This is a genomic window from Bradyrhizobium yuanmingense, from assembly GCF_029167105.1.
In the GTDB taxonomy this organism is placed as follows: Bacteria; Pseudomonadota; Alphaproteobacteria; order Rhizobiales; family Xanthobacteraceae; genus Bradyrhizobium; species Bradyrhizobium yuanmingense_A.
Map to the genome: position 1 here is coordinate 1 of NZ_JARFML010000023.1, position 54411 is coordinate 54411.

57 protein-coding genes and 1 tRNA gene (1 of these 58 only partly in view) are annotated in these 54411 nt (G+C 65.3%); 29 read left to right on the plus strand and 29 right to left on the minus strand.

From position 1 onward, the window contains the following. Positions 1-295: 295 nt before the first annotated feature. Positions 296-2266, plus strand: coding sequence for a carbohydrate porin (locus tag P0R31_RS26475; RefSeq protein ID WP_275517279.1), 1971 nt, complete (start codon positions 296-298; stop codon positions 2264-2266). A gap of 9 nt (positions 2267-2275) precedes the next feature. Here P0R31_RS26475 and P0R31_RS26480 read toward each other — a convergent pair whose 3' ends face one another. Continuing rightward, entirely contained in the window at positions 2276-3007 is a 732-nt protein-coding gene (locus P0R31_RS26480) for a sulfite exporter TauE/SafE family protein (protein WP_275517280.1), read from the minus strand. Between the two features lie 116 nt (positions 3008-3123). After that, on the minus strand, positions 3124-5199 hold the full coding sequence (locus P0R31_RS26485; protein ID WP_275517281.1) for a methyl-accepting chemotaxis protein: 2076 nt from the start codon (positions 5197-5199) through the stop codon (positions 3124-3126). Between the two features lie 243 nt (positions 5200-5442). Between P0R31_RS26485 and P0R31_RS26490 the strand changes: the two genes are divergently transcribed. Beyond that, positions 5443-6738, plus strand: a complete 1296-nt coding sequence (locus P0R31_RS26490; protein ID WP_275517282.1) for a hemolysin family protein — start codon at positions 5443-5445, stop codon at positions 6736-6738. A 235-nt stretch (positions 6739-6973) separates the two neighbouring features. On the opposite strand, the gene P0R31_RS26495 is transcribed toward P0R31_RS26490, so the two are convergent. The 3 genes from P0R31_RS26495 to P0R31_RS26505 all read right to left on the minus strand — a co-directional run bounded on the left by P0R31_RS26495 (position 6974) and on the right by P0R31_RS26505 (position 10135). Beyond that, on the minus strand, positions 6974-7213 hold the full coding sequence (locus tag P0R31_RS26495) for a PilZ domain-containing protein (RefSeq protein WP_275517284.1): 240 nt from the start codon (positions 7211-7213) through the stop codon (positions 6974-6976). 92 nt (positions 7214-7305) lie between these two features. Next, positions 7306-9009 carry an FMN-binding glutamate synthase family protein gene (locus P0R31_RS26500; RefSeq protein ID WP_275517286.1) on the minus strand — a complete coding sequence of 568 codons (1704 nt, stop codon included), beginning with the start codon at positions 9007-9009 and terminating at the stop codon, positions 7306-7308. A 352-nt stretch (positions 9010-9361) separates the two neighbouring features. Further along, complete coding sequence (locus P0R31_RS26505) at positions 9362-10135, minus strand: ferredoxin--NADP reductase (RefSeq protein ID WP_275517287.1); 774 nt, start codon at positions 10133-10135, stop codon at positions 9362-9364. 374 nt (positions 10136-10509) lie between these two features. Between P0R31_RS26505 and P0R31_RS26510 the strand changes: the two genes are divergently transcribed. From P0R31_RS26510 to P0R31_RS26535, 6 genes are all read left to right on the plus strand, one after another. Then, positions 10510-11304 (plus strand): ATP-grasp domain-containing protein, encoded by a 795-nt coding sequence (locus P0R31_RS26510; RefSeq protein ID WP_275517288.1) that lies wholly within the window; start codon positions 10510-10512, stop codon positions 11302-11304. 182 nt (positions 11305-11486) lie between these two features. Continuing rightward, entirely contained in the window at positions 11487-12488 is a 1002-nt protein-coding gene (locus P0R31_RS26515) for an NADP-dependent oxidoreductase (protein WP_275517289.1), read from the plus strand. A 145-nt stretch (positions 12489-12633) separates the two neighbouring features. After that, a complete protein-coding gene (locus tag P0R31_RS26520) occupies positions 12634-13458 on the plus strand; it encodes a cysteine rich repeat-containing protein (protein ID WP_275517291.1) in 825 nt (274 codons plus the stop codon). 128 nt (positions 13459-13586) lie between these two features. Then, entirely contained in the window at positions 13587-13802 is a 216-nt protein-coding gene (locus P0R31_RS26525) for a hypothetical protein (RefSeq protein ID WP_057027802.1), read from the plus strand. Between the two features lie 188 nt (positions 13803-13990). Further along, complete coding sequence (locus P0R31_RS26530) at positions 13991-15163, plus strand: FAD-dependent monooxygenase (protein ID WP_275517292.1); 1173 nt, start codon at positions 13991-13993, stop codon at positions 15161-15163. Beyond that, positions 15153-16766: a benzoate-CoA ligase family protein gene (locus P0R31_RS26535; RefSeq protein WP_275517293.1), complete on the plus strand. Its 1614-nt coding sequence runs from the start codon at positions 15153-15155 to the stop codon at positions 16764-16766. The genes P0R31_RS26530 and P0R31_RS26535 overlap by 11 nt, the downstream gene beginning before the upstream one ends. 204 nt (positions 16767-16970) lie before the next feature. Here the strand turns inward: P0R31_RS26535 and P0R31_RS26540 are convergent, their stop codons facing one another. Further along, positions 16971-17483, minus strand: coding sequence for a MarR family winged helix-turn-helix transcriptional regulator (locus P0R31_RS26540; RefSeq protein WP_275517295.1), 513 nt, complete (start codon positions 17481-17483; stop codon positions 16971-16973). After that, positions 17473-18105: a maleylacetoacetate isomerase gene (gene maiA / locus P0R31_RS26545; RefSeq protein ID WP_275517298.1), complete on the minus strand. Its 633-nt coding sequence runs from the start codon at positions 18103-18105 to the stop codon at positions 17473-17475. The genes P0R31_RS26540 and maiA overlap by 11 nt, the downstream gene beginning before the upstream one ends. Before the next feature lie 204 nt (positions 18106-18309). Here maiA and gtdA point away from each other — a divergent pair, with 204 nt between their 5' ends. Further along, complete coding sequence (gene gtdA / locus P0R31_RS26550; protein ID WP_275517300.1) at positions 18310-19350, plus strand: gentisate 1,2-dioxygenase; 1041 nt, start codon at positions 18310-18312, stop codon at positions 19348-19350. 141 nt (positions 19351-19491) lie between these two features. Here the strand turns inward: gtdA and P0R31_RS26555 are convergent, their stop codons facing one another. The 4 genes from P0R31_RS26555 to P0R31_RS26570 all read right to left on the minus strand — a co-directional run bounded on the left by P0R31_RS26555 (position 19492) and on the right by P0R31_RS26570 (position 23615). Then, on the minus strand, positions 19492-20316 hold the full coding sequence (locus P0R31_RS26555; protein ID WP_275517301.1) for an ABC transporter permease: 825 nt from the start codon (positions 20314-20316) through the stop codon (positions 19492-19494). After that, on the minus strand, positions 20309-21082 hold the full coding sequence (locus P0R31_RS26560) for an ABC transporter ATP-binding protein (RefSeq protein ID WP_275517302.1): 774 nt from the start codon (positions 21080-21082) through the stop codon (positions 20309-20311). Before P0R31_RS26560 ends, P0R31_RS26555 begins: the two co-directional genes overlap by 8 nt. Before the next feature lie 130 nt (positions 21083-21212). Beyond that, the gene (locus P0R31_RS26565; protein ID WP_275517303.1) at positions 21213-22217 is read right to left on the minus strand and encodes an ABC transporter substrate-binding protein; all 1005 of its coding nucleotides are present in this window, start codon (positions 22215-22217) and stop codon (positions 21213-21215) included. A 30-nt stretch (positions 22218-22247) separates the two neighbouring features. Then, positions 22248-23615, minus strand: coding sequence for an FAD-dependent oxidoreductase (locus P0R31_RS26570; RefSeq protein ID WP_275517304.1), 1368 nt, complete (start codon positions 23613-23615; stop codon positions 22248-22250). 111 nt (positions 23616-23726) lie between these two features. On the opposite strand from P0R31_RS26570, the gene P0R31_RS26575 reads away from it, so the two are divergent. Continuing rightward, positions 23727-24611: a LysR family transcriptional regulator gene (locus P0R31_RS26575; RefSeq protein WP_275517305.1), complete on the plus strand. Its 885-nt coding sequence runs from the start codon at positions 23727-23729 to the stop codon at positions 24609-24611. A gap of 133 nt (positions 24612-24744) precedes the next feature. Next, complete coding sequence (locus tag P0R31_RS26580) at positions 24745-25017, plus strand: hypothetical protein (RefSeq protein WP_275517306.1); 273 nt, start codon at positions 24745-24747, stop codon at positions 25015-25017. A gap of 283 nt (positions 25018-25300) precedes the next feature. Here P0R31_RS26580 and P0R31_RS26585 read toward each other — a convergent pair whose 3' ends face one another. After that, the gene (locus P0R31_RS26585; RefSeq protein WP_275517307.1) at positions 25301-26098 is read right to left on the minus strand and encodes an enoyl-CoA hydratase-related protein; all 798 of its coding nucleotides are present in this window, start codon (positions 26096-26098) and stop codon (positions 25301-25303) included. A gap of 151 nt (positions 26099-26249) precedes the next feature. On the opposite strand from P0R31_RS26585, the gene P0R31_RS26590 reads away from it, so the two are divergent. Next, on the plus strand, positions 26250-27224 hold the full coding sequence (locus P0R31_RS26590; protein ID WP_275517308.1) for a ketopantoate reductase family protein: 975 nt from the start codon (positions 26250-26252) through the stop codon (positions 27222-27224). Between the two features lie 3 nt (positions 27225-27227). Here the strand turns inward: P0R31_RS26590 and P0R31_RS26595 are convergent, their stop codons facing one another. Together P0R31_RS26595 and P0R31_RS26600 are read right to left on the minus strand one after the other, a co-directional pair. Beyond that, positions 27228-27905 (minus strand): alpha/beta hydrolase family protein, encoded by a 678-nt coding sequence (locus tag P0R31_RS26595; protein WP_275517309.1) that lies wholly within the window; start codon positions 27903-27905, stop codon positions 27228-27230. A gap of 126 nt (positions 27906-28031) precedes the next feature. Continuing rightward, the gene (locus P0R31_RS26600) at positions 28032-28688 is read right to left on the minus strand and encodes a TetR/AcrR family transcriptional regulator (RefSeq protein ID WP_275517311.1); all 657 of its coding nucleotides are present in this window, start codon (positions 28686-28688) and stop codon (positions 28032-28034) included. Between the two features lie 72 nt (positions 28689-28760). Here P0R31_RS26600 and P0R31_RS26605 point away from each other — a divergent pair, with 72 nt between their 5' ends. Continuing rightward, a complete protein-coding gene (locus P0R31_RS26605; RefSeq protein WP_275517313.1) occupies positions 28761-29702 on the plus strand; it encodes an SDR family NAD(P)-dependent oxidoreductase in 942 nt (313 codons plus the stop codon). 217 nt (positions 29703-29919) lie between these two features. On the opposite strand, the gene P0R31_RS26610 is transcribed toward P0R31_RS26605, so the two are convergent. Further along, a complete protein-coding gene (locus tag P0R31_RS26610) occupies positions 29920-31476 on the minus strand; it encodes an acyl-CoA synthetase (RefSeq protein WP_275517315.1) in 1557 nt (518 codons plus the stop codon). Then, the gene (locus tag P0R31_RS26615; RefSeq protein WP_275517317.1) at positions 31473-32210 is read right to left on the minus strand and encodes a TetR/AcrR family transcriptional regulator; all 738 of its coding nucleotides are present in this window, start codon (positions 32208-32210) and stop codon (positions 31473-31475) included. Before P0R31_RS26615 ends, P0R31_RS26610 begins: the two co-directional genes overlap by 4 nt. 88 nt (positions 32211-32298) lie before the next feature. Here P0R31_RS26615 and P0R31_RS26620 point away from each other — a divergent pair, with 88 nt between their 5' ends. Genes P0R31_RS26620 through P0R31_RS26640 form a run of 5 tightly spaced genes read left to right on the plus strand, consistent with a single transcriptional unit; the run spans position 32299 to position 36358 of the window. Then, the gene (locus tag P0R31_RS26620; RefSeq protein ID WP_275517318.1) at positions 32299-33480 is read left to right on the plus strand and encodes a lipid-transfer protein; all 1182 of its coding nucleotides are present in this window, start codon (positions 32299-32301) and stop codon (positions 33478-33480) included. An 8-nt stretch (positions 33481-33488) separates the two neighbouring features. After that, the gene (locus tag P0R31_RS26625) at positions 33489-33944 is read left to right on the plus strand and encodes a MaoC family dehydratase N-terminal domain-containing protein (protein ID WP_275517320.1); all 456 of its coding nucleotides are present in this window, start codon (positions 33489-33491) and stop codon (positions 33942-33944) included. Continuing rightward, positions 33941-34375 carry a MaoC family dehydratase gene (locus P0R31_RS26630; RefSeq protein ID WP_275517321.1) on the plus strand — a complete coding sequence of 145 codons (435 nt, stop codon included), beginning with the start codon at positions 33941-33943 and terminating at the stop codon, positions 34373-34375. The genes P0R31_RS26625 and P0R31_RS26630 overlap by 4 nt, the downstream gene beginning before the upstream one ends. Continuing rightward, a complete protein-coding gene (locus tag P0R31_RS26635) occupies positions 34372-35199 on the plus strand; it encodes an SDR family NAD(P)-dependent oxidoreductase (protein ID WP_157285803.1) in 828 nt (275 codons plus the stop codon). Before P0R31_RS26630 ends, P0R31_RS26635 begins: the two co-directional genes overlap by 4 nt. Positions 35200-35212: 13 nt before the next feature. Then, complete coding sequence (locus P0R31_RS26640; protein ID WP_275517322.1) at positions 35213-36358, plus strand: acyl-CoA dehydrogenase family protein; 1146 nt, start codon at positions 35213-35215, stop codon at positions 36356-36358. A gap of 16 nt (positions 36359-36374) precedes the next feature. Here the strand turns inward: P0R31_RS26640 and P0R31_RS26645 are convergent, their stop codons facing one another. After that, complete coding sequence (locus P0R31_RS26645; protein ID WP_275517323.1) at positions 36375-37355, minus strand: helix-turn-helix domain-containing protein; 981 nt, start codon at positions 37353-37355, stop codon at positions 36375-36377. 161 nt (positions 37356-37516) lie between these two features. Between P0R31_RS26645 and P0R31_RS26650 the strand changes: the two genes are divergently transcribed. Beyond that, the gene (locus P0R31_RS26650; RefSeq protein WP_275517325.1) at positions 37517-38242 is read left to right on the plus strand and encodes an alpha/beta fold hydrolase; all 726 of its coding nucleotides are present in this window, start codon (positions 37517-37519) and stop codon (positions 38240-38242) included. 44 nt (positions 38243-38286) lie between these two features. Here P0R31_RS26650 and P0R31_RS26655 read toward each other — a convergent pair whose 3' ends face one another. Further along, positions 38287-39171, minus strand: coding sequence for a LysR family transcriptional regulator (locus P0R31_RS26655; protein WP_275517326.1), 885 nt, complete (start codon positions 39169-39171; stop codon positions 38287-38289). Positions 39172-39273: 102 nt separating this feature from the next. Here P0R31_RS26655 and P0R31_RS26660 point away from each other — a divergent pair, with 102 nt between their 5' ends. The 3 genes from P0R31_RS26660 to P0R31_RS26670 are packed head-to-tail and all read left to right on the plus strand — an operon-like array spanning position 39274 to position 40762. Next, positions 39274-39702: a DoxX family protein gene (locus P0R31_RS26660; protein WP_275517327.1), complete on the plus strand. Its 429-nt coding sequence runs from the start codon at positions 39274-39276 to the stop codon at positions 39700-39702. A 12-nt stretch (positions 39703-39714) separates the two neighbouring features. Further along, complete coding sequence (locus tag P0R31_RS26665; protein WP_275517329.1) at positions 39715-40173, plus strand: DsrE family protein; 459 nt, start codon at positions 39715-39717, stop codon at positions 40171-40173. Beyond that, on the plus strand, positions 40166-40762 hold the full coding sequence (locus P0R31_RS26670) for a TlpA family protein disulfide reductase (RefSeq protein ID WP_275517331.1): 597 nt from the start codon (positions 40166-40168) through the stop codon (positions 40760-40762). The genes P0R31_RS26665 and P0R31_RS26670 overlap by 8 nt, the downstream gene beginning before the upstream one ends. A gap of 1 nt (position 40763) precedes the next feature. Here the strand turns inward: P0R31_RS26670 and P0R31_RS26675 are convergent, their stop codons facing one another. Then, complete coding sequence (locus tag P0R31_RS26675) at positions 40764-41903, minus strand: amidohydrolase/deacetylase family metallohydrolase (RefSeq protein WP_275517430.1); 1140 nt, start codon at positions 41901-41903, stop codon at positions 40764-40766. Between the two features lie 128 nt (positions 41904-42031). Further along, positions 42032-42108, minus strand: a tRNA-Arg gene (locus P0R31_RS26680). 135 nt (positions 42109-42243) lie between these two features. Between P0R31_RS26680 and P0R31_RS26685 the strand changes: the two genes are divergently transcribed. Next, positions 42244-42603 (plus strand): VOC family protein, encoded by a 360-nt coding sequence (locus tag P0R31_RS26685; RefSeq protein WP_275517333.1) that lies wholly within the window; start codon positions 42244-42246, stop codon positions 42601-42603. 12 nt (positions 42604-42615) lie between these two features. On the opposite strand, the gene P0R31_RS26690 is transcribed toward P0R31_RS26685, so the two are convergent. From P0R31_RS26690 to P0R31_RS26700, 3 genes are read right to left on the minus strand one after another with little or no spacing between them, the layout of a single operon-like run. Continuing rightward, positions 42616-43572 (minus strand): tripartite tricarboxylate transporter substrate-binding protein, encoded by a 957-nt coding sequence (locus tag P0R31_RS26690; RefSeq protein ID WP_275517334.1) that lies wholly within the window; start codon positions 43570-43572, stop codon positions 42616-42618. 47 nt (positions 43573-43619) lie between these two features. Next, positions 43620-43991, minus strand: a complete 372-nt coding sequence (locus tag P0R31_RS26695; protein ID WP_275517335.1) for a cupin domain-containing protein — start codon at positions 43989-43991, stop codon at positions 43620-43622. A 26-nt stretch (positions 43992-44017) separates the two neighbouring features. Beyond that, entirely contained in the window at positions 44018-44656 is a 639-nt protein-coding gene (locus P0R31_RS26700; RefSeq protein ID WP_275517336.1) for an RraA family protein, read from the minus strand. Between the two features lie 283 nt (positions 44657-44939). On the opposite strand from P0R31_RS26700, the gene P0R31_RS26705 reads away from it, so the two are divergent. Further along, positions 44940-45563 carry a hypothetical protein gene (locus P0R31_RS26705; protein ID WP_275517338.1) on the plus strand — a complete coding sequence of 208 codons (624 nt, stop codon included), beginning with the start codon at positions 44940-44942 and terminating at the stop codon, positions 45561-45563. Between the two features lie 163 nt (positions 45564-45726). Here P0R31_RS26705 and P0R31_RS26710 read toward each other — a convergent pair whose 3' ends face one another. Continuing rightward, positions 45727-45942, minus strand: a complete 216-nt coding sequence (locus tag P0R31_RS26710) for a hypothetical protein (RefSeq protein ID WP_275517340.1) — start codon at positions 45940-45942, stop codon at positions 45727-45729. 16 nt (positions 45943-45958) lie between these two features. Beyond that, positions 45959-46966, minus strand: a complete 1008-nt coding sequence (locus P0R31_RS26715; RefSeq protein ID WP_275517342.1) for a 2-dehydropantoate 2-reductase — start codon at positions 46964-46966, stop codon at positions 45959-45961. A 160-nt stretch (positions 46967-47126) separates the two neighbouring features. Between P0R31_RS26715 and P0R31_RS26720 the strand changes: the two genes are divergently transcribed. After that, complete coding sequence (locus P0R31_RS26720; RefSeq protein WP_275517343.1) at positions 47127-47696, plus strand: YidB family protein; 570 nt, start codon at positions 47127-47129, stop codon at positions 47694-47696. Positions 47697-47725: 29 nt separating this feature from the next. Then, the gene (locus P0R31_RS26725; RefSeq protein WP_197950799.1) at positions 47726-47998 is read left to right on the plus strand and encodes a GlsB/YeaQ/YmgE family stress response membrane protein; all 273 of its coding nucleotides are present in this window, start codon (positions 47726-47728) and stop codon (positions 47996-47998) included. 144 nt (positions 47999-48142) lie between these two features. Here the strand turns inward: P0R31_RS26725 and P0R31_RS26730 are convergent, their stop codons facing one another. Then, complete coding sequence (locus tag P0R31_RS26730; RefSeq protein WP_275517347.1) at positions 48143-48928, minus strand: SDR family NAD(P)-dependent oxidoreductase; 786 nt, start codon at positions 48926-48928, stop codon at positions 48143-48145. A 245-nt stretch (positions 48929-49173) separates the two neighbouring features. On the opposite strand from P0R31_RS26730, the gene P0R31_RS26735 reads away from it, so the two are divergent. The 3 genes from P0R31_RS26735 to P0R31_RS26745 are packed head-to-tail and all read left to right on the plus strand — an operon-like array spanning position 49174 to position 52246. Next, complete coding sequence (locus P0R31_RS26735; RefSeq protein ID WP_275517348.1) at positions 49174-50238, plus strand: acyl-CoA dehydrogenase family protein; 1065 nt, start codon at positions 49174-49176, stop codon at positions 50236-50238. A 17-nt stretch (positions 50239-50255) separates the two neighbouring features. Continuing rightward, on the plus strand, positions 50256-51416 hold the full coding sequence (locus tag P0R31_RS26740; RefSeq protein WP_260381752.1) for an acyl-CoA dehydrogenase family protein: 1161 nt from the start codon (positions 50256-50258) through the stop codon (positions 51414-51416). Between the two features lie 17 nt (positions 51417-51433). Continuing rightward, positions 51434-52246 carry an enoyl-CoA hydratase/isomerase family protein gene (locus P0R31_RS26745; RefSeq protein WP_275517351.1) on the plus strand — a complete coding sequence of 271 codons (813 nt, stop codon included), beginning with the start codon at positions 51434-51436 and terminating at the stop codon, positions 52244-52246. 184 nt (positions 52247-52430) lie between these two features. Here P0R31_RS26745 and P0R31_RS26750 read toward each other — a convergent pair whose 3' ends face one another. The 3 genes from P0R31_RS26750 to P0R31_RS26760 all read right to left on the minus strand — a co-directional run. After that, positions 52431-53180: a hypothetical protein gene (locus P0R31_RS26750; protein WP_275517352.1), complete on the minus strand. Its 750-nt coding sequence runs from the start codon at positions 53178-53180 to the stop codon at positions 52431-52433. A 2-nt stretch (positions 53181-53182) separates the two neighbouring features. Then, positions 53183-53974, minus strand: a complete 792-nt coding sequence (locus tag P0R31_RS26755; RefSeq protein WP_275517354.1) for an enoyl-CoA hydratase — start codon at positions 53972-53974, stop codon at positions 53183-53185. Between the two features lie 168 nt (positions 53975-54142). Beyond that, positions 54143-54411, minus strand: the 3' portion of a protein-coding gene (locus tag P0R31_RS26760) for an ABC transporter substrate-binding protein (protein ID WP_275517355.1). The gene runs 937 nt beyond the window's last position; the window shows 269 of its 1206 coding nt (coding positions 938-1206); the start codon falls outside the window, past its right edge; it ends in the stop codon at positions 54143-54145.

Below are 54411 nucleotides of genomic sequence, written 5' to 3' on the forward strand. Positions count from 1 at the left end.
GTCATTCCGTTTTGGATTCCCGGATTTTGTTGCACCCGCGTCACACAGTGGTGCGAACTCTCCTCTGCGACAACGCAAGGTGAGTTGCTCTTGCGAATTATTCGCAATAAGACTTGTCGTAGATTCAGGAACATGGGACGAAGTCGAGGTCAATCGAGATTATCTCGGCCAGTCGCCTCGAGCGCCGAGGCCTGGTGACAGAATCGCCGCGACGCGGCAGGGATATCGTGGCGGGTGGGACACATTCGCGTTTGGGGGCGTGCGTTTGGCGTTGAGAGGTCACAGACACCGGTGCTTGCGAACGGCCGCGGCGATCGCCACGGGCGTGCTGGCCTTTCCCACCGCGGGCCGCGCGGCCGATCTGCCGCTGAAGGCGCCGGCCTTGAGAGCGGTCTATGACTGGACCGGCCTTTATATCGGCGCGCATGCCGGCTACAGCCACGGCTCGTCGCGCTTCGCGCTGAACGACGGCAACGCACTCGGCGACAGCGGCGTCTTCAGCGGCATGATCGGCGGCGTGCAGGCAGGCTACAATTACCGTCTCAACTCCGGCTGGCTGGTCGGCGTCGAAGGCGATTTTACGTTTCCCAACTACATCACCTCGAACTCGATCGTCTCGTTCCTGGCGACGCCCGCCAACACCGTCACCCAGCAATGGGACTACACCGCCAGCCTGCGCGGCCGCGTCGGCTACACCAGCGGGCCTTGGCTCGTCTACGCCACCGGCGGTTTCGCCTGGATGGGCGAGCGCTATTTCGACGCGCCGGCCTCCGGCGCCGAAATCCCGAAGATCCTGAACACGCGGCCCGGCTGGGTCGCAGGCGCCGGTGTCGAATACGGCTTCGCGCCGCATTGGAGCGCGCGGCTCGAATATCTCTACAGCCGCTTCGACGGTGCCAACGTCGCCTTCTCCACGGGCGCGCAATACACGTCCTCGTCGCTCGACTTCCAGCAGGTGAGGCTCGGCCTCAACCGCAAGGTCGATTGGCCGGGCCTGCCGAGCTATGATCCGAAGAGCTCGCTGATCGACCCGGAATCGGACCGCTGGGAGATCCACGGCCAGACCACCTATCTGCCGCAAGGCTATCCATCCTTTCCCGCGCTCTATACCGGGCCGAACTCGCTGTCGCCGTCGCGGCAGGCCAAGGCGACCTGGAGCAACAGCCTGTTCCTGAACGCGCGGCTGTGGGATGGCGGCGAAGTTTATTACAATCCCGAATTGCTGCAGGGATTTGGGCTGAACGACACGGTCGGTGCGGCCGGCTTCCCGAACGGCGAAGCGCAGAAGTCGAACTTCCCCTATCCGCACTACAACACCTCGCGCCTGTTCGTGCGCCAGACCTTCGGCTTCGGTGGCGAGCAGGAGGAGCTTGCGAGCGGTCAGCTCCAACTCGGCCAGAAGGTCGACGTGTCGCGCCTGACGATTCAGGCCGGCAAGTTCCCGGTGGTCGACGTGTTCGATGGCAATGCCTACGCCAAGGACACGCGCCGAGATTTCATGAACTGGTCGATCTGGGCGCCCGGCGCGTTCGACTATTCCGCCGACAAGGTCGGCCTCACCTACGGCATCACCGCCGAACTCAACCAGAAGCAATGGGCGCTGCGCGGCGGCTATTTCCTGATGGTTGCCGAGTCCAACGCCAATCACTTCGACACCAGGGTGGGCGAGCGTGGTCAATATCTGCTCGAGCTCGAGACGCGCTTCTCGCTGCTCGGCCGGCCCGGCAAGCTCAGGACCATCGGCTGGCTCGACAGCGCCCATATGGGCAGCTTCCGCGAGACGCTGGACAATCCCGCGCTCAATCTCGACATCGCGCAGACCCGGCGCGGCCGCCTGAAGTACGGCTACGTGCTCAACCTCGAACAGGCGATCACCGACGATGTCGGCCTGTTCGGGCGCTGGAGCTGGAACGACGGCAAGACCGAAACGCTGGCCTTCACCGACATTCATCGCAGCCTGTCCGGCGGCGTTTCGATCAAGGGCACGACTTGGGGCCGACCCGACGACGTGATCGGCGTCGGCGGCGCCATCAATGCGATCTCGCAGGATTATCGCGACTTCCTCGCCGCCGGCGGCCTCGGTGTGCTGGTCGGCGACGGCGCGCTCAACTACCGCAAGGAGCGCATCCTCGAAACCTATTACGCCTACGCGGTGAACAAGAGCATCACCCTCACCGCCGACTACCAGCTCATCGTCAACCCCGCCTACAACGCCGACCGCGGACCGGTGTCGGTGTTTTCGGGCCGGCTGCACGGGGAGTTCTGAGCCCGCGGCTCAGAACAGGAGCGCAACGCCCGAGACGAACAGCAGCGCCAGCACGAACTTGCGGAATGTGGCCTCGTCGATCCGGCCGAACAGCTTCAGCCCGAGCCACGTTCCGGCGAACAGAAAGGGCAGGCCGAGCGCGAACAGCTTCGCCGTGTCTGATGTGAGCGATCCCTTGGCACCGAGCCAGAACGCCGCCATGGCGAATACCACGATGGCGACCGGCTGAAACGTGGCGCGCTGCGCGTCCTTGGGCAGGCCGCGCAAATTGCACCAGATGGTAACGACGATGCCCGCAAGACCGGTGAGGCCGCCGAGCAGTCCGTTGACGAAACCGACCGTCATGTCGGCGGTCGGCGGCATGGCGGCCGCGAGCTTGAGCTGCGGCCGGAAGAATGAATAGAGGCTGTAGGCGATCAGGATAGCACCGACCGCGATGCGAACGCTCTTCGGATCGGCCCAGGTCAGGAGCGACACCCCCGCCGGCACACCGATGATTGCACCGACGATGAACGGCCACAGCCGGTGCCAGTCGAGCGCGCTGCGCAGCTTCCAGACCGAATAGCCCTGCACCAGAAGGCCGAAGCCGACGATCAGGCTGGCACTCTGAAGCGGCGTCAGCACGTAAAGCCACAACGATGCCGCGACCAGGCCGAAGGCGAAGCCGGAGAGGCCCGCGACGAACGCGCCGGCGAAGGTGGCCAACAAAAACAGCGGAAGCTCGATTGCGATCCCGTCCATTGCTCGCTCCATGGATAAGCGAGCAGCGCTTGCGTGGGATCACCACTTCACGGGGAGGCTGCGACATCCCCGGGATGCAAGTCTAGGTGAAGCGGCCTTCTTGCACAATGACCTTGTTATGCCACGCGGATCGCGTCGAGGAATCTCCCAACCTCGGTCTTGAGCCGGCTGCTCTCGCCGGACAGCGACCTTGCCGATGCGAGCACGTTGGAGGAGGCCGATCCGGTCTGGCTGGCACCGCGCTGCACGTCGACGATGCTGGCGGAGACCTGCTGGGTGCCGCGCGCGGCCTGCTGCACGTTGCGGGAAATCTCCCGCGTCGCTGCGCCCTGCTCCTCGACCGCCGCGGCGATGGCGGACGCGATCTCGGACATGCGGGAGATGGTGTCGCCGATCGACTTGATGGCGCCGACGGAGTCCTCCGTCGCCGTCTGGATGCCCGAGATCTGCTGGCTGATCTCGCCGGTGGCCTTTGCGGTCTGCTCGGCCAGCGCCTTGACCTCGGACGCGACGACGGCAAAGCCACGACCGGCCTCGCCGGCGCGCGCAGCCTCGATGGTGGCATTGAGCGCCAGAAGGTTGGTCTGGCCCGCGATCTGGCTGATGAGCTCGACGACGTCGCCGATCCGCCCCGCAGCCCTGGCGAGTTCGCCGACATGCTCGTTGGTTCGCCCGGCCTGCTGCACGGCCTCGCCGGCGATGCGCGCGGAATCCTGGACCTGACGGCTGATCTCGTCGACCGACGAGGCCATCTCCTCGGCCGCCGCTGCAACGGTCTGCACGTTGGTGGAAGCCTGCTCGGAGGCGGCGGCGACCGTCGCCGTGACCTTTTCCGATTGCTCGGCCGTGCTCGTCAGCGTTCCTGCGGAGGCTTCCAGCTCCGAGGATGCCGACGAGACGGTGTTGATCACGTCGCCGATCATGGCTTCGAACTCGCGCGCGATCTGATCCATGCGCTGGCTGCGCTGCAACTTCGCTTCCGCTTCGATCGCAGCCGCCTCGTCGGCGGACTTCTTGGCGAGCAGCGAATCCTTGAAATGCTGCAGCGAGCCGGCGACCTGGCCGATCTCGTCGCTGCGGCCCGTCGCGGGAATCTCGACCTCGTGCTGCCCGGCGGCGAGCGCGCCGATCACATCGGCGATCCGGCCGAGCGGCGTCACCACGCGCCGGCGCAGCATGATGGTCACGCCACCGAGCGTGCCGAGCAGCGCCAGCACGGCGACACCGGCGAGCACGAGCATCGCCAACGCGCCGTCGCGCGCGGCCGAGGCACGCTCGGCGGCTTCCGCCAGCGCGGCGTCGCGCACGCCGTAGAACATCTGGATGGCCGGCACGATGACCTTCGCCAGCTCGTCGGCGGTGCCGCTGTACTTGCCGTCGCTCCGGGCCGCAGGAAGCTCCTTGTCCACGGCAACCGCCGCTTGTCCGAAATAAGAGGCCGTTGCCGTCTTGAGCGCGGCGGCGATGCGGGCGGGGTTTCCGAGCTGGTCGATCCCAGCCTCGAGCCGCTCGCGGTTCGCCTCCACGCGTCCCTGCATGCGGTCCATCAGCGACAGTTCGGCCGCGGTGAGCGGGCGGCGCGCGGAGAGCGCAGGCGACAGCGTGGCCGCGCGGCTGCCGGCCGAAACGCGCAGATCCTGCGCCGTCCGCGCCAGGTTCAACAGCGCCGCAAGCGAGGAATCGGCGTTGATGACCTTCGCCTCGAGCTTGTTCATGACCGGTTCGATGTGGCCGATGACCTCGGCAACGCCGGGGAGGAAACCCTTTGTCGCGGCGCCGTCGCGCGCCGCCAGCGGAACGCTCATCGCGCGATCGGCCGCGGTGGTGATTTCCTTCAGCCGCCGCGCGGCACGGTCGAGATTCTCGGCAATGGCGCCGCCGCCATCCAGCACCATGACGGCGCGCCTTGCGGCCTCGAAGCCCTCCTCGGCCGTTTTCGCGGCCTTCGCGGCAACTTCGAGCTGCGCCTGCGTTGCGGCGCCTTCCTGGAAGATCGGTCCGATATAGGGAGCGCGAAGGCTGGCGACGTGCTGGCTGGCCATCAGCGTCGCGCCAAATGCCTCCACCGTCTTGATCGCGTCGGAGCGGTTCGTGAAGATGCGCGTCTGCGGTATCAGCACCTCGGCGCCGAGGATGACTGCAAACACCGTCACCGTCAGCATCGACAGCGCGAAAAGCTTTCCGATCCGCATCCTCAGGTCCCCCGGGTCTGTTCTTGCAAGCGCAAAAGCTAGCGGGCGGCCACTAAGGGCTCGTTAAGCAACAATCCGTAGTTCCGCGGGGTGTCAAGTCGTCGCGGACGCCTTTGGGAACGCCGTCGCGCACGGGTTCCCTTTCGGCGACGAATAAGCAGAATCGCCAGCACTTCCGCACTGAATACCTATATCAGTGGCTTGCCGGCATCCCGGCCACACTTGCTTACCTCCGGACCGTCAATGCTCTCGATCGAACTCGTCATCGTCGTCATCCTGATCGTCATCAACGGCTTGCTCTCGATGTCAGAGCTGGCCGTGGTGTCGTCGCGTCCGGCGCGGCTGTCGCTGCTCGCGGCCAAGGGCGTGCGCGGCGCCGAGCGGGCGCTGGTGCTGGCGGCCGATCCCGGCAAGTTCCTCTCGACAGTGCAGATCGGCATCACGCTGGTCGGCGTGCTCTCCGGAGCGTTCTCGGGCGCGACGCTCGGGCAGCGGCTGACGCAATGGCTGCTCGAGCTCGGTCTGTCCCCAGGCATTGCCGACATCGTCGGCGTCGGCATCGTGGTCACGCTCATCACCTACGCCACCTTGATCGTCGGCGAGCTGGTGCCGAAGCAGGTGGCGCTGCGCGATCCCGAGAGCATCGCGGTGCGGGTCGCGCCGGCAATGCACGCGCTTGCGAAAATATCGCTGCCGCTCGTGTTTCTGCTCGACGTCTCCGGCAAGCTGATCCTCACGCTGCTCGGCCGCGGCGGCAAGGCCGAGGAGAAGGTCTCGGAGGACGAGATCCATCACCTCGTCAGTGAGGCCGAGAGCGCGGGCGTGCTCGAGCCCGGCGAGAAGGAGATGATCGCCGGCGTGATGCGGCTCGGCGACCGGCCGGTCGGCGCGGTCATGACGCCGCGCACCGAGGTCGACGAGATCGACCTGAACGATGATCCCGCCGCCATCCAGGCGATCATCGCCAAGAGCCCGCATTCGCGCTTTCCCGTCTCCGACGGCGATCGCGACAAGCCGATCGGCGTGCTGCAGGCCAAGGATTTGCTGGTCGCCTATATGAACGAACGCAACCCGGACTTGCGCGCGCTCGTGCGCGAAGCGCCCGGCATCCCGGTGTCGGCAGATGCGCGCGACGTGCTGACCATCCTGAAAGCGGCGCCGGTTCACGTCGGCCTCGTCTACGACGAATACGGCGCCTTCGAAGGCATGGTGACGGCCGCCGACATCCTCGAGTCCATCGTCGGCGCCTTTCATTCCGAGGAGGGACCGCCCGAGCCCGCCTTCATCAGGCGCGAGGACGATTCGCTGCTGATCTCCGGCTGGATGCCGGTCGACGAATTCGGCGAACTGCTCGGCATCGAGCTGCCGCCGCATCGCTACAACACGGTCGCAGGCCTCGTGCTGCAACAATTCAACATGCTGCCCAATGTCGGCGATGCCTTCGACTTCGGCGGCTGGCACATCGAGGTGGTCGACCTCGACGGGCGGAGGATCGACAAGATCTTGGCGAGCCGCTTGAGTGAGGTCGAGACGGGGTGAGGCTCACCCTCCGCCGTCGTCCCGACAAGCGCAGCTCTCGACAACGAGTAGCGTTATACAGAGCGGAGCGCTGATCCGGGACCCATAACCACAGGGAAGAGTTTGGCGAAGGCTCGGAGTTGGCAGCTCGCGCTTGCAACTTCTCCCTGGGGTTATGGGTCCCGGGCTCGCGACTTCGTCGCGCCCCGGGACGACAGCGGAGTTTGACGCTAGAGCGCGCGTTGAACGCCGAGCGTCACCCGAACCTCACCCCGATGCGCCTTTCCTTGCGCCAGACCACGGTGCAGGGCAGATGCGTGCCGTCGGCCTGGACGAACAGGGTGAAACGATCGGGAATGCCGACGGGACTGGTGACGTCGAGTGCGGCGCCATGATCGGAAAGATTGCGAACGGTGCAGTCGATCGCGCCGCCGCCGAACTCGATGGTTCCGGCCTTCAGCACGCGATGTCGGGCTTTGTCGCGGCGCTCGTCCATGGGGCGAATCTACACCCAAAGCTGAACCAGACGTTAAACCCATCCTCCGCTCTCGGCAATTTGACGCCCCTACGGCAGCCGCCGCCGGCATCTCACAGCGCCGGCTGGAACGTCTCGGCGCGCGCCATCTGCCAGGCGTCGCGGAAGCGCGGGTCTTCCGTGCCTTCGAGCAGCTCGCCCGGACGCAGCGCCGGATAGAGCTGCGCGAAGGATTTCACCTGGGTGGTCGACGTCCGTTGGTTGAAATGGATCGGCCGCAGCTGCTGCGGATGTTCGAGCCCGGCCGCGGCGATCAGCTCGGTCAGGGAGTGCAGCGTCGCATGGTGATAATTGGCCACGCGGTCGATCTTGAGCGGCACGTAGAGCGCGCGCGCCCGCGTCGGGTCCTGCGTCGCCACGCCGGTCGGGCAGCGGTCGGTGTGGCAGCTCAACGACTGGATGCAGCCGAGCGAGAACATGAAGCCGCGTGCCGAATTGCACCAATCGGCGCCGATCGCCATCGCGCGCGCCATGTCGAAGGCGGTCGCGATCTTGCCGGAAGCGCCGATCTTGATGCGGTCGCGCGCATTGATGCCGACCAGCGCGTTGTGGACGAAATTGACGCCCTCGCGCATCGGCATGCCCAGATGATCCATGAACTCCAGTGGCGCCGCACCGGTGCCGCCCTCATTGCCGTCGACGACGATGAAATCGGGATAGATTCCGGTCTGAAGCATCGCCTTGCAGATCGCCAGGAACTCCCAGGGATGGCCGATGCACAGCTTGAAGCCGGCCGGCTTGCCGCCCGAGAGGCGGCGCATCTCGGCGATGAACTGCATCATGCCCACGGGCGTCGAGAAGGCGCGGTGCGAGGCCGGCGAGATGCAGTCCTCGCCCATGGCGACGCCGCGGATCTTGGAGATCTCCTCGGAGACCTTGGCCGCCGGCAGCACGCCGCCATGGCCGGGCTTGGCACCCTGGCTGACCTTGAGCTCGACCATCTTGATCTGGTCGTCGCCGGCGACGCGCGCGAACGCTTCGGGATCGAAGCTGCCGTCGAGATGCCGGCAGCCGAAATAGCCGGAGCCGATCTCCCAGATGATGTCGCCGCCCATCTCGCGGTGATAGGGGCTGACGCCGCCTTCGCCGGTGTCGTGCGCAAAGCCGCCTTTTTTGGCGCCGGCATTCAGTGCTCGCACCGCATTCGGGCTGAGCGCGCCAAAACTCATCGCCGAGATGTTGAACACCGATGCCGAATAGGGCTTTGCGCAGTCCGGCCCACCGATCACGACGCGGAATTTCTCCGTGGCATGCGCCTTCGGCGAGACCGAGTGGTGCATCCACTCGTAGCCCTCGCGGTAGACGTCCTCCTGGGTGCCGAAGGGACGCTTATCGAGCTCCATCTTGGCGCGCTGATAGACCACCGCGCGGGTGTCGCGCGAGAACGGCATGCCGTCCTTCTCGCTCTCGAAGAAATATTGCCGCATCTCGGGGCGGATCTCTTCGAGCAGGAAGCGGATATGCGCCGAAATCGGGTAGTTGCGCAGCACCGCGTGGCTCTTCTGCAGAAGATCGCGGACGCCGAGCAGGGTCAGCGCGCCGAAGATCAGGATCGGAATCAGCAGGATGTCGAAGATCTTGCCGTCGGCGATGCCGATGCCGATCAGGAGCGCGGTGACCACCGCGCAGATCGTCAGAACGATGAAGCGCGGCGAGAAGGGCAGCAGCAGGGTTTCCATGATCCCCTCCTCCGCCAGCGGCAGGCGTTTCGGGGATGAGTGGTGGGAGGATTCCTGCGTCTTGTTGTCGTCGGCCACGTTTCCGATCCTCTCGCCAGCAGAAGGCGCCACGATACGCCCGCGCCTGTCATACGGATATGACGCCGCCCTTGTTTCAGGCTAGCGAATTCGGCTGAAACAAATCAATCAGCCGGTGGACGGATTTTGCGGTGCAGCAGAGTGGCGGGATGGGACAGCCTAAAGGGGCCGCAAGCTAGCCAGTGTCCCGGGCAAGCGTAAGCGCGGACCCGGGACCCAGAATGCAACACCCTACAATGCGGTGAGATGGGCCCGGCTCTGCAGCGCACCGCCGAAAAGGCGCTGCCATAGCGCGTCAAAGACGCGCGTAAACGCGCTGATGGCGTCCGGGGCACAAGCGCGTGGCGCAAGCTCAGCGCTCGACGAAGGCCTTCTCGATCACGAAATGGCCGGGCTTGTTGCCGCTTCCTTCGACGAAGTCGCGGCCCTCGAACATCGCCTTGAGCTCTTCGAGCATCGCCGGGCTGCCGCACATCATGATGCGGTCGGTTGCGATGTCGAGCGGGCCTTGGCCGATGTCATTGAAGATCTGCTCGGAGCTGATGAGGTCGGTGATGCGGCCGCGGTTCCGGAACGGCTCGCGGGTCACGGTCGGATAATAGACCAGCTTCTCCGCGAGCAGCTCGCCGAACAGCTCATCCTCGCGCAGGGTCGCGACCAGCTTCTCGCCATAGGCGAGCTCGGAGACCTGGCGGCAGCCGTGCACCAGCACGATGGACTCGAACTGGTCGTAGACCTCGGGGTCCTTGATCAGGCTGGCGAAGGGCGCAAGGCCGGTGCCGGTCGACAGCAGCATCAGCCGCTTGCCGGGAAGCAGGTTATCGGTGATCAGCGTGCCGGTCGCCTTGCGGCCGACCAGGATGGTGTCGCCTTCCTTGATCTTCTGCAGGCGCGAGGTCAGCGGGCCGTCCTGCACCTTGATCGAGAAGAACTCGAGCTCTTCCTCGTGGTTGGCGCTCGCCATGCTGTAGGCCCGCAGCAGCGGCCGACCATCGACCTCGAGGCCGATCATGGCGAACTGGCCGTTCTGGAACCGGAAGCCGGTATCGCGGGTGGCGCGGAAGCTGAACAGCGTGTCGGTCCAGTGGTGGACGGAAAGAACCTTCTCTCGGTAAAACGCGCTCATGATTCTCGATATTCCGAATAACTGCGGTTTTAGGGCAAAAGCGTTGCCCGGCCCTGAAATCGGGCGGTCACCATTTGCCATGGCGGAGGATTTCGCGTGTGTGATCTACGCCATTGAGACCAATAATCAACCTCGTTTCGGATGCAATTGATGCCGGTCAAACCGGCATTTGCGGCAGAACTGGTCACATCATTAAGGAATCTGCTGTCTCGCACGCGAGGAGGATAATTTCTTTTCCCTGCCGGGCTTCATTGCAGCACTTAATTTCCGGCGCGCTCGCAAGAATTTCATTAAGAATAGCTCTGAATTCTCACCCGGCTTGGCGCCGGCGCCCGCATTTTTGCGGTTTTTGGCGCCAGGAACGACGAAACACCATGGCAAGCGGCGAGCGGATCTTCGTTCAAGCGATCAGGCGCTATTGCGCGGAGCGGGGCATCGCGGTCGATGTCCGCTCCGGTGGCTGGCTCATCGCGATGCGCCGGGGACCGACACGCCATTTCGCCTTCGGCTACGACATCGGCCTGAACAGCGCCATTGCCCATCGCCTCGCCAACGACAAGTCTGCGACCGCCGAGGCGCTGACGCTGGCGGCCGTGCCCTGCGTTCCGCATCGGCTGTTCCTCAACCCAAAGCTGGGCGTGCATGTCGCCGGCGCCGATAGGCGCGAGGGGATGCTGGCGCTGCTCGCCGAAAATCCGCACGGCGTGGTGGTGAAGCCGAACGAGGGAACATCGGGGCGCTCGGTGTTCAAGGTGACGACGGAGGCGGAGCTCGACCGGGCAGCCAGCGAAGTCTTTTCGATGAGCACCGGGCTCGTGATCTCGCCCTATGTCGCGATCGAGGAGGAGGTCCGCGTGGTGCTGCTCGATGACATGCCGCTCGTCGTCTACAGCAAGCAGCGCGGCTCGGATTGGCGGCACAATCTCGATGCCGGCGCAAAGCCGGTGCTGCTCGAGCACGGCGCAGTCCGCGCGGCCTGCGCAAAGCTCGCGATCGATGCCGCGCGCGCCATCGGCATCGTCTTTGCTTCGATCGACGTGGTTCGGGTGAATCGCGAATGGAGGGTGCTCGAGATCAATTCCGGCGTGATGATGGAGGCGCTGGGCAAGCTGCATCCGGAGCTGGTGCAGGCGACATATGACGCAGCGCTGGATCGGGTGTTTGCGTGACGCTCCGAGCGCCAAGCGCAAGCTGCAATCCCTTCTGCACTCGGTCGCGTTTTCAGGATGTTCCCATTGTGAAATGGAGAGCGGCGATCTAGCCTTCATGCAGCGCACGACGCATGCGGCTTGCACGCTTTCCTTGCGGCGGCTGCATCAATAAACGTCAAGCAAATGAAGAGGGAAACGCCATGAGCGGCAACATCAATCGCCAGATCCTGCTGGTGGAAAAGCCCAGCGGCAAGCTCGGTCCCGAACATTTCAAGATGGTCGAGGGCGCGATGCCGGAGCCGAAGGACGGCGAGGCCTTGCTGCGCGTACGCTACATCTCGCTCGATGCGGCCAATCGCGCCTGGATGCACGGCGCGACCTATCGTTCCGCCGTCGAAGCCAACAGCGTCATGGCCGGCGGCGCCATCGCCGAGGTCGTCAGCTCGAAGGCAGCGGGGCTTGCGCCCGGCGACATCGTGTTCGGCGACACCGGCTGGCAGGAATTTGCCGCCGCGCCGGCGAAGCATCTGACCAAAATGCCGAGGCTCGAGCCGATGACGCATCTGCTCAGCGTGTTCGGCATCGCCGGTCTCACCGCTTATTTCGGCCTGCTTGAGATCGGCAAGCCCAGGGAGGGCGAGACGGTCGTGGTGTCCGCGGCCGCGGGCTCGGTCGGCTCGATCGTCGGACAGATCGCCAAGATCAGGGGATGCCGCGTCGTCGGCATCGCCGGCGGCGCCGACAAGTGCAACTGGCTGACCTCCGAGCTCGGCTTCGATGCCGCCGTGGACTACAAGGACGGCGCGGTGTTCAAGGCGCTGCGCGCAGCGGCGCCGAAAGGCATCGACGTCTATTTCGACAATGTCGGGGGCGACATCCTCGAAGCCTGCCTGCCGCAGATGAACAATTACGGCCGCATCGCCTGTTGTGGCGCGATCTCGCAATATGACGGCGCGCCTGCCGCACATGGCCCGCGCGGTGTGCCCGGCCTGATCGTGGTGAAGCGGCTGACCATGCAGGGCTTCATCGTGATGGACTACATGAAGGACAGCGAGCGCGCGCTCGCCGATCTCCAGGCCTGGGTGAAATCCGGCAAGCTCAAGGTGCAGGAGGACATTCTCGACGGACTCGAGAACACGCCGAAAGCGCTGATCGGATTGCTTGCGGGCGAGAACCGCGGCAAGCGCATGGTCAAGCTCTGATCGCGCAATTGCGCCGACATTATTGACTTGCGGGTGACGCCAAAGCGGCGAATGATGCTGCATGCGAGGCGTCACTCGCGACAATTGCGATTGCACTACATTTTAGCGAATCGTCGGCGTTACCGACGGGGCAGGAAATCACCAGATGTTCAACACGTTGACGCATGCATCGACGCGCACGGCGTTGCTGGCGACGGCACTCTTCGCAACTGCAACAGGAGCGATCGCGCAGACCGAGGCCCAGAAAAGCGCCATCCGGTCCGCATGCCGCTCGGACTTCATGGCGCATTGCTCGAGCGTGACGCCCGGCGGAGTGGAGGCGGTTCAATGCCTCGCCAAGAACATGTCGAGCCTGTCGTCGGGCTGCCAGGCTGCAGTTCGCGCGGTCGAACCGGCCGCCGCGCCGAAGACCGAAGCAGCGCCCGCCAAATCCGAGCCTGTCAAATCCGAACCGGCAAAAACGGAAGCGGCGCCCGCTGCCGCGCCAGCTTCCAAGCCGGGAGCGGCGGCGGCGCCGAAGGCGGCAGCAGCAAAGCAGCCGAGCCCCGCACAGGTTTCCGCGATCAAGGGCGCCTGCCGCAGCGATTATCCCAAGGTCTGCGCCAGCGTGCCGCCCGGCGGCGCGCCCGCGATCGAATGCCTGGAGAAGAACAAGGCGAAGGTGTCGGCCGGTTGCGCCAACGCCGTGAATGCGGCTTTCGGTGGCGGAGCGGCCGCGGCCACGCCCGCTTCGGGTGCTGCACCACCGGCCGCCGCGGCGCCTGCCGCGGCTCCGGCCGCCCTCGTGCTGCGGCCATTGCTGCCGCGCGAAGAGCTGTTCATCGTTCGGTCGGCTTGCGGCGCCGACATCCGCACGCTCTGCGCCGGCGTGGCGCCCGGTGGCGGCCGGATCATCCAATGCATTTCCAACCGGGCGGCATCGCTCTCGCCGGCCTGCAAGGAGGTGCTCGCGCCTTTCGCGGCGAGGTAAGACGAAGCGGATGATGTTCATCCGCAGCACCGAGATGAACTGCAGCGTGCGCGACCGGATGTTCACACGCTGACACGGATACTTTCTTCAGACGCAATTTCGATCACGACAAGCCCCAGGAGGACAACATGCGTTCATTGCTGCTCGTTGCTTCTGCGCTTCTGGCTTTCGCCGCCACCATGACCTTCGAGGCCACCGACGCCAACGCGGTGGTGTGCGCCCGCGGCGTCGTTCGCGCCGGCTGCGCCGGCCCGAACGCGGCCGTGGTCGTCCGCAAGCCGGTGCCGGCGGTCCGCTGCACCAGGGTTCTGGTGAACGGGGTCTATGTGAAGCGCTGCGTCTGACCCCCGGTGGCCAATCCGCCCCGGTTTGGCTATGATTCGCACCTGACGGTTTCGGATCCGCAAAACGCGTGTCCGGACACGTGCTTTGGCGTGCCGCGCGCTGCCGATTAATTCCGCTGGCGCCGGACGCCGGAGCACATTAGTCTACCCCTAGATAGTAAGTATACTGTCAATTAGGGAGGCAGACGTTGCGGATCGCCGTGATTGGCGGGGGGCCCGGTGGGCTCTACTTCGCCTATCTCTGGAAGAAGCGTCACCCCGAGGATCAGGTCGACCTGTTCGAACAGAACCCGGCCGACGCGACCTGGGGCTTTGGCGTCGTGTTCTCCGACCAGGCGCTGGAGTTCCTGCGCGCCGACGACCCCGAGACGGTCGATGCGATCGCCCCGCACATGGAGAGCTGGGAGAACATCACGCTGCACCTGCATGGCGACAGCGTCGCCATCGACGGCGTCGGCTTCTCATCGATCGGCCGGCTGGAGCTGCTCAGATTCCTGCAGCAGCGCGCCTTCGATGTCGGCGTCACGCCGCGCTTCGACACGCAGATCCAGGGGATCGACCAGCTCAACGGCCACGATCTGATCGTCGCCGCCGACGGGCTGAACTCGCTGGTGCGCCGCGCCTATGAGGGCGATTTCGGCACCTCGCTGTCCTACTCATCCAACAAGTTCGTCTGGTACGGCACCTCGAAACGCTTCGACACGCTGTCGCAGACTTTCGTGAAGACCGAGCGCGGCGCCTTCAACGCCCATCACTACCGCTATTCGCCAACCATGAGCACCTTCCTGGTCGAATGCGATTACGCCACCTGGCAGGCCTATGGGTTCGCCTACAAGGACGTCGAGCAGTCCAAGGGCGTCTGCGAGGAGGTGTTCGCCGACACGCTCGGCGGCCATTGCCTCGTCTCCAACAAATCGGTCTGGCGCAATTTTCCCTGGATCTGGAACGAGCACTGGTCGTTCAAGAACATGGTGCTGCTCGGCGACGCCCTGCATTCGGCACACTTCTCGATCGGCTCGGGCACGCGGCTCGCGATCGAGGACGCCATCGCTCTCGTCAAGGCGCTGGAGTCGGATGCGCATCTTGCGACCGCGCTGCATCGCTATCAGGCCGCGCGCAAGCCCATCGTGCAGAAGCTCGTCAACGCGGCGCGCACCAGCGCGTTCTGGTACGAACATTTCGCCGAGCACATGAAGCTTCCCCTGATGGACTTCGCCTACAGCTACATCACCCGCTCCGGCCGCATCGACGATTCCCGGCTGCGTGCGATGTCGCCGGCCTTCATGGCCCGCTACGAGGCGGCCAGGAACAGCGAAGACGGCGCCGAAGACAACGCGGCGGAGATGCGGCATGAGCCATGACATCCGTGACCAGGTGCCGGCGGACAGCGCGGGCGCGCGCGAGATCGGCTTTGCCGTTCCCGACATCTACAATGCCGGCCGCGTGCTGTTCGACAATCTCGGCAAGGGCCGCGGCGACAAGCTCGCGCTCCTGGGGCCGGCAGGCACGCGCACTTATGCCGAGCTCTGCGCGGAGGCCTGCCGCTGGAGCAACGGTTTCGCCTCGCTTGGCCTTGCGCGCGGCGATCGCGTGCTGTTGTTTCTCGACGACACGCCGGCCTACCCCGCCGCCTTCTTCGGCGCCGTGCGCGCCGGCTTCGTGCCGCTGCTGATCAACACGCTGACGCCGCCGGACCTCTTGCAATTCTACCTCGCTGATTCCGGCGCGACCGTCGCAGTGGCGGATGCAGAATTCGCGGTGCGCTTCAATGCCGAGGCCTGCAAGGAGACGAAGCTGCATACGCTGATCGTCGCCAATGGCGTGGCCGGCGAGCACGGGGCGCCGCAGGCGCTCGCGGCGGAGAACTGGCTGGCGCAATTCCCTGCTGAGCATGCGGAAGCGCCGACGCGGCGCGACGAAATGGCGTTCTGGATGTACTCCTCCGGCTCGACCGGACGGCCCAAGGGCATCGTTCACCTGCAGCACGACATGGCCTACAGCGATGCCGCCTTTGCGCGGAACGTGCTGAAGCTGACGCCTGACGACATCTGCTTCTCGGTGCCGAAGATCTTCTTCGCCTACGGCTTCGGCAATTCCGTCACCTTCCCGTTCTCGGCCGGCGCCGCAACATTGCTGCTGCCGGGCCAGCCGAAGCCTGCGTCGATCTTCGCGGCGATCGAGCAGTACAAGCCGACGGTCTTCTTCGGCCTGCCGACGCTGTACACCGCGCTGACCAAGGCGGAAGGCGCGGACAAGACGGATTTCTCGTCGCTGCGCATGGCGCTCTCCGCCGCCGAGGTGCTCTCGGCCGAGGTCTTCAACGGCTGGGAGACGCTCACGGGGCTCGAAATCGTCGAAGGCCTCGGCTCGACCGAAGTGCTGCACATCTATCTCTCCAACCGGCCCGAACAGAAGAAGCTCGGCGCTGCGGGCCTGCGCGTTCCCGGCTACGAGATCGCGCTGCTCGACAAGGACGGCCGCGACGTCGGCGACAACGAGGAAGGGATTCTGTGGGTCCGCGGCGATTCCAACACGCCGCTGTACTGGAACCGGCCGGACAAGTCCGCCGAGACCATCCGCGAGGGCGGCTGGATCTACACCGGCGATCGCTTCGTGCGGGATGCCGACGGCTTCCACTTCTTCCGCGGCCGCGCCGACGATCTCATCAAGATCTCGGGACAGTGGGTCTATCCGCTCGAGGTCGAGCTGTGTCTCGCCGATCACCCCGACATCCGCGAATGCGCGGTGTTCGCTGCCGAGCTGCCGGACCGTCGCATGACGCTTAAGGCGGTGGTGGTGATGAACAACCGTACGGTCGACCAGCGCGAGGCGACGCGCAGGCTGCAGGACTACGTGAAGGGCCGGCTGCTGCCGTACAAATATCCGCGCGAGGTGATCTTCATCGACGAGCTGCCGAAGACCGGCACGGGGAAGATCGATCGGCAGGCGTTGCTGCGGATGTAGCGCCGCTGCGGCCAGACTCTCGGGTGTCGTCCCCGCCTGGTGCGCAATTGCGCACGGGGGCGGGGACCCATAGCCACAGGATTTGGTTATGGGGCGAGCTGGCAACTCGAAATCTTCGCCAAACTGCTCCCTGGGGTTATGGGTCCCGGGCTCGCGCTTCGCGCGCCTCGGGACGACGGTGTATGGGGCACCAACATTGTCCCCTCACCCACCCTTGCCCAGATGCTCCAGCGCATCCTCCGCGCGCAGGGGCACGCGTGAGGCTTCGTTGTTGAGATCGACCAGCTGCGCCAGCAGGCCCATCAGCGCCTTGCGGTCGGCGGGCTTGAGCGGCTCCAGCATCCGGGCCTGGGCGCGCTCGACGGCGGGGATGATCTCGCGCAGGATCGCAGCGCCCGACTTGGTCAGATAGAGCAGCTTGATCCGCTTGTCCTCGGGTGCCGGCTTGCGCTCGATATAGGCCTTGGCCTCGAGACGTTCGATCACGCTGCCGAGCGTCGAGCGGTCGAAGGCGATCACCGCCGACAGCCGCGTCGCGTCGATGCCGGGATGAGTGTGGATCGCGACCAGCGCGGCATATTGCACTGGAGTAAGGTCGAACGCCTTGCACTCCTCCATGAAAATCGAGACCGCGATCTGCTGCATGCGCCGGAACAGATAGCCCGGCGCGGCATAGACTGCGTCGATCGTGATCGGAGGGAGCGGCTTACTCGGCATCGGGCTGCTTCTCCGGCGCGGCATCGGCAAACGCCGGCAGCGCCTTGGCGGCGGCCTCGGCCTGGAGCAGGCGTGGATAGGCGGAGACGTCGACGCCGAAGCGGCGCGCATTGCCGAGCTGCGGCACGAGGCAGAGATCGGCCAACGTCGGCGCATCGCCGAAGCAGAATGGGCCCTTCTCGGCCTTGATCAGCGTCTCGCAGGCCGACAGGCCCTCGCGATTGACCCAGGCGGCCCAGTCCTGGACCTTCTCCTCGGCCAGGCCAAGCTCGCGCAGCCGCGCCAGTACCTTCAGGTTCTGCACCGGATGGGTGTCGCAGGCGATCGCCAGCGCAAACGCCCGCACCTTGGCGCGGCGCAGCGGATCCTTCGGCAGCAGCGGCGGATTGGGATGGGTCTCGTCGAGCCATTCGATGATTGCAACCGATTGCGTCAGCACTCCGCCCGCATCGTCCTCCAGCGCCGGCACAAGGCCCTGCGGGTTGATGGCGAGATAGCTGGGGGCGCATTGCTCGCCCTTGCGCAAATGATGCGGCAGATGCTCGGCGCCGAGCCCCTTGAGGTTCAGCGCGATCCGCACGCGGTAGGCGGCGCTGGAGCGGAAATAGCCGTGCAGCTTCATGGAGAGCCTTCCTGCTTTTGTCATTCCGGGGCGACGCGCCAGCGTCGAGCCCGGAATCCATAACTACGATCGAAAGTGTGGATTCCGGGCTCGCGCCTTGCGGCGCGCCCCGGAATGACACGACCTTGTGTGTCGTTCGTCAAGTTGACGCTACATAGATTGTAAGTATACTGTCAATTAACAAAACGATCGGGAGCAGCAACCATGGAAGCCGTGACCAAGACGCCGGAACGCGAGGCGTTCTACCGGAAGATCGACGGCGAGAACCTCACCGCGCTGTGGACGGTGATGAGCGACCTGATCACGCCGGAGCCGAAGAGCGCCTGCCGGCCGCACCTCTGGAAGTTCGACGTCATCCGCGACTACATGGTTGAAGCCGGCAAGCTGATCACGGCCAAGGAGGCCGAGCGGCGCGTGCTGGTGCTGGAGAACCCCGGGCTGCGCGGGCAATCCAAGATCACGACCTCGCTCTATGCCGGCGTGCAGATGGTGGTGCCCGGCGACGTCGCGCCCGCGCACCGGCACAGCCAGTCGGCGCTGCGCTTCGTGCTCGAAGGCAGGGGTGCCCACACCGCGGTGGACGGCGAGCGCACCGCGATGGAGCCGGGGGACTTCATCATCACGCCGTCGATGACCTGGCACGATCATTCCAACGAGACCGATCAGCCGATGTTCTGGCTCGACGGCCTCGATATTCCCCTGGTGCAATTCTTCGACTGCTCCTTTGCCGAAGGCGCGAAAGAGGACCAGCAGAAGATCACGAAACCCGCCGGCGACAGCTTTGCCCGCTACGGCCACAACCTCCTGCCCGTCGATGTGAAGCGGAGCTCGAAGACCTCGCCGATCTTCAGCTATCCCTATGCCTACACCCGCGAGGCGCTGGAGAAGGCCAGGACGAGCCAGGATTGGGACGCCTGCCACGGGCTCAAGCTGAAGTTCAGCAACCCCGAGACCGGCGATTTCGCCATGCCGACCATCGGCACCTTCATCCAGCTGCTGCCCAAGGGTTTCAACACCGCGCGCTATCGTTCGACCGATGCCACCGTGTTCTGCCCGATCGAGGGCAAGGGCCGCAGCCGCATCGGCGATACAATGTTCGAATGGGGCCCGCGCGATCTGTTCGTGGTGCCGAGCTGGCATTGGGTGACACACGAGGCGGACGAGGATGCCGTGCTGTTCAGCTTCTCGGACCGGCCGGTGCAGCAGAAGCTGGATCTGTTCAGGGAAGATCGCGGGAACGCGTGAGGCGACGCTCTATCCTCCGTTATGGCCGGGCTTGACCCGGCCATCCACGCGCCGTTACGCCCGAGGAAAGACGTGGATGCCCGGGTCAAGCCCGGGCATGACGACCTGATTTGTGGCGCTCGCCTGCGTCATCTTTCGTGGCTACCGCCAGTGCAACAGCCGCATCTCCAGCCAGCCGATCACCTTCCCCACGACGAGGCCGAACACCGACAGGATCACGACGCCCGCGAGCAGCTGATCGGTCTGCATCAGGTTGCCCGCCTGCAGCACGAAGGCGCCGATGCCGTATTGCGCGCCGATCATTTCGGCGCTGACAACCAGCAGCAGCGCGACGGAGGCGGTGATGCGGAAGCCGGCAAGGATCGCCGGCAGCGCGCCCGGCCAGATCACCTTGCGCACGATGGTGGCGAACGGAACGTTGAAGCTCTGCGCCATGCGGATCAGGTTGCGCGGCACGGCATCGACGCCGCTATAGACCGAGATCGCGGTCGAGAAGAACACCCCGAGCGCAATGGTCGCGATCTTCGGCTCTTCGCCGATGCCGAGCCAGAGAATGAGCAGCGGCAGCAGCGCGATCTTCGGGATCGGAAACAGCGCCGAGATGAAGGTGATGCCGACGCTGCGCGCGAGCCGCGACAGGCCGATGGCGAAGCCGACGGCGATGCCGGCCGCCGTTCCCAACAGCCAGCCGACGCCGATCCGCAGCAGCGAGGCTGAAACATGCTGCCAGAGTGCGCCGGAGACCGCGAGCTGATAGATCGCACGCACAATTGCGGAAGGGGTCGGCAGAAACAGCGCGTTGACGAGGCCGGCGCTGCCGGCGGCCTGCCAGATCGCGATGACGAAGCCGAGCGCGATCCAGCCGCCATACCGGCTCGAAGCAGGCACGAAGCCCGCGCCACGAAAGTGGACGCGCCGCGTCGGCTCGTCCTTGGCCGCCGTGCCCGTCGCCGCGCGGTCAAGCATGCTGGACCTCGCGCTCGGCATCGATCGCCTCGTTGCGGATCAGCGACCAGATCTGGTTCTGCAGCGCCAGCAGTTTTTCGCGGGCCGCCGCTTTGCCGCGTTCCGCGCGCGTCATCGGCACGGGCACGACCTCGCGGATGCGGCCGGGCCGGCGCGACAGCACCACGATGCGGTCGGCGAGCCGCGCGGCCTCTTCGAGATTGTGGGTCACGTAGACCGCGCCCATGCCGCCATCGGCGAGCAGGCGGATGAAATCCTCCAGCAGCAGCTCGCGGGTCTGCGAATCCAGCGCCGACAGCGGCTCGTCCATCAAGAGGATCGCGGGCCTCACCGCGAGCGCGCGCGAGATGCCGACGCGCTGGCGCATGCCGCCGGAGAGCTGCTTTGGATAGGTCTGGCGAAAATCGGTGAGGCCGGTGCGGCGCAGCGCATCCTCGACCAGCGCGCGGCGCTGCGCGGCCGAGAGCTTTGTGTGCAGCAGCGGGAATTCAACGTTCTCCTCCACCGTCGCCCAGGGCAGCAGCGCAAAGTCCTGGAACACGAAGGTCAGCGGATTGAGACTGTCCGCCGGCGGCGCCCCGCGCAGCTCCGGCGCGCCGGAGGTCGGCTGCAGCAGCCCACCGAGGATCGACAGCAGTGTGCTCTTGCCGCAGCCGGACGGCCCGACGATCGCCACCACCTCGCCGGCGCCGACGGTGAACGAGACGTCGTCGAGCACGGCGAGATCGCCGAAGCGATGGGTGATGTGGCTGGCGATCAGGTCCATGCTGTCTCGTTTATCCCGTTCTCCGTCGTTCCGGGATGGTCCGAAAGGACCAGACCCGGAACCTCGAGATTCTCAGGTGCGCAAGTGCGCACCATAGTTCTCGCTTCGCGAGCCCCGGAATGACAAAAGGTCAGTCCGCCTTCACGAATTCCTTGGCGATGATCGCTTCTGCATCAAAGCCCTTGTCGACGAAGCCTTGCTCCTGCAGCCATTTGATCTGGTTGTCGACGTTCTTCACGTCGAGCTTGCCGTCGGGATCGATATAGGCGCAGTTGCCGACCACCTGCTCGACCGGCAGGTTGGTGTACTTTGCGATGATCTCCAGCAGCGGCTTGGTCTTGTCGTTGATCGGGGCGACACCGTCCTTCATCGCGGCAAGGATGACGTCGTGATATTCGCGGTCGGCTTTCGCGAGCACGCCGAGGAATTTCGTCACCAGCGCCCTGTTGGCCAGCGTCTTCGGCGATGCGAATACCGCCCCCAACTGCCACGGCGTCTCGTCACCGACCCAGCCCAGGAATTTTGCGCCGCCCTCGTCCATCAGCTTTCGCGCAGTCGAGATGGGGAGCAAGGCTGCATCGACGGTCTCGCCCTTGAGCGCGGCGGCGGCATTCGACAGCGATTGCAGCGGCACGATCTTCACGTCTGCGAGCTTGAAGCCGTATTTGTCGGCGAGCAGGCCGAGCGAATAATGGAAGCTCGATCCGACCTGCGTCATCGCCACGCGCTTGCCCGCAAGGTCCTTCGGCGTCTTCAGGCCGCTCGCATAGGCATTGTTGCTGGCGAAATAGCCGATCAGGGGATAGCCCGGCTTCTCGCGGCTCATGCCGCCGATCACCTTCAGCGTGCCCTTGCCGCCGAGATTGTAGAGCCCGGCGGTGAAGGCGGTGACGCCGAAATCGACGTCGCCCGAGGTGGTGGCGACCGCAATCGGCTGCGCTGCGTCGAAGAACTTCAGCTCGACCTCCAGGCCGGCCTCACGGAAATAGCCCTTGTCCTGCGCGATGAAGACCGGCGCCGACGACGACAGGCGGAGCACGCCGATCCTGGCTTTCAGCGCATCCTCGGCCCGTGCCGTGCCTATAGCCATGATCGCCATCAGGCCCGCTACCGCGAGCCGCGCAATCCCGATCATCCCGTTTCCTCCGCTTTGTCTTGCAGTGCGTTACAGGCCTTCGGGCACCGCCTGGTCCCGTCCGATGAAGGCGCCCTGTTGTTTCAACGTTTCCTGCAATTTTTCAATGGGGATTTCGCGTGGAATCCGGTTTCCGGACAGCGCCAGCGCGGCCGCGGAACCGGCGGCCTCACCCATCGCGAAGCAGGCCCCGGAGACCCGCGCGGCCGACTGGCCCTCGTGGGTCATCGAGGCACAGCGGCCGGCGACCAGGAGATTGTCGACACTTTCAGGCACCAGCATCCGGTAAGGCAGCTCATTATAGCCGCGCGATTCCGGGATCGGCGGGAAGGTGAAGACGACATCGCCGGGCACATGGGCCTCGATCGGCCAGCCGTTGACGCCGATGGAATCCGCAAACGAGGCACAGCCGAGCACGTCCTCACCGCAGAGCTGGTAGCCGCCCTTGATGCGGCGGGTCTCGCGGATGCCGAGCTGCGGCGGCAGGTCGACGATGTAGGACTTCTCGAACCCCGGCACCGCGCTACGCAGGAATTCGAATGCGGCGAGCGCCTGCCTGCGCCCCTCGATCTCGCCGCGGGTGAGATCGTCGGGCTCGACGCCGTTGATGGCATGACCGTCCTCGCGCGCGACCTGGGTGAAGTTCACCCGCCATTCGATGCCGGACTTTTGCGGCCGCACGATCGCGCTTCTGCGCGGGAATGCGTGGGTGCCGGCCGCGATGGCCTCTTCCATCAATTGCGGAATGGTGCGCCAGGCCTCGCCGGCCTTGGCGGGATCGATGCCGTTGAGACGCAGCATCATCGAGGGGTAGAGCGGATGGCCATGCTCGTCGCCGATCTCGAACGGCGCGCCGGCCCACACGGCGAGATCGCCGTCGCCGGAGCAGTCGATGAAGATTTCCGCGCGCACCGCCTGCCGGCCGGCCTTGGTTTCGACCAGCATCGCGTCGACGCGGCGCTCATCGGCCATGACGACGCCGGCGCCGAGCGCGTGGAAGAGCATATTCACCTTGTGGCTGGCGAGCAGCTCGTCGGCCGCGATCTTGTAGGCCGCGGTGTCATAGGCCTGGGCAAACACCTTGCCGAGGATCAGATGCGGCGCGTTGAGGCCGTTCAGATGATCGATCCGCGCCAGCAGCTCCGAGGCCAGACCCTGCACCAGCCGCCGGTGCTCGCCGTGGACGTTGCCGTGCAGGCCGCAGAAATTGGTGACGCCGGCCGCGGTGCCCATGCCCCCGAGAAAGCCGTAACGTTCGATCAGCAGCGTCTTCCGCCCCGCGCGCGCCGCGGCGGCTGCCGCCACGATGCCGGCCGGCCCGCCGCCGAGCACGACGACCTCATATTCGCCATAGAGCGGCACTTGGCGTGCCGGCTCTTCGATCGTCTTGGCCCGCATGGCGCGTTCCTTCCCAAAATTCCTTGCTTGCGGGCCACTATGAATTAACGCGCAGCGGGCTACAATCCACCAAAATACGCGATCAGCTTTCGCGGATCGAGAAAGGTCAAAATGGACATCCTTGTGAACCTTCAGGCCTTCCTTGCCACGGCCGATGCGGCCGGCTTCTCCGCCGCCGGGCGAAAGCTCAACGTCTCGACGTCGGTGGTCGCCAAGCGTGTCACCCAGCTGGAGGCTCGGATCGGCACGCCGCTGTTTCACCGCTCGACGCGACAATTGCGTCTCACCGAAGCCGGCCAGCGCTATGTGCATCGCGCGCGCGGCGTGGTGACTGACGCCGCCGACCTGCTCTCGCGCATGGGCGAGAAGGGCCACGATCTCGTCGATCACCTCCGCATCAAGGCGCCGACCTCGCTGACCGTGGCGCGCCTTGCCGACGCCTTCAGCGCCTTCCAGACCCAGAACCCGCGGCTGAAGCTCGAGATCGTGCTGATCGACCGTCCCGTCGATCCCGTCACCGAAGGTTTTGACATCGCCATCGGCGCCTTCCCGCATTCTTTCGGCGGCGTCATCGACGAGCCGCTCTGCCCGCTGAGGCGGCTGCTCTGCGCCTCGCCGGCGTACCTGAAGAAGCACGGCACGCCAAAACATCCGCGCGACCTCGTCGAGCATCGCTGCCTCAGCTTCATGCCCACCGGCCCGGAGTGGATCTTTGACGGGCCGCGCGGCCGCATCAGCATCCAGGTCAGCCCCTTGCTGTCTTCCAACGAAGGACACGTGCTGGCGCGCAGCGCGATCGCCGGCAACGGCATCGCGCTGATCTCGCATTATCTTGTGGCGGATGCCTTGCGTGACGGCAGGCTGAAGCCGGTGCTGCGCGACTTTCCGATTCCGGAATTGTGGGTGAAGGCCGCAATCCCCGAGCGGCGCCGCAACGCGGCTGCGGTGCAGGCGTTGCTGAACCTGCTGAGAGCGTCACTCGCGCCATCGCTGTGAAGCGCGGTACCGTAGCCCGCATGGAGCGCCGCGGAATGCGGGACGCTGGCGCCGGATTACGCTTCTCTCCGTCCGGCTACATGCCAGCCACAAGATGGTTGCCCGGGAACGACGGACCTGACAGAAGTGCCGCATGAATTCGATGCTCTTGAAATCCACCCTGCCCGCCCTGATCGCTCTCACGATCTCCGCCGCTCCAACCGCAGCCTTGGAGCAAAACTGCCGCTTCATCCAAGCCAAGTCCGATCGCGAGGCCTGCTACAAGCGGCAGGAGGAAGAACTTGCGGCGAAGCGTAAGCCCGCTGCGTCGCCTGACGGCGGCACGACGCTCGAAACGCTGCGCCAATTGCGCCAGGATGACGATGCCGTCTATCGCAGCATCAACAACATCTGCCGCGGCTGCTGAGCGGACCGACATTGCGGAGATCGCAAAATGAAGTTGGTGAAGGTGCTGGAAGCAATCGAGACCGTCTCTCGGGGAGCCACAACAACGGCGTGTCGCAATACTACGACGCGAAGACGGGCATTTCGCGTTCGCGGAAGAATACTCGTACAGATCGGAATACGGAGGCGAAGTTATTGCCGAGGGTTGGCAGCAACTGCCTCCAGAAGGAATTTTTGAGACGGCGGAAATGGCAGAGACTGAAGGGTGGTCCACCCTCCTGAAGAGGCACGGGCCAAAGTAAGCGTCAGCCACTGCCCCAATTCGCCGCCCGCTTCTCGGCGAAGGACGCCAGTCCCTCCGCGGCTTCCGCGCTCTGGCGCTTGAGGGAGTGCAATTGCACGAGCCGCGTATAGGCGGCATCGTCCACCGCCATGCCGCCGAACGAGCTCTCCAACGCAAGCCGCTTGGTTTCGGCCATCGCCTCCGGTCCGTTGGCGAGCAGCTGCTCGACCACCTTGGCGCCCGCGGCCTCGAGATCGGCGAGCGGCACCACCTCGTGGACGAGGCCGATGCGGCGGGCGTCTTCGGCGCCGAAGCGCTCGCCGGTCAGCGCGTAACGGCGGACTTGCCGTACACTAATGGCATCGCAGAGCTGCGGGATGATGATCGCGGCGGTCAGGCCCCAGCGCACCTCGGTGATCGAGAACAGGGCGTTGTCGGCGGCAATCACCACATCGCAGGCCGCGATGACGCCGGTACCGCCCCCGAAACAGCCGCCCTGCACCAGCGCGACGGTCGGAATCGGCAACGTGTTGAGCCGCTGCACGGCTTCGAACGTCGCCCGCGAGGCCGCCTCGTTCGCCTCGCGCGATTGCGGCCGCACGCTGTTGATCCATTTGAGGTCGGCACCGGCCTGGAAGTGCTTGCCGTTGCCCGTGAGCACGACGACGCGCAAATTGGGCTTCCTGCCGAGGTCGTCCATGGCCGCGAGCACGCCTGCGATCAGCGCGCCGTCATAGGCGTTGTTGACCTCCGGCCGGTTCAACGTGACGGTCGCAACCCCGCGTTCATCGAGGCTCCACAGGACGGGGCTGGTACTCATCGGCGATCCTCCGGTTGTTTGCCGCGCACTATGACCGAGGGCGCGCGCCCTGATCCATATCTTTCCGGCGTAGGGCGGCCGCGTCCATCGCATGGCGGCTTGTGTCATGCTGACCGCGGGCGACACCATGGGATGGACACGGGATATCAATATGCGCATCTGCATTTTCGGCGCAGGCGCCGTCGGCAGCCACATTGCGGTACGGCTGGCGCGCGCCGGCCATGAGGTCAGTTGCGTGATGCGGGGGGCGCATCTGGAGGCGGCCCGTGCCAATGGCCTCAAGCTGCGCGTCGGCGATTCCGAGGTCGGCGCCAAGGTGAACGCGTCGGGCGATCCGGCCCAGCTCGGCCCGCAGGACGTCGTGATCTCGACCTTGAAGGCGACCGCGCTTCAGGGGCTGGTTTCCAGCATCAAGCCGCTCCTCCAGGACGACACTGCGATCGTGTTTGCGCAGAACGGAATTCCCTGGTGGTACGGCATCGGCCTGCCGCCGCGGCACCCGACGCCGCCGGACATTTCATTCCTCGATCCCGGCGGCCGCCTGCGCGCCTGCATCCCGAAGGAGCGGATCGTGGGCGGCGTGATCTTCTCCTCCAACGAGGTGATCGCGCCCGGCGTGGTGCAGAACCTGACGCCGGACCGCAACCGCCTCCTGATCGGCGAATGCGACGACCGCAATTGCGAGCGGATCACGAAACTGCGCGGCGTCTTCAACGATGCGCGGCTGGAATCGCCGCCGGTCCCCGAGATCCGCGAGGCGATCTGGTCAAAGCTGCTGACCAACATGTCGCTGTCGGTGCTATGCCTGCTCACCGGCCAGACCGCGCGCGGCGTGCGCGACGACCCCGCCTTCACGGAGGTGATTCCGCGCATGCTGAACGAGGCCAACGAGATCGCCCAACACTTCATTCCCGAGGTCAAGCGTGCCAGCCGCAGCGGCCCCGCCCCCAACCACAAGCCGTCGCTGCTGCAGGATTACGAGCTCGGCCGCGCCATGGAGATCGACGTGCTGGTGAAGGCGCCCCAGGCCTTCGCACGCACCGCCGGCCTGTCGACACCGACGCTCGATCTGATCGCCGCGCTCGCGATTCAGAAGGCGCGCGACAAGGGGCTTTATTCCGCGTGAGCCTCAGGCGAGTGCATCGATCCAGGCCGCGAGCGCGTCCAGCACCTCGGTGAGCGCCTCGTCATTGGTTCGGCCGGACTTCTTGAGCACCGCAAAGGAATGGTCGCCGCCTGCGACCTCATGCAGCGTCGCCTTACGCCCGAGCCGCTCGATGACGGGCTCGAGATGAGCGAGGTCGGCAAGCTCGTCGCGCGTGCCTTGCAGGAACAACAGGGGAATCGCGACTGCAGCGAGATGCTCGGCGCGCTCGCTCGACGGCTTCTTGGCAGCATGGAGGGGAAAGCCGAGGAAGGCCAGCCCTTTGACATCGGGGAGCGGCGACTTCGACTGCGCCTGCGAGGTCATGCGGCCGCCGAACGATTTTCCGCCGGCGACGAGCTTCAGCCCCGGGCAGAGCCGCGCCGCCTCCGCGACCGCTGCGCGCACGCTCGCGTGTGCGATTGCGGGCGGATCAGGACGTCCCTTCTTCGCTTCCATGTAAGGAAAATTGAAGCGGAACGTCGCAATGCCGCGCCGGGCAAGGCCGGCTGCAACCTTCTCCATGAAGGAATGCCGCATGTCTGCGCCTGCGCCGTGCGCCAGGACGTAGCAGGCGCGCGCGTGGGTCGGCTGCGTCAGGATCGCCGAGACCGTGCCGATGCGCTCAATGTCGAGCTTGAGCTCTGTCGTCTTGCCCGTCATGACCTGTGCAAGCCTCGCTGTGCATCCAAAGCGCGATGAGACCTGGATGAATCGTCATCGCGCTTTAGGTTGTTGTTTGCGCATGATCTTTCCGGGAAACCGCTTCGCATTTTTCCGGATCATGCTCTAGCGGCGCGTGCCGCTCGCGGGCCAGAGATAGTTCAGGACCTGATCGAGCGTCATCATGATCTCGCGGCGTCCGGCCTCATTGTTCACAGAGCCGAATTTCTCCTCGAGCGCAAGCTTGGCAAAGCCGTGAACGGTGGACCAGGCTGCCGCAGCCGCCGTCTTCGCGTCCTTCGCGGTGCCTCCGGTCAGCTCGGCGACGACGACCTCGAACGCATGGCCGGCGGCCCTGCTCGCCTGCTTCAGGCGCGCATCGTCGGCAACCAGCCGCTTGTTGGCAAACATCATCTGGAAGCGGCCGGGATGCCTCAACGCATAATCGACATAGGCAAGCCCCTGGGCGCGGAGCTTGTCGCGGGTGCCCTGCTTGCCGGAGGCCGCCTCGCGCAAGGCGCCGGCAAGCGCGTCGTAGCCGCGGATCGCCACTTCGGTGAGAAGGCCCTGGGCGTTGCCGAAATGATGCGATGGCGCGGCCGGCGAAACGCCGGCGCGGCGTGCGGCTTCGCGCAGCGTGAAGGCTTCCGCGCCCTGCTCGGCGAGAATGGCTTCGCTCGCGGCGATCAGCGCCTCCTGCAATTCGCCATGATGATATCCGACCTCCGGCTTTGGCCGGGTCGGAGCAGTGCTGCGCTTGGCGGCGGGGGCCCGTTTCTTCATGTAACTTGACACTGTTCAGATTGCAGCATATCTATCTTAACACTGTTCAGATTGAGCGGACCGGAGTTCGAAATGACCGAAATGCAGAATATCACCGCGAGCAGTCCCGTAAAGCGGCGTCATCTGGTCGGGGGCGCGGCGCTCGGCATGCTCGCAGGTGCCGTCGGCGGCCTCGCCGGCGGCGTGGCGCTCGGCCAGGGCGCGGCGCTACCGCAACAGAAGCCGAGCGGCAAGCAGAGGTTCGCCGGCAAGGTCGTGATCGTCACGGGCGGCACCTCTGGAATCGGGCGGGCCGCAACACTGATGTTCGCCGCCGAGGGCGGCCGCGTCGCCTTTTGCGGGCGCAACGCCGACCGCGGCAAGCAGGTGGAGACCGAGGTGCGCGAGTCCGGCGGCGAGGCCGTCTTCATTCGCGCCGACCTGCGCAACGAACCCGAGGTGAAGGCGCTGGTCGACGCAACCATCGCGCGCTACGGACAGCTCGACGTCGCCTTCAACAATGCCGGCATCTCCATCGAGAAGCCGCTGCATGAATTCAGCGCGGTTGAATTCGACGACGTGATCGGCACGGATCTGCGCGGCGTGTTCCTGTCGATGAAATATCAAATCCCGCACATGCTGGAGAAGGGCGGATCGATCGTCGTCACCTCCTCGTCCAACGCCATTGCGACGTCGGCCAAGCGCTCGGCCTATTCGGCGGCAAAGCGCGGACTGGTCGGTCTGGTGCAGGCCGCGGCACTCGACTACGCAAAGCATGGCATCCGCATCAACACGTTGGTTCCCGGCACCACGGACACCCCGATGATCCGCCGGCTCGCCGGCATGGAGGGCCTGCCCGATGCAGCCTGGCACGTCGGCATCGCGCAATGGGCCAAATCGAACGTCCCGGGCTTGCAGCGCGTGGCAACGCCCGAGGAGATCGCGGCTTTTGCGCTGGTGCTGGCCTCCGACGATCATCCCTACACGACCGGCGGCCAGTTCGTGATCGACGGCGGCAAGACGGCTCATGGCTAGATCGGACGCAGCCTGAAAACACAATTCATGGCGATCCCGGTGGGCTTACCGGCCGCGGCACCCGGCACGGCCGGATTGCTTCAGCACCGCAGCTCGTGCCTCTGGACCAGGACTGGATGTTTCCGATGAGTCCCGCAAGAGATACCCGCGCGACCGCGATCTGGAAACATCAATCTTCGCGCGTCCTCGGCGCGCATGCCGTGACGCGCGGGAGCCGTCAGCTGACCCGCCGCTCCCGCCCCTCCCAGAACGGCCTGCGCAGCTCGCGCTTCAGCACCTTGCCGGCACCGGACAACGGCAGCGGCGTCTCGGTGATCTCGATGCTGCGCGGACATTTATAGCCGGCAATCAACGTCTTCGTGAACTCGATCAGCTCGCCGGTCGAAACCTCTACGCCGCTGCGTTTGACCACGACGGCATGGACCTGCTCTCCCCATTGCTCATTGGGAATTCCGATCACGGCGCATTGCAGCACCGAGGGATGCTGGGCCAGCGCGTTCTCGACCTCGACCGAGTACACATTCTCGCCCCCGGAGATGATCATGTCTTTCACGCGGTCGACGACATAGATGAAACCGTCCTCGTCCATGTAGCCGCCATCGCCCGTGTGCATCCAGCCGTCGACGACGGCGCGCGCAGTCTCCTCCGGCCGCTCCCAATAGCCCATCATCACGGTGTCGCCGCGCACCACGATCTCGCCGACGGCGCCCGCCGGCAGCGGCTGGTCGTTCTCGTCGACGATCCGCACCTCGCAGCCGAGCGTGGCACGGCCGGCACCGCGATGACGCCCCTTCCTGCGCCCCTCCCCGACATGCTCGTCGGGGTGCAGCAGCGTCGCGATCGGCGACAATTCGGTCATGCCATAGGCCTGCGTGAAACGCACATGCGGCAGTGCGCGCGCGGCACGGTCGAGCACCGCCTCGCTGATCGGCGAGGCCCCGTAGATGATGTTCTTCAGGGTCGACAGGTCGTATTTGCCGATCGCGGGGTGATCGACGAACATCTGGATCATTGTGGGCACCAGCAGCACGTCTGTGACGCGCTCGTTCTGCATCGCCGCCATCACGCCCTCGGGCGTGAAGCCCTGAACGATCACGTTCGAGCCGCCGGAGAGCAGCAGCGAATACATCGCCGCCCCGTTGGCAAGGTGAAACATCGGAGCCGCATGCAGATAGATCGCACTTGCCGGAAACAGGCCTTCGCCGAGCGCGTTGAGCGCATTGGCCATCAGATTCTGGTGACTGAGCATCACGCCTTTGGAACGGCCGGTGGTGCCGCCGGTGTAGAAGATGCCGGCGAGATCCTCGCTCTTGCGCATGGCGTCGGGCACCCGAGCGCTGCCCGCAACCAAATCCTCATAGCTCTCCATCCCGGCCGGCGCTTCGCCATCGTCGGCATAGATCAGCGTCAGCCCCGGAATGGCGCCGGCCAGCTGCGCACCGACCTGCGCAAAGGCCTTGTCGACCAGCAGAACGGACGCGCGGCAGTCGCGCAGCGCATCCTCGTTCTCCAGCACGCTCCAGCGAATGTTGAGCGGCACGATCACGCCGCCCGCCCAGCCGGTCGCCAGATAGAGCTCGAGATAGCGGTCCGAGTTGAAGGACAGCACCGCAACACGGTCGCCGTCCCCGACGCCGCGCGTGCGCAGGCCGCCGGCCAGCCGTGTAACGCGCTCGCCGAGCTCGCCCCAGCTGCGCCGCCGCTGGCCATAAACGGTCGCCAACCCATTCGGATTGATCTGCAGCGCCCTGCGCAGTCCGTGCGTGATGTTCATCCCGTCCCTCCCCCCGTGCGTGTCTTCCCTGTGGTCTTGCGTCCTGAGTTGCGCCCTTGCGGCGCCCTCGGCGTCTTCTTTGTCGCCTGCAGCCGAACCTCGGCCGCCAAGCCGTCCGTCAGCCGCACCGTGAACTCATCGGCGATCGCGGTCGGCGACAGCTTGCCCTCCCGCCGATACCAATGGCCGATCCAATTGAGCGAACCCGCGATCGCGAAGGCTGCAAGCTTGGGATCGCAAGGCCTGATCGAACCGTCGGCAATGCCTGCAGTAATGTATCGCCGGAAGGTGGCGTCGATCCGCCTCTTGGCGGCGCGCGCGACACCGGCGTTCCGCTCGGTCAGGTCGCGCAGATCGAAACGCACGAGGCTGGCGCCGAAATCGGTCGCCATCAGTTCGGCATAGGCATGCACCAACTTGCGCAGCTTGGCGACTCCAGAGCCACCACCGGCGTTGATCTCCGTGATCACGCTGTCGACGAGTTCGGCGCCCATCGACCAGCATTCGAACAGGATCTCGTCCTTGCCCCGGAAGTAATTGTACAGCGCGGGCTTGGTGATGTTCAGCCGCTCGGCAACCTCGTTCAGCGTCACGCGATGATAGCCCTGCTCCAGGAACAGTTGCACGGCGGCGCGCAGCACCGCCTCGCGTTTCTCGTCGCGGGCGCGGCGGCGGCTCTCGAACGGCAGCCAGGGCGAAGGCGATGACGGCGGAGCGGGCGGCGCTGAATCCATGGTCGGTCGGTTGACTCTGGTGGAGATCGGACGATATGTTACCTATGGGTAATAAAAAGTCCAATGGGTAATTTATTGGGAGGATGCGATGTCTGACGTCGTCGTCGCCGGGGTCGGCATGATCCCGTTCGCCAAGCCTGGCGCCAGCGCGCCCTATCACGAGATGGGAACGGAAGCGGTCAAGCTTGCGCTCGCCGATGCCGGCCTTGGCTACGAGAAGATCGAGCAGGCCTATGTCGGATACGTCTATGGCGATTCCACCTGCGGGCAGCGCGCGCTGTACCCGGTCGGGATGACCGGCATCCCCATCGTCAACGTCAACAACAATTGCTCGACCGGCTCGACCGCGCTGTTCATGGCGCGGCAAATGATCGCAAGCGGGGCGCTGGATTGCGTGCTGGCGGTCGGCTTCGAGCAGATGAAGCCCGGCGCGCTCGGCAGCGTCTACACCGATCGCCCGAGCGCGTTCGAGGACTTCGACGCCGCCGCGGACCAGCTGATCGACGCCCCCGGCATTCCGCTCGCGCTGCGCTATTTCGGCGGCGCCGGGCTCAGCCACATGAAGAAATACGGCACGCCGCTCGACGCCTTCGCCAAGGTGCGCGCCAAGGCGAGCCGACATGCGAAGAACAATCCGCTCGCGCTTTTCCGCAAGGAAGTCACGGCGGACGACGTGATGAACGACCAAGTGATCTGGCCGGGCGTGATGACGCGCCTGATGGCGTGCCCGCCGACCTGCGGCGGCGCCGCCGCCGTGCTGGTCTCCGAGCGGTTTGCGGACAAGCATGGCATCGGCAAGGAGGTGCGCATCGCGGCGCAGGCCATGACCACCGATACACCCTCGACCTTCAAGGCCGGCGACATGATGCAGCTGGTCGGCTACGACATGGCAAAAGAGGCGGCCAGCCGGGTTTATGAGAGCGCCGGCATCGGCCCCGGCGATCTCGACGTGGTCGAGCTGCACGACTGCTTTGCCCATAACGAGCTCATCACCTACGAGGCACTCGGCCTCTGCGGCGAAGGCGAAGCCGGCAAGTTCATCAATGACGGCGACAACACTTATGGCGGCCGGATCGTGACCAATCCGTCCGGCGGATTGCTGTCCAAAGGACATCCGCTCGGCGCCACCGGGCTTGCGCAGTGCTACGAGCTGACGCGGCAGCTGCGCGGCACCGCAGGCTCCACGCAGGTCGAGGGTGCGAAGGTCGCGCTCCAGCACAATCTGGGCCTCGGCGGCGCCTGCGTCGTCACGCTCTACAAGCGGCACTGATATCGGCCATGGTCGACCAGTCCGCCGTAGGGCGCAGCTTCACGCCGGTCACCGCGCGCGTAGAGCCCGGCCGTCTCCGCTACTTCCTCAACACGCTGGGTGAACAGAATCCGGTCTACCGCAATGCGGATGCCGCGCGAGCGGCTGGATTCGCTGGCACCCCAGTGCCGCCGACCTATCTGTTCTGCCTGGAGATGATGGACGTCGACGACCCATTCGAGATGTTCAGCACGCTCGGCATTGATCTCGCCCGCGTGCTGCATGGCGAGCAGAGCTTCGTCTATCATGCGCCGGTTCTGGTCGGCGACACCCTGACATTTCGGCCGCGCGTAACCAGCGTAATGGACAAGAAGGGTGGCGCGATGACGCTGATCGGCATCCGATGCGAGGTGACCAACCAGGACGGCGTGCATGTCGCCGATACCGCGCGGACCATCGTCGTCCGCAACGAGGTGACGTCATGACGGCATCCGGAGACATCAAGGCCGGCGACCGCATCGTCCACAAGGTCTTTCCGCCGATCACCCGCCACACGCTCGCGCTCTATTGCGGCGCATCGGGCGACCACAACCCGATTCACGTCGACATCGACTTCGCCAAGGCGGCCGGATTTCCGGACGTATTTGCCCACGGCATGCTGGTGATGGCCTGTCTCGGGCAGGCGCTGACGGATGTGGTGCCGCCCTCGAAGCTCCGCACCTTTACGACCCGGTTCGTCTCGATCACTCAGCTCGGCGCCAAGCTCACTTGCGAAGGCACCGTGACCGAGCTCTTCGCCGAGGATGGCGAGGATCGCGCAAGGCTCGCGCTCACCACCAGGGACGATCGCGGCGAGCTCAAGCTCGACGGCAGCGCCGTCGTCGCGCTCGGACAGCAAGAGGACTCATCCAGATGACAAAACTGCAGGGAAAGGTCGCGCTCGTCACCGGCTCGGGCCGCGGCATCGGGCGCGCGATCGCGCTCAAGCTCGCGCGCGAAGGCGCCAGGGTGGTCGTCAACGATCTCGATGCCGAGCCCGGCAACGCCGTGGTGGCGGAGATCAAGGCGATGGGCGGCGACGCCACTGCCGTGAACGGCAGTGTCTCGGAAGCGGGTTTCGCCGATCGCTTCGTCGGCGCCGCGCTGGACAAGTTCGGCGGGCTCGACATCATCGTCAACAATGCCGGCTACACCTGGGATTCCACCATCCAGAAGATGACCGACGAGCAGTTCCAGGCCATGCTCGACGTCCACCTCGTCGCGCCGTTCCGCATCCTGCGCGCCGCCGCCGAGCCGATCCGCGTCTTTGCCAGGAAGGAAGCCGAGGAAGGGCGGGAGGTGTTCCGCAAGGTCGTGAACATCTCCTCCATCGCAGGCCTCTACGGCAATGCCGGTCAGGCCAGCTATTCCTCGGCCAAGGCTTCGCTGATCGGACTGACCCGAACCATGTGCAAGGAGTGGGGCCGCTACAAGGTCAACGTCAATTGCGTCGCCTTTGGCCTCATCAACACCCGCCTGACCCAGCCGATCGAGGCGCAGCAGAAGACCATCGACGTCGCCGGCCGCGACATCAAGGTCGGCGTGCAGCCGCACATGCTCGAAGCCATGTCGCGCATGATCCCGCTCGGCCGCGGCGGTACGCCGGAAGAGGCGGCCGACGCCGTCTATCTGTTCTGCAGCCCAGAATCCAATTATATCAGCGGTCAGGTGGTCGTCGCCGGCGGCGGCCTTATTGTCTGAGAGCGAGGCGCTGATGCAGTACCGATCGTCCTGGATGACCGAAGAGCTCGACGTCTTCCGCGACCAGTTCCGCAAATATCTCGCCAAGGACCTGGCGCCGCATGCCGAGAAGTGGCGTGAGCAGAAGATGGTCGACCGCTTCGCCTGGCGCGGGCTCGGCGAGATGGGCGCGCTGCTGGCGAGCGTGCCGGAGGAATATGGCGGCCTGGGCGCGACCTTCGCCTATGACGCCGCCGTGCTCGACGATCTCGAGAGCACGGTGCCGGAGCTGACCACCGGCGTCTCCGTGCACAGCGCCATCGTCGCGCATTACATCCTCAACTACGGCTCGGAGGAGCAGAAGAAACGCTGGCTGCCGAAGATGGCGTCCGGCGAGATGGTCGGCGCAATCGCCATGACCGAGCCTGGTACCGGCTCGGACCTGCAAGCGGTCAAGACCACGGCGAAGAAGCAGGGCAATTCCTACGTCATCAACGGCCAGAAGACGTTCATCACCAACGGCCAGGCCGCCGATCTCGTCATCGTGGTCGCGCGCACCGGCGAAGCTGGTGCCAAGGGCATTTCGCTGATCGTGGTCGAGACCGCGGGCGCGGACGGATACAAGCGCGGGCGCAACCTCGACAAGATCGGCCTGCACGCCTCCGACACCTCGGAGCTGTTTTTCGACAACGTGACCGTGCCGCCGGAAAACCTGCTCGGCAAGGAGGAGGGCCAGGGTTTTGTCCAGTTGATGCAGCAATTGCCGCAGGAGCGGCTTGCGCTCGCGGTCGGCGCCGTCGCCTCGATGGAGCGCGCGGTCAAGCTCACCACCGACTACACCAAGGAGCGGAAGGCGTTCGGCAAGCCGCTGATGGATTTCCAGAACACCGCCTTCACGCTGGCCGAGCGCAAGACCGAGGCGATGATCGCGCGCGTCTTCGTCGACTGGTGCATCGAGCGCCTGGTCGCGAAAGACCTCGACACCGTGACGGCCTCGATGGCGAAATATTGGTGCTCGGAGAAGCAGGTCGAGACCGCCGACGAATGCCTGCAGCTGTTCGGCGGCTACGGCTACATGCAGGAATACCCGATCTCGCGCATCTTCATCGATTCCCGCATCCAGAAGATCTATGGCGGCACCAACGAGATCATGAAGCTCTTGATCGCCAGATCCTTATAGATCAGGTCGCTGTCGATCACCGCGCGCGCCAGTCGCGCGGCCGGCAGCCGAAGCGCTGCTTGAAGCGGCGGGTGAAGTGGGACAGGTCCGAGAAGCCCCAATCAAAGGCGATCGAGCCGATCGCCTGGCCCGCCTTCGCGGGATCGCTCAGGTCGCGTGCCGCGCCGTCCAACCTGCGGTCCATGACGTAGTCCGAGAATGTGGTACCCGCGCGCTCAAACAATTTGTGCACGTAGCGCTCGCTGATACCGATGGCACGTGCGACGTCCGCAACCGCGAGGCGCTGCTCGGAGAGGCGCTCATGCACGGCGCGGCGGAGCGCGAGCGCGGTCGCATCGGCAAAGCTGGCGGCTTCGGCCGTCTGCGCACGCGAGCGGCGCGACAGGCTCAGCGCAACGAGGTCGAGCAGCACGCCGAACAGCCTGACGGCTTCGCCTTCGGTCATCCGCAGCGCGCCGGCATTCAGCGACCGCGCGGTCTCGACGATGAGATGGCCGACGAAGGGATCGTCGGACACGCGCTCCACCTTGAAGTCGAACGACGGTGGCAGCCGATCACGCAGCTCGCGCGAAGGCACCCAGAAGGATGCAACATGCAGCGTCGGGCCGCGATCATGCAGCAAGGTCACTTCCCGGTCGCTGTCGCAGATGCCGACCTGGCCGCGCGACAGGCTGACGTCACAGCCGCCCTGGACCATGCGGCAGCGGCCGGCGAGCTTGAAGTTCAGATAGAAGCAGCTTTCGGTCGACGCAGCGATATCCGCGCGCGAGCGAAGCACGGTGTGCTCGGGAAAGACCACGCGGTTGATCGCACCGCTGCCGATCTTGATCGCCTCGACCTTGGCCGGAAAGCGCGAGGTGGTTGCCGATTCCGGCGTCAGGTTCATGAAGGCCTGGCAGATCGCTTCGCGATAGTAGGAGAACTGCTCCTCGGGCCGCGTCTCGCCGGTGTCCCAGACCAGATGACGGGGCCGGCTTTCGGAATTGAGCTGCTCCATCAGTTCGCTCCAGGACCAATCCGGTTCAGCGTCAGACAAGCGCGCAACGCGCCCAGCGGTTCAGTATGGCGGCAACAACGACGTCGACCGGTGTTCAGCCGGCAAATCCAGACAAGGTCATCGCCGCGCCGATCTAAGCAGTCTTCCAAGGGAGCCACAATATGTCGACCTACGTTCTCGTCCATGGCGCCTGGCACACAGGTGCCGAGCTCGAGCCGGTTGCCGCGCCGATCCGCGCCGCCGGCCATCAGGTCCATACCCCCACCATCAAGGGCAACCGTCCGGGCGATGCCAAGACGACCGGGTTGAAGGAAGCGGTTCAATCGATCGCCGACTACCTCGCCGAGAACGATCTGAAGGACGTCGTCCTGCTCGGCCATTCCTATGGCGGCATGGTCATCACCGGCGTTGCCGATCTCGCGCCCGAGCGCATCCGCCGCCTGGTCTACTGGAATGCCTTCGTGCCCAATGACGGCGAATGCCTCAACGACATGGTGCCGCCGCATTATATCGGGCTGTTCGACGCCATCGCTGCAGAGCGCGGCGACGGCTCGGTGGTGCTGCCCTTCCCGATCTGGCGCGAGGCCTTCATCAACGATGCCGATCTGGAGACGGCGCAGCGCGCCTACGAGGTTCTCAATCCGCATCCGCTGGCGACCTTCACCGACACGATCACGCTGAAGACCAATCCGGCCGAGATGCCGCTGGCCAAATCCTACATCAACTGCACCGAAGACGTCGCGCTGCCGCACAGCCATGGCTGGCATCCGCGCCTGTCGGAGAAGCTCGGCCTGTTTCGCCTGGTGCAGGTCGCGGGAAGCCACGAGCTGTGCTTCTCAGACCCCGCGCGGCTCGCCAAGGCGATCATGGAGGCGGGACGCGACTGATCGGCATATCGCGGCCCGTCGATCGGACGTTGGCTACGACGGGATTATTTCATCCGCTTGTCAGCGGCGACGAAGTCGATGAAGGTGCGCACTTTCGCGGAGAGGTATTTGCGGCTCGGGTAAACCGCGAACAGCTTTCCGGTGAAGATGATCTTCTCGGGCATCACGTGCTCGAGCCGTCCGGCGGCGATGTCGGCGGTGACCAGCCATTTCGGCAGGAAGGCGAGGCCCATGCCTTGCAGCGCCGCCATATGCAGCAGCGTCTCGTTCCCGCTGCGCAGGACCGGATTGAGCTTGATGGCTTCGGGGCCGCGCTCGCCCTCGAACGAGAAACTCTCTCCGGGATAAAGCGCGTAGTGCAACAGCGCGTGACCGGCGATGTCGGCGAGCCCTTGCGGGCGTCCTACGCGTTTGAAGTAGGCCGGCGCGGCGACCATGTAGAACGGAATGTTGGTGATCGGACGTGCGATCAGCGCCTCGTCGGGCGCGGCCGTCGCGCGCAAGGCGAGATCGAATCCCTCTTCCACGAGGTTGACCAGCCGTCCGCTGAGGTCGACGTCGAGGCGTACCTCCGGATAGCAGGCCTGATAGTCCGCAAGCACGCCCGCAAACATCGCGTTCGCCATCCACACCGGTGCGGTCAACCGCAGCGTGCCGTGCGGGACGACGGTCGCGTTGCTGACGGCGGCCTCGACCTCGTCCAGCGAATCCAGCATCTGCCGCGCCTGCTCGAAATAGAGCGTGCCGCTTTCACTCAGGCTGACGCGCCGGCTGGTCCGGTTGAGCAGCCGCGTGCCGAGCCGCTTCTCGAGCTGCATCACATGCTTGCTCGCCATGGCGGGCGAGATGCGCAGGCGCTCTGCCGCGGTCACAAAGCTCTTTAGCTCGGCAACCAGGCAAAACACCCTCATGCTGACCAGAGAATCCATGAAATCATCAACACCGGAGAAATGAACCAATCCCGAAGCGGATAATGATCAAAGATTGGGAAACTATCAAATGGTGGCGACGCTCACATTCTGGAGACCATCATGTCCACCACCACCTTCGAGACCCCCGCCCCGGGCCGGGCCCTCCGCATCGGCCTCTGGGCCGCGCAAGTCCTGCTGGCCTTCGTCTTCATCTCGGCAGGGTTAGTGAAGTTCACCACCCCTATTCCTCAACTGGCCGCGATGATGCCCTGGGCCGGGCAGTACTCCGAGACCTTCGTCCGCTCCATCGCGCTGGTTGATCTCGCCGGTGGGCTCGGCATCCTCCTGCCCGCCCTGACGCGGATCCTGCCGCGGCTGACGGTGTTGGCTGCACTCGGTTGCGCGGTGTTGCAGGTCATAGCGCTAGTCTTCCACCTCTCGCGCGGCGAAGCTGACGTTGTACCGCTCAACGTCGTCCTGCTCGCGCTCAGCCTGTTCGTGCTGTGGGGGCGGAACAAGAAGGCGCCGATCGCGCCGCGTCAGTTCTGACCGGCGGCGGCGATGATCTCAGCCAAGAGATGGTCCCGCAGGGGCCTGCTCGCCGGCACCGCGATCCTCACGGCCGGCGGCACCGCGGCCAAGGAGGATCGCCTCGCCGAGGGTGTCGTGATCCTGATCGACAGCAACGAGCCCTATGTCATGGGGCACGCGATCAGCTACTCGGCCAATCTCTCCAAGCATTTTGCCGAGAGGGGCGCGAGATTGTTGATCGAGGTCGTCGCCAACGGCAAGGGCATCGACGTCTTCCGCGCGGACAAGACCCCACTGGGCGAGCCGCTCGCGACGCTGCGGCAGTCGCTGTCCAACCTCACCTACAGCATGTGCGCCTCGTCCAAGGCGATCGCAGAAGCCAAGGAGCAAGTCTCGATTCCGCTGATACCCGGTGCGATCCTCGTCCCATTCGGCATCGGACGCGTCGTCGATCTGCAACTGAAGGGCTGGGCCTACATTCATGCGTGAGACTGCGCACGAAAGCGGCCTGATGCTGTCGCGGCGATCGATCCTGATGGCCGCGCCGGCTCTTCTCGGCGTCCTGCGTACAGCCCGCGCGCAGGACAGCTGGCCGCCGGTGTTCGAAGCCGGCCGCAACCAGTTCACATTGGTGCGGCCGCACGCGCCGATGCCGCAGCTCAGGCTTCAGGACGTCAGCGGCCGGGACGCCGTCGTGGCGCCGAAGCCGGGCCGCATCACATTGGTGAACTTCTGGGCGACCTGGTGCGCGGCCTGCAAGCTCGATCTTCCAATGCTCGCACGCCTTGCAGGATCGCGACCGGCCAAGCTCGACATCGTCGCGATCTGCACCGACACCAAAGACTTGCGCAAGGTTCGCGCGTTTCTCGGCGGCCTCGCCGTGCCAAACCTTGCCTGCTATGTCGATGCCTATGGCACGACGGCGCAGGCATCGACCGAGACGTTCTCGATTCTCGGCATGCCCATCACCTATCTCGTCGGCACCAGCGGACGCATCGAAGGCTACATCATGGGCGCGCCCGACTGGCTCTCGCCGGCCGGCGCGCAGCTGCTGCAATTCTATCGCGAGCAAACCTGATCTAGTTCGGATGCCACCAGCGGCCGCCGATGACGACGCCCTCCGAGACGATCTTGCGATTCCCCGTCAGGTGCTCGCCGACGACGTCTTCGTAATCGAACTGGCCCTGCTTCACCGAAATCAGCGTGGCGTCGCCGACGCTGCCGGGCTTGAGGGTGCCAAGCTCGGGACGCCGCAGCGCCATCGCCGCATTCACGGTCGAGGCCGCGATCACATCCGGCAGCTCCATGCCCATGCACAAGAACTTCGACATGGTCGTGACCTGGTCATAGGCCGGGCCGTCGATGCAGAGCTGATGGATGTCCGAGGAAATCGTGTCCGGATAGAAACCATTGGCCAGCATGGCGCGCGCGGTCTTGAACGCGAACGAACCCTTGCCGTGGCCGATATCGAACAGCACGCCGCGCTCGCGCGCCTCCAGCACCGCCTTCTTCACGGTGCCTTGCGCCGTCGCCGGCGTGTTCGGAAAGGGACGGAACGCGTGGGTCAGCACGTCGCCGGGCCGCAGGCGGGCCAGCACGTCCTCATAGCTCGGCGGCGGATGATCGATATGCGCCATCAGCGGCATGCCGACCTCGTTCGCGACCTCGAGCGCGATGTCGAGCGGCACCGCGCCCGAGGTGCCCGACGAATGCAGGCCCACGCGCACCTTGATGCCGACGACGAGATCGCGGTTGGCATCGGCCACCTCGGCCGCCTCGATCGGATTCATCAACCGCAGCTCCTCGCTCTCGCCGACCATGATCCGGTGCGAGAAGCCGAAGATGCCGGCATGCGAGACGTGCAAATAGGCGAGGATGCGGACCTGGCTCGGCTCGATCACGTGCTTGCGGAAGCCGGCGAAATTGCCGGGGCCGGCGCTGCCGGTATCGACCGCCGTGGTGACGCCGGAGAGGCGGCAGAACTCCTCGGCGTCGATGCCGAGCGACGTGCCGCCCCAATAGACATGGGTGTGCAGATCGATCAGCCCCGGCGTCACGATGAACTGTGAGACGTCGCGCACATCCGTCCCCGGATCGGCCTTGAGCCCAACGCCGATCGCAGCGACCTTACCGCCCGAAAATGCGACATCCGTCACGGCATCGAGCTTCTGCGAGGGGTCGACCACGCGGCCGCCGCGCAGGATCAGGTCGAAAGGCATCATGGTCTCCGGATGGGGCAGTGCGGTGGGGCCGGCATCTCGGCCGGGCCGCGAGGGAGGAAGCGGTTCGCTTCTAGCAATTTTTGCGCCGACCGGCGTCGCAAACTGCGACGGTTGGCCATGAAAAATGGCGATCCCGGGAAGACTCGAACTTCCGACCTACGGTTTAGGAAACCGTCGCTCTATCCGGCTGAGCTACGGGACCGCGGAACCCGGCGCTGCAGGTTCGGCCCCCTCATAGCAGAGCAGGATACGGTTCGCCAGCCGCAAGGCGGGCAATCGTCAACTTGAATAAGGAGGCTGTACAATCGCTTCCAGATCGACCCTGCGGAGCAGCCACATGATCGAAAGCATCAGCGCCATCACGCTCGGCACCCATGACATGGGGCGCGCCGTGGACTTCTACCGTTCGCTGGGATTCGAGCTCCTCCATGGCGGCGAAGCCGCTGCATTCACGAGCTTCCGCGCCGGGACCGGCTACCTCAACCTGATTGCGCAGCCGGACGACAAACGTTGGGCTTGGTGGGGCCGCGTCATCTTCTACGTTGCCGACGTCGACGCGACCTTTGAGCGCGCCTGCGCGGCCGGATGGCGGCCGTCGACAACCCCGCGCGATGCGGAATGGGGCGAGCGCTACTTCCACCTCACCGACCCCGACGGTCATGAACTCAGTTTCGCGCGGCCGCTGCGCGGCGTTTGAAGCGGCAGCCGGCTACGCCCTGATATTATTGTCCTTCACGACCTTGCCCCAAGTGGCGACCTGCTTGTCGAAGAAGGTCTTGAAGGTGGCGCCGTCCTGGAGCAGCAGCGTCATGTGCTGCGTCTCCTTCAGCTGGGCGGCGGTCGCGGGCTCGCTCAGGATCTCCTTGGACGCCGCCGCGAAGGCCGCGACGACATCGGGCGGTGTGCCCGCGGGCGCGAAGATGCCCCACCAGGCCAGCGTCTCGAAATCGGGGAAGCCGGCCTCGATCGCGGTCTGAGTATCAGGCAGGGCGGGCAGCCGCTCGCGGCCGAGCTGAAGGATCGGGCGCAGCATGTTGGTGCCGAGCTGAGCGGCGACCAGCGCCGCCGATCCCGCGATCAGATCGACATGGCCGCCGAGCACATCGTTCATCGCCGGCCCGCCGCCACGATAGGGCACGTGCATGATCTCGACGCCGGCCTTGCTGCCGAGCACGGTCATGGCGAGATGGCCGAGCGTGCCGATGCCGACCGAGGCGTATTTCACCGCGCCGGGGCTCGCCTTGCAGGCGGCGACCACGTCGGCGAAGCTCTTGTAGGGGCGGCCGGCGCCGGCCGCGATCACGTAAGGAGCGGTGCCGATCAGCAGCACCGGCATCAGCTCGCGCTCGACATCGACCGGCGGCTTGTCGAGGATCGACGGGATCACCGCGTGGGAATCGAAGGTGACCAGGAAGGTCGAGCCGTCAGCCGGACTCTTGGCGACCTGCGCCGCGCCGAGCGCACCGGCCGCGCCCGATTTGTTCTCGACCACCACGATGCGACCAAGCTTGGTCTGCAGGTTCGTCTGCAGCAGCCGCGCCATGGCGTCGGTCGATCCGCCCGGCGGGAACGGCACCACCAGCGTGATCTTGCCGGCCTGCGCCATCGCCGGCGTCAATGCGAGAATTGCCGGCGCGGCCAGCAGCGCCCGTCGTGTGATCGTCATGGTCCCCTCCCTTTATGTGTAGCGCTTTGCTTTTTTGCTTTTGAGCGCTAGGTCGTGCCGAAGCCTGATCCTGCTTTTCTGTATTCTGGCCGAGGCGGACTGAAGATGTCCAGCACGCGGGCGCCGTCGGGACCGGCGCGCATGGTGTGCGGCACGTTCCCTGGCGTGCGCCAGAAATCGCCCTTCTTCACCGGGATTTCCTCGTCGCCCTGGACGCGGATGGCGGAGCCGTCGAGCAGCACGCCCCACTGCTCCTCAGGGTGATGGTGCAGCGTGCCTTGCGCATGCGGTGCCAGCGTCACCACCGACAGCATCGCCTGCTCGCCGGAGAAGATGCGCGTGGTCACGCCGGCGGCGAGCTCGCGGAAGAGTCCGTCGCTGGCATCATCGAGATTGTGAAATTCTTGCTTCTGGCTCACGCCATCCTCCCTTCACGCTCCTCTGATCAGGACTTGCCGTAGGCGCCCTGGTAACGGCCCTCGCGGATCGCCTTCAGCGTCTCCTCCTCGCGCGCGACCTGGACCCGCACCGCTTCCAGCAGGGCGGCCGCGCCGGCAGCGGGAAACGACACGACGCCGTCCTCGTCGCCGACGACGATGTCGCCGGGCGCAATCACGCTGCCGCCGATCGTCACCGGCACGTTGATCTCGCCGGGGCCGTTCTTGTACGGACCGCGATGGATCACCGCGCGGGCGTAGCAGGGGAAGTCGTCGGCCGCGAAGGCCGCGACGTCGCGGATCGCGCCGTCGATGACGTAGCCTTCGGCTTTGCGCCATTGCGCGATGTTCTTCATGATCTCGCCGATCAGCGCGCGCGTCTCGTCGCCGCCGCCATCGACCACGATGACGTCGCCGGGCCCGACCAGGTCGAGCGCGCGGTGGATGGCAAGATTGTCGCCGGGACGGGTGCGCACGGTGAACGCCGTCCCCACCAGCTTGCCGCCGCGGTGATAGGGCCTCAAGCCCACTGCACCGGGCAGCCGGGCGAGATTGTCCGAGATCACCGAGGTCGGCGCGTCCCTGAAACCCTCGATGACATCGGCCGGCGGCTTCGTCACGCTGCTCGCTGCGATGGTGATCGTCATGTCCGTCCTTCCGTGTTTGTCTTATTCAGCATGTGTCCGCTCGTAGGCCAGATCCGGAAGGCCGCCACGTCGTCTGGCATCGCCCGCGGGGACTTAAGGCGCTCCCGCGCCAGTGTAACGGCCTGTCGGCAGGCGCTGTGACTCCTGTGCCACGTCAAGCACAAAATGTCAGCATAGCAGCCCTGAATTTCATGAGTTCCATGGGTGACAAGCCGGCAAGAAAGGGGCAAAAATCCGGCTCGACTCAGTTCGGGTTGCGTCTTGCAAGGAATGCTCTCTTAGAATGTCGGCCGTGGTCACATCGCATCGCGCGGCGCTGCTTCTCGTTGCCGCAGCAGGAATTTTCCTGCTGGCGCAGGGGCATGCGCAAGCGCAATGGTGGAAGCGCGCGCCTGTCGACTTCGAGTCCTGTGCCGACGCCGCCGAGAAGGCCGCAACCAAGGCCGAGAAGACCGCGGCGCTTGCCGATTGCAACGCCAAGTTCGCCGGCCGCCGCAAGCCGGGGGGCGGTTATTCCTATTACGATTTCCTCCAGGATCGCAGCTTCGACATCGCGGGACCGAACCCGACGCCGGAGGAGCAGAAGAAGATCGACGAAGCCTATACGGCCTATCTCGCCAGGCAGCGCCACAGCAACGAAGCGGCTCAAGCTACCGCGCGGCAGCAACGCGAACAGCAGGAGCAACAGGTGCAGCAGCTGCAGCAGATTGCGCTGCGGACCGAAGTCGCGCGCGTGCCGGTGCCGGTCGAGCGGCCGAAGGTGCAGCAAGCCGCGGGCGCGAAGCCGAAGGCTGCACCTTGCGCCAAGGGCTCGTTCTCCTGCGAATGGCCGCGGCTGTCGGAAAGCTTGAACGACCTGAAGAAGCTGTTCAACCCGACGCCGAGCAAGCCCGCGAAGAAGAGCTGAGTTACACCCATAACCGTCATTGCGAGGAGCCCTTGCGACGAAGCAATCCAGGGTCTTTCCGCGATGGGATTCTGGATTGCTTCGTGGAGCCTGTCATCGGGCCGCGCTGAGCGCGGACCCGTTGGCTCGCAATGACGAGTTGGATGGAGATCAGCTCCCACTCTCAGTTCGTGCGCTTCTTCTTGCCCTGTTTCGGTTTGGCCACCGGCGCAGTCGCTGGCTCTGTCACCATCGGCCAACTCCCCAACTGCGACCTGCTCTCCTGCAATCGCCTGTCATAGCCGGGGGAGTTCATGACCGTCGGCGGCCTCGCATAGGCGAGCGTCAACGTGCCGCAAAGCGCGATCAGCGCGAGGCCGATCATCAGACAACGTTTCATCACGCCCTCCTCGTCCTCAATCCACGCTGCGAATCTGCTGCGGCGTCATACGGGGCGGACCGTTGCCGGCCGCCTCGGCTTCCTTGATCAGCGCAACAATGCGGCGCATCAGCGGCACGGCGACATGGTTCTGTTCGGCGAGCGCGATGACCGCGCCTTGCAGATAGTCGATCTCGGTCTTGCGGCCCTGCTTCAGATCCTGCCACATCGAGGAGCGCGCCTCGGGATCGATCTTCATGGTCCGCCCGAGGATCGCGCTGAAGACCGCATCGGGCAGCCGCAGCAAGGCCGGAGACCAGCTCATCGGGATCGGCGTCGACGACACCGGCACGATGCCGGCGGCCTTCAGTGCGGCCAGCCCTTCCGCCATCTGGTCGGCGAACAATCTTCGCCAGTCGCGGTTCGCCAGTTGCGCGGCGAGCGGCATGTCGGACAGCGCGCTCAGCGCGTTGTTGAGGTTGATGATCAGCTTGCCCCATTGCACGCCGGTGATGTCACGGCTTGCGCGCACGTTGAGGCCAGGGACCGAAAGCGCCGCGGCCGTATTCTCCGGATCCTCTCCGACGTGGATGTCGCCGGAGGTGGAGCGGTGGAAACGGCCATTGTCCATCGCGATCACGTTGAACGGAACCATGCCGGCGAGCACGTGGCGGCCGCCTAACCGCTCGCGCAGCACCGCGACATTGCCGATGCCGTTCTGGAGCGAGACGATGACGGCATCCTCAGGCGCATGCTGCGCGATCTGGTCGGCGACAGCGGCGGTGTCGGCGCTCTTCACCGTGACCAGCACGATGCCGGCGCTGTGGAAGATCGAAGGGTCTTCGGACAGCGCCAGCTGGCCGACGCCGAGCTTGTTCTCGGAGCCGTCAAAATCGGTCAGAAGCAGGCCGAACCGCTCGAGCTCGGTCTTCACCCGCGGCCGCACCAGCAGCGCGACGCGCCGGCCCGCAGCGGCCAGCATGCCGCCGACGAAACAGCCGATGGCACCGGCGCCCGCCACCACGATCGGTCGATCCGCAACCACTGAACTTGCTCCCTGAATGAACGGCCTTCGATAGCAGAGGCGAGGCCGACAACCAATCGCGGCGCATCCGACTTGTAACAGTCACGACTGCCCCATATGTTTTCGCCCCGGGGCAGTCAGCGGCGAACGCTCGCGGAACGAGACACCAAAGGAGAGCACCATGGGTCTACTCGACGTCCTCAACGGCATGCAGAACGGCCCGCGCGGCCCGAGCTCGCCCAGCTCCGAGAAATCCTCCGGCGGCATGTCGCCAATGACCATGGCGCTGCTCGGCCTGCTTGCCTGGAAGGCGTTCAAACATTTCACGACCAGCCAGTCAGGTTCGGCGCCACAACCGTCACCATCGCCCGCGCCGCCGCCGGTGAACGCGGGTGCAGGAGGCGGCAGCTTGAGCGACATGCTCAAGGGCGGCCTCGGCGGCCTGCTCGCGGGCGGCGCGGCCGGCACCGTTCTGAGTGGCGGGCTCGGCGATCTCCTCAAGCAGCTGCAGCAGAGCGGCCACGGCGACACCGCCAGTTCCTGGGTCGGCAGGGGCGAGAACAAGCCGATCGCGCCGGGCGATCTCGCCAGCGCACTCGGCGCCGACCAGATCGAGAGCCTGTCCGCCCAGAGCGGCCTGTCCCGCGAAGAGCTGCTCTCCGGCCTCAGCCAGTACCTGCCTCAGGTGGTCGACCATCTGACGCCGGATGGACGGCTACCGACCGAGAACGAAATCTCGGGCCGGATTTGACAGCAGTCTCAGCAAGGGGGAGCACACTCATGAGCATGGGCGGCCTGTTGTGGATCATCCTGGTCGGCTTCGTCGCCGGCCTCATCGCGCGCTGGCTGGCGCCGGGGCCGAACAATCCGAGCGGCTTCATCCTCACCACCATCCTCGGCATCGCCGGCGCCTTCCTGGCAACCTTCGTCGGCCAGGCCATCGGCCATTACAGCCCGGACCAGGGGGCCGGCTTCATCACGGCGACGATCGGCGCGGTGGTGGTGCTGTTCATCTGGCACCGGCTGGTATCGAGTGGCGTGATCAAGGGGTAGCGCTTAGAGGCGATAACGAGAGTACGCCACCTCTTCATCGTCATGTCCGGGCTTGACCCGGGCATCCACGTTTTCGACCCGCGTGGCGACACGTGGATGGCCGGGTCAAGCCCGGCCATGACGTGCAGAGAGCGCGTGCACTCATCACGTGATCAAATGCATCCCCGCATCCATGCGCACGACCTCGCCGGTCATGTTGCTGGAGGCCGGCGTCGCCAGGAAGCAGACGAGCTGGGCGATGTCCTCCGCGGATGATGCGACCTTCAGCGGCACTTTCGCCACGACGCTGTCGCGCACCTGCTTGGCCTGCGCCTCGCCGCGGCCCTTGGTGAACCAGGGCGTGTCGATGTAACCGGGGCAGACCGTGTTGACGCGGATCAGCGGCGCCAGGGCGCGCGACAGTGACAGCGTCATGGTGTTGAGCGCACCCTTGCTCGCGGCGTACGCAATCGACGAACCGACGCCGCTGATGCCGGCGACCGAGGAGACGTTCACGACCGCAGATGGCCGCCCCGAAGCCTTGGCGGCGGCTTCGAGCAGGCTGCGCGCCGCGCGCACCATCTGGAACGGGCCGATGGTGTTGACGCCGTAGACCCGCTGGAAATCTTCGGCCGACAGACCGTCGAGATCGGCGTGAGCCACATGCTTGGTGGTGCCGGCATTGTTGACGAGGATGTCGAGGCGGCCCCAGCCGCTCGCCGCCGCGACGATCTTGCGGCAATCCTCATCCTTGGAGACGTCACCCTGTGCGACCAGCACCTCCGCCGCACCCGCCTTGCGGCAGGTCTCGGCGGTCGCCTCGGCTTCATTCCGGCTCGACGAATAGTTGATGACGAGCCGCGCCCCGCTGCGGGCGAGAATTTCCGCAGTCGCTGCACCCAGCCCGGATGCGGACCCCGTCACGATTGCGCACAAGCCGTCTTTTGCCATCCGGATTTCCTTCCCCTGTATCTGGTGTGGCGTCCTGTTTAGCGGGTTTGCCGCGCCCTGCAAATCGAGCAAACTCCGCTAAGCGGAATTAGCATTTCCTGAAGCCTGGCCCATGCCGGCGCCGCAGATGGACCTGCGATCAACGCTTGTCAGGGCCATGGCTTTTTCCGATCATCGGGCGCAAGAAGAGACTGCGCACTGGCCGATCAGACCAGACGCGCCAATGGCAAGATACGGGGAACGCTGTGGCGGAGAGTGACAATATCGTCGTCGAGACTGCGGAGAAAATCTTCGCCGATCTCGCCGATCCGCAAACCATCAACAACGACAAGAACAATTCCTGGCAGGCGCCGCTGTGGCAGGCGCTGAGCGAAGCCGGCCTGCCGCTGTCCTGGGTGCCGGATGATCTCGGCGGCTCGGGCGCGAGCCTCGCCGACGGCTTTGCGCTGATGAACGCCGCCGGCCGTTTCGCAGTCGCGGTGCCGCTGGCCGAGACCATGCTGGCGGGATGGCTGCTGGCACAGGCCAAGATCACATCGCCCGAAGGCGAGATGACGGTCGTGCCGGCGTCCCCGAAGGACCGCATCGCCCTCGATGCCGACGGTGCGCTCTCCGGCCGTGCGCGCGGCGTGCCCTTTGCCAAGACGGCGAAGCATTTTGCGGTGCTGGCGCACGGCAAGGACGGTGTTTCCATCGCGCTGATCGACGCGGCCAAGGCGCGGATCGAGGCCGGGCTCAATGTCGGCTACGACCACAGCGATACCGTCACGCTCGACAAGGTCCAGCCCGTCGCCATCAAGCCTGCGCCGAAGGGCTTCGAGCAGACCCATTTGATGCTGATGGGCGGCGTCGCACGCAGCCTGCAGATCGCCGGCGCGCTGGAATCGATGCTCGACATCTCCGTGCGCTATTCCAACGAGCGCGTCGCCTTCGAGAAGAAGATCTCGAAATTCCAGGCGGTGCAGCACAATCTGGCCCGGCTTGCCGGCGAATCCGCCGCGGCGCTTGCGGCGGCGACGTCCGCCGCCGACGCCATCGCCAATGCAAGGTCGTTCAACGACGAGATCTATCTCGAAGCCGCCTCCGCGAAGGTCCGCTGCGCGGAAGCCGCCGAGAAAGGCGGCGGCATCGCGCATCAGGTCCATGGCGCGATCGGCTTCACCATGGAGCACATCCTGCACCGCTATTCGCTGCGCGCGCTGGCCTGGCGCGACGATTTCGGCTCGGAGAGCTACTGGGCCGTCGAGCTCGGCAAGCTCGTCGCAAGCCGCGGCGCCGATGAATTGTGGCCGCTCGTGGCGTCGCGCTGATCCGGGAGAGAGACACAATGACTGCTGCCCTCCGTTTCGATCCGATCCGCCTGCCCGAGAAATGCGAGCAATTGCGCAAGGAAGTGCGCGCCTTCCTCGCAGAGGAAATCGCCGCCGGCACTTTCGATCCGCACAAGCCCAATCGCGAGGACACCGACGCGCCGGAATTCTCCCGCCGGGTCGGCGCCAAGGGCTGGCTGGGGATGACCTGGCCGAAGAAATATGGCGGCCAGGAGCGCTCCTTCCTCGAGCGCTACGTGGTGACCGAGGAGATGCGCGTCGCCAACGCGCCGACGCGGCGCTTCTTCGTCGCCGACCGCCAGAGCGGACCGGTACTTTTGAAATACGCGCCCGAGCACATCAAGATGGACATCCTGCCACGGATCTGCCGCGGCGAGATCTGCTTTGCCATCGGCATGAGCGAGCCGAACTCGGGCTCCGACCTGTTCGCGGCGAAGACGCGCGCGACCAGGACCGATGGCGGCTATCTCATCAACGGCACCAAGATCTGGACCTCGTCGGCGCATATCGCCGACTACATGATCGCGATCTTCCGGACCTCGCCGCCGACCAAGGAAAACCGCCGCCACGGCCTGACGCAGTTCCTGGTCAAGATGAAGCAGCCCGGCATCAAGGTGAACCCGATCGGCCAGATCACCGGCCAATATGAATTCAACGAGGTGGTCTTCACCGATCACTTCATCCCTGACGATCACGTGCTGGGTGAAGTCGACGGCGCCTGGAAGCAGGCGACGAGCGAGCTCGCCTATGAGCGCTCGGGCCCCGAGCGTTTCCTCGAAACCTATTACGTGCTGACCGAGCTGGTCCGCGCGGTCGGACCCAACCCGGATACGCGCAGCGCCGAGGGCATCGGCCGCCTCGTCGCGCAGCTCCACACCATGCGGCGGATGTCGGTCTCGGTGGCCGGCATGCTCGAAGCCGGCAAGGAGCCGGTGGTCGAAGCGTCCATCGTCAAGGACATCGGCACGGTCTGGGAGCAGCAGCTGCCGCATCGCGTGCGCGATCTCGCCGCCTTCGTCGAGGAGACCGCGACCAACCGCGAGACCTTGGAGCGGCAGCTCGACTTCGCGATCAAGACCGCGCCGAAACTCACCATTCAGGGCGGCACCACCGAGGTGCTGCGCGGCATCATCGCCCGCGGACTGGGCTTGCGCTAATTCAATCGAGGAACACTATGAGCACCTATCAAGATATCGGCGTCGAGAAGGTCGGGCATGTCGGCACCATCGAGATCCGCCGTCCGCCGCTCAACTTCTTCGACATCTCGCTGATCAACCAGATCGCGGACGCGCTCGACGAGTTCGACCGCGACATCGAGATCCGTGCCTCCGTGCTCTCCGCGCAGGGCAAGGCGTTCTGCGCCGGCGCCAATTTCGGCGATCCGGCGCGGCAGGCCCAGGAGGCGCGCGAGGCCGAGAAAAAAGGCGATCCGGCCGACAGTCTCGGCTCGATCAACCATCTCTACATCCAGGCCGTGCGCATCTTCCGCGCCAAGAAGCCGATCGTTGCCGCCGTGCAGGGCGCGGCCATCGGTGGCGGTCTCGGGCTTGCAGTGTCGGCCGATTTCCGCGTCACCTGTCCCGAAGCGCGCTTCTCCGCAAACTTCACCAAGCTCGGCTTCCATCCCGGCTTCGGCCTGACCGTGACGCTGCCGGAGCTGATCGGCAAGAACAACGCCGAGCTGATGTTCTATACCAGCCGCCGCGTCACGGGCGAGGAAGCCTACAAATGGGGCCTCGCCAACGAGCTGGTGCCGCAGGACCAGGTCAAGGCGGCCGCGATGAAGCTCGCCGCCGAGGTCGCCGAATGCTCCCCGCTCGGCCTGCTCTCCACCCGCGCCACGATGCGCAATGGCCTTGCCGACCGCGTGATGGCCGCGACCAATCACGAACTCGCCGAGCAGACGCGGCTGCGTGCGACGGAAGATTTCAAGGAAGGCGTGAAGGCCACGGAAGAGCGCCGCGCGGCGAATTTCAAGGGGCGGTAGTTCCGCGGCGATGAGCGCTTCTTCTTCCTTCTCCCCTTGCGGGAGAAGGTGGCGCGAAGCGCCGGATGAGGGGTTGTTTCAGCGCATTCAACCGCAAGAGATTCACTGGCGGAGAGAAACCCCTCACCCGGCTTCGCTGGCGCGAAGCCACCCTCTCCCACAAGGAGAGAGGGTTTGAACGCGCTCAGCTTACGCGGAACGTCACCCCGCCCAGCAAGAACTCGTTGCCCGCAACCGCGAGCCCCTTGGCCTTGGCGGTATGCAGCACCTGCGCCACGTCAGTCACCCGAAACTCCAGCGCGCTCATGATCTCGCTGGCGCCCTTCACGAAGCGAAAGGTCGCATTGGGCAGCTTCAATTCGGCATCGCCACTCGGCGCAACGCCGATGATCCTGCCCCAGTGCTCGGCGAGCCCCGCGGGATCCGGGCTCTGCATCTCCACCGCCGTCAGCGCCTCAGTCACATCCTTGCGGATGAATTTCTGCCAGTCCGGTCCCGCCGGAGGATACGGCCCGAGGATGTCGTCGCTGCCTTCGGTGTGATTGAACTCGATGAAGGCGGCGCGGCAATCGCGGGGGTGAAGCTGGACGCCGTGATACGGCGCGTGGTCGATGACGTTGGCGGTGCGCACGCCGAGCGCATTGGCATTGCGGCCGCGCGCGTCCGGATCGTCGCAGCAGAATATCGCCATGTAGCCGCCGCGGCCGCCGGTCTTTTCGATGAAGCGACCGGCCGTGGTGTCGTCCTTGAACGGCGCGACCACCTCCAGCAGAATCGTGTCGACCGGGAGCAGCGCGTTCTCCAGGCCGTATTTGGCGACATTGCCGTCGCGATAGCAGACGGCGAGGCCCATGATCCGACCGATATCCGTGATGACGGGCTCGAGCTGCGAGGCGACCAGGCAGATCTGACGCAGCCGGATATAGGGCGCCATCGTCATGCGCCCTTGAAGCTCGGCTTGCGCTTCTCAACGAAGGCCTTGGCCGCCTCCTTGTGATCCTCGGTGTCGCCGCAACGGGTGTGATGGATCGCCTCGCCGTCGAAGCAATCCTCCAGCGCCAGGTGCTCGGCGTTGTTGATGTTGCGCTTGATGAAGCCGAGCGCGATCGACGGCCCTTGCGCCAGCGACAGCGCGAGCTCGTGCGCGGCCGCGTCGATCTCGGCGTCGGGCACGACCTTCGTCACCATACCGATCGCATGCGCCTCCTTCGCGGTGAGCACCGGCGACATCAGATAGAGCTCGCGTGCCCGCGCGCTACCGAGCAACTGGGTCAGGAAATAGGTGCCGCCGTAATCACCGGAGAAGCCGACCTTGGCAAAAGCGGTGGTGATCTTGCAGGATTCGGAGGCGATCCGCAGGTCGCAGGACAGCGCCATGGACAGGCCGGCGCCGGCCGCCGCGCCATCGAGCTGGGCCACTACGGGCTTTGGCATCTGATGCAGGATGCGCGAGACCTCCATGCCGCGGCGCAAGTTTGCGAGCTTCTGCTCGAACGGCAGCGGCGCGCGCCCCTGCGCCATCGATTTGACGTCGCCGCCGACGCAGAAGGAGCCGCCGGCGCCCTTGAACAGCACCGCCCGCACCTCGGGATCATCAGCCGCGCGCCGCGCCGCCTCGACCAGCCCGGCGACCATGTCGGGATTGAGCGCGTTCTTCCGCTCCGGCCGGTTCATCGTGATGGTGAGCAGCCCGCCTTCGAGCTTTTGCAGGACCATGTCGTTGCTCATTGGGTGCTTGCCTCTTGTTCAATGCTTCGATTTTGCTCCGTCATTCCGGGGCGCGCCTCTTGGCGCGAGCCCGGAATCCATACTTACGATGGTGGTTATGGATCCCGGGCTCGCGACTTCGTCGCGCCCCGGGATGACAACCGGATATTTGGCTCGGTGGTCACGCCGTCACTTCTTCACCAGCGGGCAGCGCGACAGCTCCAATGACTGGAACGCCTCGTTGCCGGGGACGGTGGCGAGCAGCTTGTAGTCGTCCCAGCGGCCCTTGGACTCCGACGGCTTCTTCACCTCGAACAGGTACATGTCGTGGATCATGCGGCCGTCCTCGCGGATCTTGCCGTTCTTGGCGAAGAAGTCGTTGATCGGCGTCTCCTTCATCAGCTTGATCACCGCCGCGGCGTCGGTCGTGCCGGCTGCCTTCACAGCTTTCAGATAAT

Excerpts from the sequence above, each read along its gene's own strand:
- P0R31_RS26480 (WP_275517280.1), bottom strand. The coding sequence starts at position 3,007 with ATGGACGGGATCGCAATCGAGCTTCCGCTGTTTTTGTTGGCCACCTTC.
- P0R31_RS26485 (WP_275517281.1), bottom strand. The coding sequence starts at position 5,199 with ATGCGGATCGGAAAGCTTTTCGCGCTGTCGATGCTGACGGTGACGGTG.
- P0R31_RS26490 (WP_275517282.1), top strand. The coding sequence starts at position 5,443 with ATGCTCTCGATCGAACTCGTCATCGTCGTCATCCTGATCGTCATCAAC.
- P0R31_RS26495 (WP_275517284.1), bottom strand. The coding sequence starts at position 7,213 with ATGGACGAGCGCCGCGACAAAGCCCGACATCGCGTGCTGAAGGCCGGA.
- P0R31_RS26505 (WP_275517287.1), bottom strand. The coding sequence starts at position 10,135 with ATGAGCGCGTTTTACCGAGAGAAGGTTCTTTCCGTCCACCACTGGACC.
- P0R31_RS26510 (WP_275517288.1), top strand. The coding sequence starts at position 10,510 with ATGGCAAGCGGCGAGCGGATCTTCGTTCAAGCGATCAGGCGCTATTGC.
- P0R31_RS26515 (WP_275517289.1), top strand. The coding sequence starts at position 11,487 with ATGAGCGGCAACATCAATCGCCAGATCCTGCTGGTGGAAAAGCCCAGC.
- P0R31_RS26520 (WP_275517291.1), top strand. The coding sequence starts at position 12,634 with ATGTTCAACACGTTGACGCATGCATCGACGCGCACGGCGTTGCTGGCG.
- P0R31_RS26525 (WP_057027802.1), top strand. The coding sequence starts at position 13,587 with ATGCGTTCATTGCTGCTCGTTGCTTCTGCGCTTCTGGCTTTCGCCGCC.
- P0R31_RS26535 (WP_275517293.1), top strand. The coding sequence starts at position 15,153 with ATGAGCCATGACATCCGTGACCAGGTGCCGGCGGACAGCGCGGGCGCG.
- P0R31_RS26540 (WP_275517295.1), bottom strand. The coding sequence starts at position 17,483 with ATGCCGAGTAAGCCGCTCCCTCCGATCACGATCGACGCAGTCTATGCC.
- maiA (WP_275517298.1), bottom strand. The coding sequence starts at position 18,105 with ATGAAGCTGCACGGCTATTTCCGCTCCAGCGCCGCCTACCGCGTGCGG.
- gtdA (WP_275517300.1), top strand. The coding sequence starts at position 18,310 with ATGGAAGCCGTGACCAAGACGCCGGAACGCGAGGCGTTCTACCGGAAG.
- P0R31_RS26555 (WP_275517301.1), bottom strand. The coding sequence starts at position 20,316 with ATGCTTGACCGCGCGGCGACGGGCACGGCGGCCAAGGACGAGCCGACG.
- P0R31_RS26560 (WP_275517302.1), bottom strand. The coding sequence starts at position 21,082 with ATGGACCTGATCGCCAGCCACATCACCCATCGCTTCGGCGATCTCGCC.
- P0R31_RS26565 (WP_275517303.1), bottom strand. The coding sequence starts at position 22,217 with ATGATCGGGATTGCGCGGCTCGCGGTAGCGGGCCTGATGGCGATCATG.
- P0R31_RS26570 (WP_275517304.1), bottom strand. The coding sequence starts at position 23,615 with ATGCGGGCCAAGACGATCGAAGAGCCGGCACGCCAAGTGCCGCTCTAT.
- P0R31_RS26575 (WP_275517305.1), top strand. The coding sequence starts at position 23,727 with ATGGACATCCTTGTGAACCTTCAGGCCTTCCTTGCCACGGCCGATGCG.
- P0R31_RS26580 (WP_275517306.1), top strand. The coding sequence starts at position 24,745 with ATGAATTCGATGCTCTTGAAATCCACCCTGCCCGCCCTGATCGCTCTC.
- P0R31_RS26585 (WP_275517307.1), bottom strand. The coding sequence starts at position 26,098 with ATGAGTACCAGCCCCGTCCTGTGGAGCCTCGATGAACGCGGGGTTGCG.
- P0R31_RS26590 (WP_275517308.1), top strand. The coding sequence starts at position 26,250 with ATGCGCATCTGCATTTTCGGCGCAGGCGCCGTCGGCAGCCACATTGCG.
- P0R31_RS26595 (WP_275517309.1), bottom strand. The coding sequence starts at position 27,905 with ATGACGGGCAAGACGACAGAGCTCAAGCTCGACATTGAGCGCATCGGC.
- P0R31_RS26600 (WP_275517311.1), bottom strand. The coding sequence starts at position 28,688 with ATGAAGAAACGGGCCCCCGCCGCCAAGCGCAGCACTGCTCCGACCCGG.
- P0R31_RS26605 (WP_275517313.1), top strand. The coding sequence starts at position 28,761 with ATGACCGAAATGCAGAATATCACCGCGAGCAGTCCCGTAAAGCGGCGT.
- P0R31_RS26610 (WP_275517315.1), bottom strand. The coding sequence starts at position 31,476 with ATGAACATCACGCACGGACTGCGCAGGGCGCTGCAGATCAATCCGAAT.
- P0R31_RS26615 (WP_275517317.1), bottom strand. The coding sequence starts at position 32,210 with ATGGATTCAGCGCCGCCCGCTCCGCCGTCATCGCCTTCGCCCTGGCTG.
- P0R31_RS26620 (WP_275517318.1), top strand. The coding sequence starts at position 32,299 with ATGTCTGACGTCGTCGTCGCCGGGGTCGGCATGATCCCGTTCGCCAAG.
- P0R31_RS26625 (WP_275517320.1), top strand. The coding sequence starts at position 33,489 with ATGGTCGACCAGTCCGCCGTAGGGCGCAGCTTCACGCCGGTCACCGCG.
- P0R31_RS26630 (WP_275517321.1), top strand. The coding sequence starts at position 33,941 with ATGACGGCATCCGGAGACATCAAGGCCGGCGACCGCATCGTCCACAAG.
- P0R31_RS26635 (WP_157285803.1), top strand. The coding sequence starts at position 34,372 with ATGACAAAACTGCAGGGAAAGGTCGCGCTCGTCACCGGCTCGGGCCGC.
- P0R31_RS26640 (WP_275517322.1), top strand. The coding sequence starts at position 35,213 with ATGCAGTACCGATCGTCCTGGATGACCGAAGAGCTCGACGTCTTCCGC.
- P0R31_RS26645 (WP_275517323.1), bottom strand. The coding sequence starts at position 37,355 with ATGGAGCAGCTCAATTCCGAAAGCCGGCCCCGTCATCTGGTCTGGGAC.
- P0R31_RS26650 (WP_275517325.1), top strand. The coding sequence starts at position 37,517 with ATGTCGACCTACGTTCTCGTCCATGGCGCCTGGCACACAGGTGCCGAG.
- P0R31_RS26655 (WP_275517326.1), bottom strand. The coding sequence starts at position 39,171 with ATGGATTCTCTGGTCAGCATGAGGGTGTTTTGCCTGGTTGCCGAGCTA.
- P0R31_RS26660 (WP_275517327.1), top strand. The coding sequence starts at position 39,274 with ATGTCCACCACCACCTTCGAGACCCCCGCCCCGGGCCGGGCCCTCCGC.
- P0R31_RS26665 (WP_275517329.1), top strand. The coding sequence starts at position 39,715 with ATGATCTCAGCCAAGAGATGGTCCCGCAGGGGCCTGCTCGCCGGCACC.
- P0R31_RS26670 (WP_275517331.1), top strand. The coding sequence starts at position 40,166 with ATGCGTGAGACTGCGCACGAAAGCGGCCTGATGCTGTCGCGGCGATCG.
- P0R31_RS26675 (WP_275517430.1), bottom strand. The coding sequence starts at position 41,903 with ATGCCTTTCGACCTGATCCTGCGCGGCGGCCGCGTGGTCGACCCCTCG.
- P0R31_RS26685 (WP_275517333.1), top strand. The coding sequence starts at position 42,244 with ATGATCGAAAGCATCAGCGCCATCACGCTCGGCACCCATGACATGGGG.
- P0R31_RS26690 (WP_275517334.1), bottom strand. The coding sequence starts at position 43,572 with ATGACGATCACACGACGGGCGCTGCTGGCCGCGCCGGCAATTCTCGCA.
- P0R31_RS26700 (WP_275517336.1), bottom strand. The coding sequence starts at position 44,656 with ATGACGATCACCATCGCAGCGAGCAGCGTGACGAAGCCGCCGGCCGAT.
- P0R31_RS26705 (WP_275517338.1), top strand. The coding sequence starts at position 44,940 with ATGTCGGCCGTGGTCACATCGCATCGCGCGGCGCTGCTTCTCGTTGCC.
- P0R31_RS26710 (WP_275517340.1), bottom strand. The coding sequence starts at position 45,942 with ATGAAACGTTGTCTGATGATCGGCCTCGCGCTGATCGCGCTTTGCGGC.
- P0R31_RS26720 (WP_275517343.1), top strand. The coding sequence starts at position 47,127 with ATGGGTCTACTCGACGTCCTCAACGGCATGCAGAACGGCCCGCGCGGC.
- P0R31_RS26725 (WP_197950799.1), top strand. The coding sequence starts at position 47,726 with ATGAGCATGGGCGGCCTGTTGTGGATCATCCTGGTCGGCTTCGTCGCC.
- P0R31_RS26730 (WP_275517347.1), bottom strand. The coding sequence starts at position 48,928 with ATGGCAAAAGACGGCTTGTGCGCAATCGTGACGGGGTCCGCATCCGGG.
- P0R31_RS26740 (WP_260381752.1), top strand. The coding sequence starts at position 50,256 with ATGACTGCTGCCCTCCGTTTCGATCCGATCCGCCTGCCCGAGAAATGC.
- P0R31_RS26745 (WP_275517351.1), top strand. The coding sequence starts at position 51,434 with ATGAGCACCTATCAAGATATCGGCGTCGAGAAGGTCGGGCATGTCGGC.
- P0R31_RS26750 (WP_275517352.1), bottom strand. The coding sequence starts at position 53,180 with ATGGCGCCCTATATCCGGCTGCGTCAGATCTGCCTGGTCGCCTCGCAG.
- P0R31_RS26755 (WP_275517354.1), bottom strand. The coding sequence starts at position 53,974 with ATGAGCAACGACATGGTCCTGCAAAAGCTCGAAGGCGGGCTGCTCACC.